Source organism: Amycolatopsis sp. A133, from assembly GCF_031082405.1.
Lineage (GTDB): Bacteria > Actinomycetota > Actinomycetes > Mycobacteriales > Pseudonocardiaceae > Amycolatopsis.
In genome coordinates, this window is record NZ_JAVHJU010000048.1 from 1 (window position 1) to 50801 (window position 50801).

Below are 50801 nucleotides of genomic sequence, written 5' to 3' on the forward strand. Positions count from 1 at the left end.
TGGCGTTGGTTGCGTCCAACGCACCCAATGTGGCGTTCGGTGCGTTGGACGCACCGAACGCCACATTGGGGCGCTTGGGCGGGTCCGGGGACTAGCGCCCGACCCGCTCCAGGATGAACTCCGCCAGGGCCGCTGCCGGAGCCTCCATCGACTCGCGGGCGAGCAGCATGAACTCGATGTCGCCGGGTTCGGGCAGGCCGTCGAGCTCCGTCAGGTCGGCCGGGACCAGGCTGCGCGCGTGCAGGGTGACGCCCAGCCCGGCCGCCGCCGCGGCGCGCAGGCCGGTGAGGCTGGACGTCTGGCACGCCGCGCGCCACTCGAGGCCCGCCCGTTCGAGGCACTCCACCGCCAGCTGCCGGGTGATCGACGGCATCGGGTACTGCACCAGCGGCACCGGCCGGCCGGGCTCCAGCACCGTGGCCGCCGAGCCGATCCAGACCAGCGGCTCGCGCCAGAGCAGCCGTCCGTGGTGCGCGCCCGGACGGCGCTTGCCCAGGACCAGGTCGAGCCGGCCGGTCCGCAGCCGCTGCGCGAGGACGTCCGACAGCTCGACGGTCAGCTCGACGTCCACCAGCGGGTGACTGCGGCGCAGCCGGTGCAGGATCTCCGGCAGCTCGCCGAGCGCGAAGTCCTCGGACACGCCGAAGCGCACGCGGCCGCGCAGTTCGGCGCCGCGGAAGTGGCGCTCCGCACGCTCTTCGGTGTCGACGATCGTCTGCGCGAACCCGAGCATCGCCTGCCCGCGGGCGGTGAGCTCGACGGTGTGGGTGTCGCGGGCGAACAGCAGCCCGCCGGAGTCGCGCTCGAGCCGCCGGACGTGCTGGCTGACGGTCGGCTGGCCGACCCCCAGCCGTCGCGCGGCCGCGGTGAAGCTGCGCGTCTCGGCGACGGCGAGGAACGAACGGCAGAGGCGCGGATCCAGCACCAAACGACTTTATCGCGACTCGCGATGACAGTCAGTTCGGTCATCGAGGTTCACAATGAGCGCGGGGTCGCCGAGAATTGCCGGGGAAGGAGATCCATGTCCCGGTTACGTCTCGACCCCTTCGTCCTCGCCATCCTCGCCACCGTCGGGGTCGCCACCGTCCTGCCCGCTTCCGGCGCGGTGGCCGGCGGCTTCGGCATCGCCACCACCATCGCCGTGGGGCTGCTGTTCTTCCTCTACGGCGCCCGGCTGTCGACGCAGGAAGCCCTCGACGGGCTGCGGCACTGGCGGCTGCACGCGGTTGTGCTCGGCGCGACGTTCGTCCTGTTCCCGCTGCTCGGCCTGGCACTCTTCCTGCTGCCGCCGTCGGTGCTGCCGGCCCAGCTGGCCGCCGGGGTGCTGTTCCTGGCGGTGCTGCCCTCGACCGTGCAGTCGTCGATCGCGTTCACCTCGATCGCCCGCGGCAACGTCGCGGCGGCGATCTGCAGCGCGTCGCTGTCCAACCTGGCCGGCATCGTGCTGACCCCGCTGCTGGTGGCGCTGCTGCTCGCCGGGGACGGCGCCGGCGTCGACGGCTCGGCCGTGCTCGGGATCGTGCTGCAGCTGCTCGCACCGTTCGTGGCGGGACAGCTGGCGCGCCGCTGGATCGGCGGCTGGATCGCGCGCCACTCGGCGCCCCTGAAGCTGGTCGACCGCGGTTCGATCCTGCTGGTGGTCTACACGGCGTTCAGCGCGGGCCTGACCGAAGGCATCTGGCACCGCCTCGACCTCGGCCACCTGCTGGTGCTCGTCGTGGTGTGCGGCGTGCTGCTCGCGGTGGTGCTGGGCGCGACGAGCCGGGGCGCTCGCCTGCTGGGTTTCGCCCGCGCGGACCGGATCACCATCGTGTTCTGCGGGTCGAAGAAGAGCCTGGCCAGCGGCCTGCCGATGGCGACCGTGCTGTTCGGGCACGCGCAGGTGGGGCTGATCGTGCTGCCGCTGATGCTGTTCCACCAGATCCAGCTGATCGTCTGCGCCACGCTGGCGCGCCGGTACGCCGCCGCGGAGAGCCGGGAACTCGTGCCGGCCTGACCGATGAGTTTTCCGGGCCGGGCGCGTCGGTACGGGTGACCCCGACCGAAAGGCGGCCCCATGGCCAAGCTCCTGTACCACGTCACGATGTCCCTCGACGGCTTCATCGCCGCCCCCGCCGACGACATGACCTGGCTCGGCGGCCTGCACGCCGGGCCGAACCCGGTCGTCGAGCAGGTGATCGGCGGGATCGAGGCGGTCCTGATGGGCCACCACACGTACGCCCCGGCGACGACGGCCGAAGGCGAGGTGTACGGCGGCCGCTGGGAGGGCCCGATCTTCGTGGTGAGCCGGGACGCCGTGCCGGCGGAGGGCTTCACCCTCGTCGCGGACCTCGGCGAAGCCGTGACGGCGGCTTCGGCAGCGGCCGGAGACGGCTACGTCGCGGTGCTCGGGGCCACGACCGCCCGGCGCTGCCTGGAGGCCGGGCTGCTCGACGAAGTCCTGGTCCACGTGGCACCGATCCTGCTCGGCGACGGCGTCCGGCTGTTCGAGCACCCGGGCGGGACCCGGGTGCGGCTGGAAGCCCGGGAGCTGAGCCACGCCGGGCCGATCGGCAACCTCTGGTACCGGGTCGCGGGATAGTGCACTGTGGACGGTTCACCCGGCGATTACCCGTGTCCGCGTTTGTACGTCGTCTGTACGCCGCTGCGGGAGTCTCGCTCGCCCGACGTCCGAACCGCACACTCAGGAAGGACCTTCATGGGGAACAAGGTACGAACCGCACTGGCCGGCGCCGCGGCGGTCACGGCGGGCGCGGTGGCGTTCGCGGGCGCCTCGGCCGCCGCCGGGCAGTCACCGGCGCCGGCCGTCCAAGCGGGGCAAGTCACCTGCGTGACCGACGGCAGCGGCTATTGCACGGTGTCGCACGGCCTCGGCGTGGTGCCGGAGGCGATCTTGGTGTCGGCGATCACGCCGAACGCGGCCAACGGGCTCCTGCTCAGCACGGTGCAGGGTTCCGCCACCCCCACCACGTTCCGCGTGCGGGCGATGGCGAGCCAGGCCACCCCGAAGACGAACGGCCGGATTTCGTTCGGCTACGCGGCTTACGCCGCAGCGGCGATGCCGGACACCCCGACCCCCACGGACTACCCGACACCGACGGTCACCGCCGACACACCGACGCCCGGCACGTCCCCCGAGCCGACTCCGGACTTCCCGACTCCCACGCCCAGTGACGGGAACAGCTGACCGGAATCCGCGGTTTTTGCCCTGGCCACAAAGGTTTTCCGTCACCGCGGCCGGGGCGAAGGCTTGTTTCCCAGCTCTTCCGCAAAAATGGAATCGACGCGCGAACCCGCGCGCCGCAAAGCCCGCACGACCGCGCGGACCACGTAACCGAAAGCGAGCACGAACAGCAGCACCAAGCCGATGGCCGCGGGGTTCGCCACGACGACCTCCCGGTACTCGCGCGCGAGGTACCCCAGGCCGGCCCCCGCCGTGAACACGTTGAGCAGCGCCAACCGGGTGGCCAGGGAACGGGACGAGGCGGCAGGGGCCATCGGTACCTCCCGCCGTTCCGGTCAGCGGTGACGCCCTTGCAACCTAGACGAGCCTGCGCCGGTCGGTGGGCACTTCAACCTGTTTGGCCTACCGGATCTGCCCGGATGGCCGCTGTGATAACTTGAAGCGAACTGAGTGTTCTGTGCACATGCAAACCTCGTGCCGCCGGTGCGCCGAGGCGAGGGGGCGGTAGCTCAGTCGGTTAGAGCAGGGGACTCATAATCCCTTGGCCGCGGGTTCGAGCCCCGCCCGCCCCACCCACTCGTCACCGCCGGTAGCGGATTCCTAGTGCCCGCCGTGGCCGGACCCGGCGGGGTGGTGCCCCGGGGCGCCCGGGTGCAGGTGGAACCGGCCGACTTCGGGCGGGTGCACGACAAACGGGCGCATCATGCCTTCGTCCTCGTGGTCGAGGATGTGGCAGTGGTACATGAACTGGCCGGTCGCGTCCTCGAACCGGCCGGCCACCCGGATCCACTCCCCCGCCCACAGGTTGAACGTGTCCTTCCAGCCTTCCTCGTGCTTCTCGATCGCCGGGCCGTCACCCGGGGCGGGCAACGGTCTGCTGGTGCCGCCCGCGGCGATGTCGAACGCCGTCAGGTCGGCGAACTTCCGCCGGGTCAGCAGCTGGAACCGCGCCATGTGGATGTGCATCGGGTGCGGTGCCCCGCCGAGCTGGATCAGGTTCCACACCACCCACCGGCCCCGGTCGACGAAGATCGTCGTCGTGTCGTCGAACAGGCGGGCCACCTTCCGGAACGTCCGCACGTGCCCCATCGCCGGGTCGGTGAGCTGGAGGACGCCCTCCTCCGGGAAGTGCGACGGCAGCTGCGCCGGGTCGGTGATCTCCTGCAGCTCCCACATCTCCGGGTGCGGGCGGCCGGCCACCCCGGGCGGGGTCGTCGCCACGAACACCTCGTCGTGATCGTCCGGCACGTGCTCCACCCGGACGTACGATGTGGACAGCCGGGCCGGCGGCCGGAACGCGTCGCCGCGGCGGCGGCTCTCGACGCGGAACTCCATGATGTCCGGCTCGATCGAAGCGCCGGTGTTGACCAGGCGCAGGCGCTGCCCCGGAAAGCGGCTGAAGTCGATCAGCAAGTCGGCGCGCTCGGCCGGGGTGAGGGTCAGCCCGCCCGCCGGCACCGCCGCCGGCGCGGGCAGCAGACCGGCGTCCGTGCCGGCGATCCGGACCGCGTCGTTGTGCACGGTGCCCGCCTCGTCGACCAGGTCGAGGCGGAAGAACCGGCCGTTGGCCATGTTGAGCACGCGGAAGCGGTACCAGCGCGCGTCGACGTCTAGGTGCGGCCAGACGACGCCGTTGACGAGCGTGAACGGACCGGTGACCGGAGCCGTGGTGCCGGATGCGGGCAGGTACTGGAACTTGAACAGCAGCCGGCCGGTCAGCGCGCCCGTCGCCGGGTCGGTGTCGAAGTTGCGGTCGGCGAGGATCAGCGGGATTTCGTGGTCGCCGCCGGGCAACCGCAGCCGGTCCTCCTCTTCGTCGCGGATCAGGTACAGGCCCGCGAGTCCGGAGTGGACGCTGAAGCGCGTCACGGCCATGGCGTGGTCGTGGTACCAGAGCGCGGTCGCGGGCTGGCGGTTCGGGTACTCGGCGAGCTGCGCGTGCCCCGGCGAAATGCCGTTGTGCGCCCAGCCGTCGTTGCCGGCGTTCGTCAACGCGCCGTGCAGGTGCACGACGTTCCACGGCGGCAGCTCGGCGACGCCGGCGATCAGCTCCACCCCGGCGGGCAGGCTGCCGTCCGCGGCGCGGTAGCCGGGTTTGTTCGCCGGCGTCGGTTGCGCGTACGGCGCCCGCACCGCCACGAGCGGGACCGTGCCCCGCAGCTCGTTGGTCCACGCGACCCGCAGCCGCCGGTTGCCGCGCACCTCGATGGTCGGGCCGGGGAACTGGCCTTCGTAGGTCCACAGCGTGGTTTCCGGCAGCTGGGAGTGCAGCCGCGTCCGCGCGGTGGTCATCGTGATCGTGAGCTCGCCGCGGTTGCGCCGCGAATGCGCCTGGATCACCGGCGGGATCCGCAGCGGGTCGAGGAACTTCGCGAGCCCGAAGTTCGGCGCCGCGGCCGGCAGCGGCGCCCCGCTGCCGGTCGCCGCCGAAGCCGCCGGCGGGGCACTCGAACCGAGCAGGTTCACCCCCGCCACGACGCCCGCGGAACCGAGCGCCGCGGCGGCGAGGAAGGTGCGCCGGTCGACGGAGTCGTTCATTCTTCCTACCAGGCAACCGGGAGTTCGTTCAGGACCTGGAACCCCGCGGTGGGGTTGAACGGGATCTCCTCCGCGGGGACCGCGAGCCGCAGGCCGGGCAGCCGCTCGAGCAACCGGCCGATGGCGATCTCCATCGTGACGCGCGCGAGGTTCTGCCCGAGGCACTGGTGGGCGCCGAACCCGAACGAGACGTGGTCCCGCGCGGTGGCGCGGTGCCAGCCGAGGGTGTCCGGCTCCTCGTGGACGTCCTCGTCGCGGTTGATGAGCGAGGTTATGAAGAACACGCCGTCACCCTTGCGGATGGTCGTTCCCTCGACCTCGATGTCGTCGATCGCCAGCCGGGAAACGCCGTCGGGGATGGACAGGAGCCGCAACAGCTCGTCCACGGCGGTGGGCAGCAGCGACGGGTCGGCGCGCAGCTCGGCGAGCCGATCGGGGTTCTGGAGCAGGACGAACGTGCTGAGCGAGATCATGGTCCCGGTGGTGCCGTGGCCGCCTGCCACCTGCAGGACCAGCGTCGAGATCAGCTCTTCGTCCGCATCGCCCTTGGTGCCGCGTTCGGCGAGGAGGTCGTCGAGGACGCTGTCGCCCGGGTTCCGCCGTTTCGCCGCGATCAGCTCGCCCATGTAGGCCATGAGCTCGTCGTAGGCCGCATTGGCGTCCGGACCGGCCGCGAGCTGGTACGACTTCTTCTCGAAGTACTCGTGATCGCTGTCCGGGATGCCCATCAGCCGGTACAGGATGGTCACGGGCACCGGTCCGGCGAACGCGGGGATCAGGTCCGCGGGTGACCCGGCCGCGACCAGCTCGTCCAGCTGCCGGTCGACGATCGCCTGGATCTGCGGGCGCAGGGCGTTGATCCGCCGGGTCGTGAAGCTGGGGATCAGCAGTTTGCGCCGGGCGTTGTGCACCGGGCCGTCGACACCCACCAGCGCGGTGACGATCTTCATGACCTTCTGCTGGGCGTCGCTGACGGTGGCGGCGATGCTCGCGAACATCATCGGCCACGCGGGATTGGTGCGGTCGCTGGAGATCCGGGGATCGATCAGGAGCCGGCGCGCGACGTCCCGGCTGGTGATCGCCCAGACGCGCCGCCCGTCGTAGAGCGCGACCTGGGCGAGCGGCTTCTGCCCGGCCAACGGCAGGTAGGCCGGCGCCGGCTCGTAGGGGCAGGTGCGGTCCTGCGGGAACACAACGGTGTCAGAGGTGGTCATGGCGCCCCCTTGCGCGTGGGAATGAGGCGATCCGCACGACGTGGAGCGGTGGGTGCGGCTCGGATTCGGAACGTTAGCCAAGCGGCGACCGCCCGCGCATCCCCTCACTTGGTATTCCTCGGTGTCGCGGCGCGCCGCCCCGAGGTCACCCGCACAGCACAAAACCCCGCCGCCCCAATGGGCACTTCCTGCGGAAACCGCTCTCTTGAGTCCTGTGTGGACACTGAGCGCGGTGCGCGGACCCGTGAGATCGGGTCCACGCGCAGGATTGCCTTGCGGGCGACGGGGTGGTAGTGCCCTTCGAGGCTAGTCCGTGAAGTCCGCCTTGTGGTCTTCCGCCCACTCGGCGAAGCTGCGCGCCGGCTTGCCCAGGACCTTTTCGACGGTGTAATCGATCTCCTCGGGCCCGTCAAGAGCTTCTTCGTAGTAGCGGATCCGCGTCTCGATGATGCTCGAAGCGTCCCCGCGGCCGACCGTCCCCTCCTCGACCAGCTCGGCGAAGCGCCCGCCGATCCGCGCGCGGAAATCGGCGCGGGCGGCGTCACCGGTGAGGTCCACGAAGGGCAGGTCACGGCCGATCGCCCGGCCGATGAGCGCGAGCTGCTCGGCCTGGGTGATGCTCTCGCCACCGGTGATGTGGTACTTCGCGCCGGCGTGGCCGTCCTGCAGCAACGCGCAGGTGCTCACCTCGGCGATGTCCCGTTCGTGGATGGAGGACAGGTAGGAGTGGGCGTAGAGGATCGGCACCGGCTCGCCCTTCTTGACGAATTCGGCCCACTGCAGGGAGTTCACGGCGAACGCGCCCGGCCGCACGAACGTCCACGCCAGCCCGGACCGCTCGATCGCCTCCTCTTCGGACAGGTGCCACCGCGCGATCCAGTGGTCCGGGTCGCGCCCGGCGGCCGCCAGCGAGGACAGCAGGACGACGTGCCCGACCCCCGCGGCCTTCGCGGCCTCCAACAGCCCTTCGATCCCGGACGGCTGGGTGTACAGGAAGAGCTTCTCGACGCCGTGCAGGGCTTGCTCGAACGTCTCCGGCTCGAGGAGGTCCGCACGGCGGACGTCGACCGCCGCCGGCAGGTCGAGCGCATCCGGATTGCGCGAGGTCGCGCGGACGTCCGCGCCCGCCCGCACCAACAGGTCTACGACGTTGCGGCCGACGTTGCCGGTCGCCCCGGTCACCAGGATCGTCATGGATTTCCCCAGGTAGCTTGGCTTGTGCGAACTCCGGGGGCGCACCCCCCGATGTGTCCACAATGGACATCGGCGGACGTCGCCGCCGGAAAGCCAGTATCAACCAGCCGCCCAACGCCGTCAATCGATGACGGCGGACGGCTCCGGCGGCCCGGGCAGCCAGCGCAGCCCGTAGGCGTACCCCAGCTGCGGCGCGGTGAACTCCTGGGCCACCTCGCACGCGCCGTCGAGCGGCAACGGCTCACCCGGCTGCGGCGGGTCGGCGAGCACCGAGGGCGGGACGCGGTCCAGCCGCCACACCACCCCGGGCGGCCGCTGCGGGTCGAAGCGGACCCGCACGGTGAACGACTCGCACGGCACCAGCGGCACGAACACGTACGACGGCCGGATCGGCAGGCCGTCCCGGATGCGGTACGCCAGCGAGTACGTGTGGTTGTCGCCACGGGACAGCGGGCGCGGCAGGTCGAGCAGCCAGCGGAAGTGCCGCTGGCCCTCCCGGTGGCCGGTGCTGATCCGGACGCCGTGCTGGGCGTCGGCGTCGACGTGCCGCTCGCCGTCGCGGCCGTCCTCGGTGCGCGGCACGGTGAATTGGGCGGAAATCCGGCCGAGGCCGTCGCGGGTCGCCACGATCAGCCGCTCTTCGGTGACCTGGGGCTCGGCGGTGTCGAGCCGCACGAGCACCCTGAGCCGCTTGACGAACCAGCCCTTGTCCGGGTCGGGCACGCCGTCGCCCGGCCGCGTGCCGGCCTCGATCTCCGCGGCGAGCCGGACGAACGACCGGTCGATCCGCCGCCGGGCCGTGCGCTCCGAGACGCGCAGCCGGTCCGCGAGGACGCCGATCCGGTCGCTGAGCAGAGCGTGCTGCGCGCCGGGGGCGATGCCCAGCGCGACGTTGACCGCCAGGCGGTCGTCGGCCGGGAATTCGGCGATCGCGGCGGAAATCGCGTCGCGCAGAACCCGCCGCGCTTCGCGGTCGCTCGTCGTCCGGTGGATTTCGCACCAGCCGGCCACGAGGGGCCCGAGCCGGCTTCGCAGCCGGTCGGCTTCCAATCCCCAGCCGCGCCGCAATGCGGCGAGTTCCCGGAGCAGCCCGTCCTTGTGTGCCATGGGATTTCCATTGTGACACGCCCACTTCGCGGCGATCGGCGGCACCGGCTGCGCCGATCAGGTGATTCGGCGCTGGCCCGTCGTTGGCCAGTTCCGGGTGATATCGGCCGGCGTGCGGCCTTTTCCCATTCTCCGGCTGGCCGACCATTTTCCCGTCGACATCGGGGAGGAAGGTTGCTCGACACGATCCGCCCGGCGCCCGGGCCGGCCGACGTCACCGGGGTGCGCCGGCTGGCCCGGGACGGCCTGCTCGCCGGCTCGGCCGCGGCCGCCCGGCCCGGCGCCCTCGCCCGGTTGCGCGGCGGCGTCTACGCGGTCGCCTGGCCGCTGGTCTTCACGCGGGTCACCAAGCCGCTGGAGCACCGGCGACGGCACCCGGACTGCGCCCGCGGCCTCGAGTGGCTGCGGCCCGACTGCCTCGACCGCTTCCACGACGACGTCGAAGCGGTGGTGGAGCACGCACTGCGGCGCGCGACCGGCCCCATCGAGAACCTCGAGGGCTGGCTGGCGACCCGCCTCAACCCGGCCACGGTCGACGCGCACCGCCGCCGGCGCGGCGAGATCGGGGCGTTGCAGCGCCCCCGCCTCCCGTCGTGGCTGGGCGAAGCCCTCGGCGGTGATCCCTGGTTGTGCGACCTCGCCGTGCAGATCCTGGTGTGGGCGGGGGTGACGGCAACGGCGGGCGCCGAGCTGTGGCCCCTGGACGGCTGGGCGGCGCGGCGCACGGAGGTCACCGGCGAGCCGGTGGCCGGCCGCGACACGCTCGACCGCGAGGTCGGGCAGGTGCTGGCCGCCATGCGCACCCGCCCGAAGTGGCACGCCGAGCACGTCGAGCGCCCGCTGGGGCACAAGCAGGCACCGGTCGCCCCGATGCCGTCGGAGCTCCCGGCCCTGGAGCTGGTCGGCGCGCACGAGATCGACGACGCCCGCCTCACGGGACTGGCCGAGCAGGCGCTGGCGGCGATCGAAGCGCGGCTGGACCGCGGAGAGAGCCCGGCGGCGACGGTCACGGCGGTGGTCCGGACGGTGTTCGGCGGGCTCGACCGGGCGCCGGGAGCCGGCTCCCGGGACGACTGGCTGGCCACGGCGCTGGCGGACCGCGGACGGCTGGAGGGGATCGTGGCCACGGCGCTGGCCATCCTGGGCCGCTGAGGGCCGGAGCTGGCCGGGCGGGTGCCGCGAATGACTCATTCGGGACGTCGGGGGTCCCGAATGAGTCATTCGCGGCGGTCGGGGTTGCCGGTGAGTCATTCGTGATCCCCGGGACTCACGCGCGACGGCCGAGGTCGCGAATGAGTCACTCGCGGCGGCCGGGGTTGCCGGAGGGTCATTCGCGGCGGTCGCAAGCGTGTCCGGGCTCGACCGACCGGCGCCGGGCCTCGAAGACCGCCGTCAACACTTCCGCCGGGCAGCCCGCCGCCCGTGCCCGGGTGACCGCCGCCGTCAGCTCGGCCAGCAGCAGTGCGCGGACCGCCGCGCGGGTTTGCTCCGGGAGTCTCGAGAGCGGGGCTTCGGTCACCCTCGGCCTCCTCTCCACCGCACCGGTTTTCCCCTGACGGACACGCTCAGCGCCACCACGTGGGCGGGGGCACCGGGAGCCGCAGGGGGCAGCCGCTGTGGCAGCCCGTCCAGCAGTCCGCCAGCCAGCGGGTCAGCGCGACCGGGCCGAGCAGGCTGTCCTCCCACACCGGCGTCAGCTCGCCCGCCCGGCGCAGCATCGCCTCCGCCGCGCTGCAGAAGGAAACCACCGCCGCGACGGCCGCGTCGGCCCGCTCGGCGGACCAGGGGACCGCGGCTCCGGGCAGCCGGGCCGGGATGGCCAGGCCGGTGCCGACCGTGCAGTTGCGGGCCAGCTGCACGGCGAGATCGAACTCGACCGCTTCGGCGTGCCGCTGTCTGGCCCGCCAGCGGGGCGAAGCCACAGCGGCGTGCAGCCCGGCCAGCCGGGCGGCGACCAACCCGTCCCACACCGTCATGAGCACTGCTCGCGTGTCGGCCGGAGGGGCGACGGCGAGCTCGTGGGTGACAGCGCTGAGCCAGGCACACGGGTCCTTGACTTGACGATCAGCGGCGATGGTCACGGCAGTCAGTTTCCCACCACCACAGGGAAGCAACCCCAAGATGATCATGGTTCACCCGAGGACCACCCGGTCGGTGGCGGACCGTTGAGCCCTCCTGTAACCCAATCGGGCACTCGGCGTGACCAAATCGTCACAGCTGTGCCATCATGTCGGCGCTCAGTGCCGAGCACGCCCTCCCGAACCGTTCCCGCGAAAGGCCCCACCAGTGATCAAGATCAGCAAGAGCCGGGCCGGCACCCAGCGCGTCACGTTCAGCCTGCCGATCGGCGCGCCACCCGGCCGGGTGAGCGTCGTCGGCTCGTTCAACGACTGGACCCCCGGCCGACACCACCTCACCCCGCGGTCCAACGGCCGTCGTTCGGCGTCGGTCGACGTGGCGCCCGGCACGGTGCTGCAGTTCCGCTACCTCGGCGAGGACGGCCACTGGTTCGACGACCCGGACCTGCCCGACCGCGTGGACGGCAACTGCGTGTGCGCGACGAACTGAGTCAGGACTTCCGGCGCGGCTTGCCCCGCTTCGGGGCGCCGCCGCCCCGGCGGGCGGCCGGCTTCTTCGGAGCCGCCGGCTTCCGCTCCGGCCGCTTCTTCTCCGAGGACGATGGCGCCGACGACGACGGCTGCTGCTGGCGGCCGCGCGTGCTGTTGACCGTGCGGCCGCGGACGATGCCGATGAACGTCTCCATCAGCTCCGTCGTCTCGTCCTCCGGCCACGACAACGCCACGCTCGACTGCGGCGCGTCCGTGACCGTCCGGTACGTCAGGTCGCGGCGGTGGTGCAGGCGGGCCAGGGACTGCGGGACGACCAGCACGCCGACGCCCGCCGCCACGAGCTCGATCGCGTCCGCCGTCGACTCCGGCCGCGAAACCGCCGGGCGGCCCGGGAGCGAAGGCCACTCGATCGTGTCGTCCAGGGGGTGGAGCACGACGTCGTCCGCCAAGTCCGCTGTGGACACTTCGTCGGCCGCCGCGAGCAGGTGGTCCTTCGGGACGACCACCACCGTCGTCTCCGTGTAGAGCGGGATCGCGTGGAGGCCGTCGCGGTCGATCGGGGAACGCAGCAGCGCCGCGTCCGCACCGCGCGAGCGGATCAGCTCCGCCGCGTCCGCCGCAGCCACCGGCACCAGCTCCAGCGGGACGGCCGGCTGCCGCTCGCCCCAGGTCCGCACCCACTTGGCGGGCGTCGCGCCCGGGACGTACGCGAGACGGAACGAGGTCACCGGGTCAGGCTACCGGGCGGGGCGCTGGCTACCCTGGACGGCATGACGTCGCACAAGACCGCCCAGACGATGAAGCCCGCGACCGCGGCGAAGAAGCTGGGTGTGTACCTCGAAGCCACGCCCCCGGAGTTCCAGGAGGGCGTCGTCTCGCGCGACGAGCTGAACGCGCTGCAGGCCGACCCGCCGGAGTGGCTGCGCGAGCTGCGCCGCACCGGCCCGCACCCGCGGCCGGTCGTCGCGGCGAAGCTGGGCATCTCCATCGGCGGCCTCACCCGCGGCGGCATCACCGAAGCGCTCACCACCGAGCAGATCGACGCGATCAAGACCGAGAACCCCGACTGGCTGGTGCGCGAACGCGCCACCCACGCCGAGGTGCGCAAGGAAACCGTGCGGGTGCAGGAGAAGAACCGCTGACCACGCTCGAAGAGGCCGCGCGCCTCGACGCGGCGGACGAGCTGGCCGGGTTCCGGGACCGGTTCGTCCCGATCACCGATCCCGGTGTCGTCGCCTACCTCGACGGGAACTCCCTCGGCCGTCCGCTGCGCGCCACCGCCGACCGCCTCCAGGAGGTCGTCGCCGAGCAGTGGGGCGCCCGGCTCATCCGGTCGTGGGACGAGCGCTGGCTCGAGCTGCCCGAGCAGATCGGGGACGAGCTGGGCCGCGTCGCCCTCGGCGCGGCGCCCGGGCAGACGATCGTCGCCGATTCGACGTCCGTGTGCCTGTACAAGGTGCTCCGGGCGGCCGTCGCGCTGCGGCCGGGCCGCGACGAGATCGTCACCGACACCGCGAACTTCCCCACCGACCGGTTCCTCGTCGAAAGCGTCGCCGCCGAACTCGGGTGTGCGGTCCGGTGGCTCGAAAGCCCGGACGTCCGCGCCGCCGACGTAGCCGCGGTCACCGGACCGCGCACCGCGGCGGTCGTGCTGTCCCATGTGGACTACCGCTCGGCCGCGATCGCCGACCTCGCCGGGATCACGCGGGTGGTGCACGAGCGCGGCGGCCTGGCGGTCTGGGACCTCTGCCACAGCGTCGGCTCGATCCCGGTCGCCCTGGACGCCGACGGTGCCGACTTCGCGGTCGGCTGCACGTACAAGTTCCTCAACGCCGGCCCCGGCGCGCCCGCGTTCCTCTACGTCAACGCACGCCACCACGAGGCGTTCGGGCAGCCGATCACCGGATGGATGGGCGCGGCCGACACGTTCGGGATGGCCGAGCGGTACGTGCCCGCGCCCGGCATCCGCCGCGCGTTGTCCGGGACGCCGCCGGTGCTCGGCATGGTGGGCGTCCAGGAAGGCGTCGCACTGCTGGCCGAAGCGGGGATCGAGCGGGTGCGGGCCAAGGCCGTCGCGCTCGGGCGCTGGGTGCTCGACCTCGCCGACGCGTGGCTCGTCCCGCTCGGGTTCACCGTGGCTTCGCCGCGGGAGGACGCCCGCCGCGGCGGCCACGTCACCCTGCGGCACCCCGACGCCGAACGGCTGGCCCGCGTGCTCATCGAGCACGGCGTGCTCATCGACTTCCGCCGTCCCGACGGCATCCGCATCGGGCTGAGCCCGCTGACCACGGGGTTCACCGAGGTCCGTGCCGCGATGGAGCGGATTCGCGAACTGGCCGGATAGTAGCCATGTACTTAATAACCATGTACGTTATCTGGCATGGGCACTCCCGGGCACCTCATCTGGCGGCTCTCCACGAAGTGGCGCGTGGCGGTCGACCGCGCATTGGCCCCCGCGGGCCTCACGCACGCGCAATACGTCTTCCTGGCTTCGCTCTCCGGGTTGGAACGCGCTGGAAACACCCCCAGCCAGCGGGAACTCGCTGACGAGACCGGGCTCGAAGCGCTTTACGTCTCCAAGCTCGCCCGCTCCCTCGACGCCGACGGCCTGGTCGAGCGCACCCGCGACCCCGCGGACACGCGCACCATCCGGCTGCGCCTGACCGCACGCGGCCGTGAGGTCGTCGAGCCCGCGATCGCGACCGTCGCCGAACTGCTCGAGCGCCTGCTCGCGCCCCTCGGCGGCCGGAAAAGCGACCGCACCGCGGCCCTGAGCCGCGAACTCACGCTCCTCCTCGACACCCCGCTGAAGGACGAGAGATGACGCTGCACCACGAAGAAACCGGCACCGGCACCCCGATCGTCTTCCTGCACGGCAACCCCGGCTCGTCGTACGGCTGGCGCAACGTCCTGCCGCACGTCGGCGGCGGCCGCCTGCTGGCCCCCGACCTCATCGGCATGGGCCGGTCCCCCAAGCCGGACATCGCGTACTCCTTCGCCGACCACGCCCGCCACCTCGACGCCTGGTTCGGCGCGCTCGGCCTCGACGACGTCGTCCTCGTCGGGCACGACTGGGGTGGCGCGCTGGCCTTCGACCACGCCACCCGGCACCCGGGCCGCGTCCGCGGTGTGGCGTTCTTCGAGACGATCGTGAAGCCGATGGCCTGGGACGACGTGACCCCGCAGGCGGCGGAGCGCACGCGCAAGATCCGCACGCCCGGCGTCGGCGAAGAAATGGTGCTGGACGAGAACCTGTTCGTCCGGCAGGCGTTCACCGGCGGGGTGCGCACCCCGGTGGCGGACCTCGAGCCGTACCTCGCGCCGTTCCCCACGCCGGAAAGCCGCCGGCCGGTGCTCGCCTGGGCGCGGCAGCTGCCCCTCGGCGGCGAGCCGGCCGAGGTCGTCGCGCGCATCGAGGCCTATGACGAATGGCTGGCCACCAGCACCGGGACGCCGAAACTGCTGATGACGTTCGAAGGTTCTCCCACGCTGCTCATCGGGGAGAAGGTGGCGAGGTGGTGCCGGGAGAACGTCGCCGCGCTCGACGTCGTCGCGTGCGGCGAAGCCGGGCACCACGCCCAGGAGGACCGGCCGAAGGAGATCGCCACCGAGGTCGCGGCGTGGCTGGACCGGCACGGCCTCCGGTGACTCAGCGGTGCCGCAGCGGCGGGGTCGCGTCCACGCCGAGGACGCGGGCCGCGACCCACGCCAGCGCGTCCGCGGTGCGGGCCGGGGTGTCCGACGGCTGCATGACGTGGCTCAGGACCGCGCGGACGACGAGGTCGACGACCACGGCGAGCTGCTCGTCGGTGAACGGCGGCTCGTACGCCGCCACGCGGGCGGTGAGCACCACCTTCGCCTGCGTCAGCAGCGAGCCCGCCTCGGTGGTCAGCAGCGGCAGCAGTTCCGGCGCGGTGCCGTGCGTGGCGGAGGCGATCGCGCGCAGCAGCGTGTTGTCGTCGGCCAGCTCGAGGACCGCGCGGACGGCGTCGTAGATCGCCTCGACCAGGTCGTCCTCGTGGCGGTCGAACGCGGCGGCGACGACCGAGAGGAACCGGCCGAGCTCGTGCGTGACCATCGCCTCGGCCAGCGCGGCCTTGGAGCCGATCTCGTTGTAGACGGTCTGGCGGCTGACGCCGACGGCCTCGGCCAGCCGGGCCATCGTGACCGCCTGCCAGCCGGACCGCGCGGTCAGCTCGATCGCCGCGGTGATGATCGGCTGCCGGTGCTGACCACCTTCGGGCGCCGCCGGAAGTGCCGCACTCATGATCGCCATTCTAGGCGGCGCCCGCGAAGGCCAGCGCCTCTGTCCACGGAGACCGGGCGGCGACGCGGCGGCGGTACTTCATGATCTCGCGCGGGCGGTCGACGGTGAGCGCACCGGCGAGCCGGTCGCCGCGGCGGTAGAGCGTCACCCCGCCCGCGGACACCACTTCGTCGGCGTGCGGGGTGCCGACGAACTGGATGCGCCGGCCGTACCAGTCGGACCAGAAGTACGGCACGGCTTCGAGGGGGCGGGCCGAGGCGGGGTCCAGCGCGTGCCGCGCGGCGGCCGCACCCTGCTCGGCCGCGTTCGTCCAGTGCTCGAGCCGCACGCCGAGGCCGTCGAACAGCGGGTTCGGCACGTGCGCGACGTCGCCCGCCGCGTAGACGCCCGGTGGACCCGCCGCCAGCGTCGCGTCGCACACCACCCCGCGGTCGCGCTCGTGCAGCGTCAGCCCGCTGCCTTCCAGCCAGCCCGTGGCCGGCACCGCGCCGATGCCGGCGACGACGAGGTCCGCGGGCAGGACCTCGCCACCCGCCAGGTGCACGCCGTCGCCGGCCACGCCGGTGACCTCGGTGGCGAGCCGCAGCTCGGTGCCGGCCGCGTGGTGCAGCGCGATCAGGCGCGCCCCGGCGGTCTCCCCCACCGCGCGGGCGAGCGGGACGGCGGACGCCTCGACGATCGTCACCGGCAGGCCGCGCCTGCGCGCCGCCGACGCCACTTCCGAGCCGATGAACCCGGCACCGATCACGACCGTGCGGGCACCGGCGTCCAGCGCGGCGCGCACCGCGACGGCGTCCTCGGCCGTCCGGAGCGTGCGCGCGCCGGGAAGGCGGCGCGCGGTCGCGCCGGTGGCGATGACGAGGGCGTCGTAACGCACAGCCGTCCCGGCGACCGCGACTTCGCGCGCGCCGGTGTCCAGGCTTTCCGCCGGGGCGCCCAGCACCAGTTCGACGCCGAGGTCGTCCCGCAGCACCGCTTCCGGGTGGAACGGCTCGACGCGGGACGGGCCGCCGGCGTCGAGGAACGCCTTCGACAGCGGAGGCCGGTCGTAGGGCAGGTGCTCTTCGGCGCCGACGAGGACGATCCGGCCGCGGTAGCCGGTGCGGCGCGCGGACTCCACCGCGCGCAGCCCGGCCAGCGAGGCACCCACGACGACGAGGGTCATGTCAGCTTCAGCGCGAGCACCGGGCAGGCGTCCACCGCCGCGGCGACGTCCTGCCGGTGCTGCTCGCCGGGCCGGTCGTCGAGCACGACGACCGTGCCGTCCTCGCCCACCTCGAAGAAGTCCGGCGCCATCGCCTCGCACATGCCGAGGCCGTCGCACTTCGCGCGGTCCGCGTCGATCCGCATCACGCACCCACCCGGCCCGGCGCGACGAAGTCGACCTTCTCGCGCACCCCGCAGTCGGGGCAGCACCAGGAGTCCGGGATCGCCGACCACGGCGTGCCGGCCGGGAAACCCTCGCGCGGGTCGCCGAGCTTCTCGTCGTAGACGTACCCGCAGCCCGGGCACATGCCGCCTTCGGTGGCGTCGCCGCGGGTGTCGGTGTGCTCCGGCGCGGCGGCGGTGACGCGGGTTCCGTACCGCGCGAGGACTTTCGCGCGCTTCGAAGGCTGTATGTTCGCGCGCGAGATGTCGCCGTCGAAGTGGGCGAGCACGCGCGGGTCCATCACCCGGCGCCACAGCGGCGGGATGAGCGCGAGCACGATCATCCCGGCGTACCCGGTGGGCAGCACCGGCGACTCGGCGAAGTCGCGCAACGTCTGGTAGCGCCGCGTCGGGTTGGCGTGGTGGTCGCTGTGCCGCTGCAGGTGGTAGAGCAGGACGTTGGTGGCGATGTTGTTGGAGTTCCAGCTGTGGCTGGGATCCACGCGCTCGTGGCGGCGCTTCCCGGGTGCGCCGACGCGCCGGCGCAGCATGCCGTAGTGCTCCATGTAGTTGACGACCTCCAGCAGCGAGAAGCCGATCACGGCCTGGATCACCAGGTAGGGCAGGATGCCGGCGCCGAGCCAGGCGACCATGGCCGCCCAGAGCACCGCGGACATCAGCCAGGCGTTGAGGACGTCGTTGCCGAGGCGGAACGGGTGCTTGTCCCGGCGGGCGTAGCGCTTGCGCTCCAGGCGCCACGCGGATCGCAGCGAGCCGAAGACCGTGCGCGGCCAGAAGCGGTAGAAGCTTTCGCCGACGCGGCTGCTCGCCGGGTCCTCCGGCGTCGCGACGCGGACGTGGTGGCCACGGTTGTGCTCGATGTAGAAGTGACCGTAGAAGCTCTGCGCCAGCGCGATCTTCGACAGCCAGCGCTCGTGGCTCTCCTTCTTGTGGCCCAGTTCGTGCGCGGTGTTGATGCCGATCCCGCCGATGCAGCCGATGGAGATCGCCAGCCCGATCTTGTCGGCGACGGTCAGGTCGCCGCGGGCGATCAGCCAGAACGCGGCGGCGAAGCCGAGGTACTGGACCGGCAGGAACGCGAAGGTGATCCAGCGGTAGTAGCGGTCTTTCTCCAGCCGTTCGATGACGTCGTCGGGCGGGTTGCTGCGGTCGAGCCCGGCGACGAGGTCGATCAGCGGCACGACCACGAGGATCACGACCGGCCCGATCCAGAACCAGCCGCCCCAGCCGGTGGCGGCGTGCAGGCCGATGGCGAGGAACGCGAGCGAGGGGACGACCAGGCCGATCAGCCACAGGTAGCGCTTGCGGTCGCGCCAGAGCGCGGTCGAGCCGGCGGGCACGGTTGCGGTCATGACGCCCTCCTCCGTTGGCTGGGTTTACAGGACTTTAGGCGGTGTCTATCCCGCTTGACAATAGCTCGACCGATGTAAAACCTTGCGCGGCTCGGTATCCTGGGGAGCGGGTGAGGAGCAGTGGCGGACGAACCGGTGGTCGTGCCGAACTTCCGGGGACGGCAGGCGCTCGACGCGTGGCTGTCCGGCCACGACGCGGGATTGCTGTTGCAGGGACCCGATCCCGACAGCCCGCACCCCTTGATGAACGGCCTGGTGGCCGCCCAGCTGCCCGCCGCGGGCGCGCGCGTGGCCCGCTGGACGACGGTGACGGTGTGGATCACCGGCGGCGGAGACCCCAGCGGAGTCCGCGAACCGCGGCGGCCGTTGCCGGAACCGCGAGAGGACGTGGGGTTCGGCGAGCCGGACGACGGCTGAGCCCGCACCTGCGCGAGTGATCACTCCGACCTTGGCTCGGCCGCCAGCCGGGGGACGGTGCGAATCCCGGGCCGCCGACGACTCCGGGTCCGGCGCACGCCCGACCCCCGCCACCCGCCACCCGCGCAGGCTGCCCCCGGACACTTGGACCACCGTCCGCCAGTCGGGACCGCGCGAATCCGGGCCGCCGGCGACTCCGGGTCCGGCGCACCCGCACCCCCGACCCGCCACCAGGGACTTCGGGTCGAACACACCACGCGCCTCCCGGGGCCGCACCTCAGCCGAGCAAATCCAGCGGATCCCGAGCCGCCAGCGCCTCGGCGTCCGGCACACCCACACGCCCCGCCACCCGCCGCCGGGCGCGCACCTCCGCCGCCGTGCGCGGCCGGAACTGCGGTTCGCGACCACAGCCGCACGGCTCGAAGCCCTCGTACTTCAGCCCGGCCGCCAGGACCGCGCCGACCGCGGCCCAGCCCGAACCGTCGCGACGCGGGGGTGCGGCGAAGTCGTGACCGGCGAAGACCATCGGCTCACGACACCCCGGACACCGGTGCCGGGCCCCGTCCCAGAGGTGCTTGACACTCCGGCGGCACGGCACGCAGACGTAGTGGACCTTGTAAACGACCTCGCCGTACCGGCACATGCACCGCAGGCTACCCGGGCACTCGCACCCCGGCGTTCCGCCTTTTCCACGCCGGCCGGGACTTCCCCGGGCTCCCGTGACGAAGATCATCTTGTCCCGCCCGCAACCGACAGTCGCCCCCACAGTGCCTCTCCAGGCAGCCGCCGTGCCCGTTTTTCCCGCCTTGCGAACGCTTCGGCGCGGCGAACCGGACGAATTCACTTTCACCCGTTCGGCCCAGTGTGCAACTTGTCGAAATCCGCGCCGGGGCCGACACCTGAGGAAATGCCGGTAATCGCCCCGGAGCACACAGTAAACACCGTTCTCCGCCAGCCGGACGGGTGTCCGGAAGGCGGGTCTCAACGACCGGCACATCGGGGTTCGTGGTAAAAAACGGACCCTGATCGATTTCGCGGCAACACGGAGGGTGAGGCGAAGACGGGTGACGGCGGCCGCTGTGTCCCATCGTCGTGTCCGCTTCCTCGTCCGGGTCCCCATTCCTCGCCGACCGTCACTCAGGAGTTCGTGAACCGCCGTGCTGAACAAAGACCCCAGAGACGAGTCGGACAAGCCGTACGACAAGTCGATCCGCAAAAGGCTGACCAGGACCGTTCTCATTCCCAGCGTGACACTGCTGGTGCTGTGGATCGCGGTCTCCTCCTACTTCCTCTTCAACGGCGTTTACGTCCGGCTGGTCGCGGCTTCCGTGCGTGAGGTGTCGATCCCCGCCGCCACCGCGCTCGCCGAGTTCCAGAAGGAACGCCAGACCGCGCTGCAGTACCTCGACGACCCGGCGCTCGGCCCGGCCCGGCTCCAGCAGCAGCAGCAGGCCACCGACGAGAAGCTCACCGCGCTGAAGGACGCCTTCGCCGCGACGATCTCCAACGCGCCGGACGAGATCGCGTCCAAGGTCAACGCGCTGAAGTCCCAGTTCGACCAGCTGCCGGTGCTGCGCTCGCAGATCAGCTTCCGCAGCATCGACCGCGCCCAGGTCAACACCTACTACAACGGCGTGATGGACACCGCGTCCAACCTCTTCGACACCCAGGCCCGGATCGTCCCCGACTCCGAAGCCGCGACCGGTGGCATCACGGCGACGTCGGTCTTCCGCGCCGGCGACATGATGTCGCGCGAGACGTCGCTGGTCTCGACGGCCTTCGCCGCCGGGACGTTCGCGCCCGACGACTTCGCCCAGTTCGCGCAGCTGTCCGGGATCTACCGGACCCAGCTGGCGCAGGTCGCGCCGTTCCTCGACGCGAGCGTCCGCGACCGGTACCAGGCGCTGAGCACCAGCACGGCCTGGCGGCAGCTGGCGACCGCCGAAGACGCGATCGTCAAGCACGGCCCGTGGTCGCCCGGCGAGCAGAACTCCGTGCCGGTGTCCGGGACGGACTGGCAGAACGCGACGACCCAGGTCGCCCAGGGCCTCAACGAACTCGCCATCACCCAGGCGGACAAGGTCTCGGCGGCCGCGATCGACGCCGGTGACGCGCAGCTGCGCAACGTGATCATCGGCAGCATCGTCGCCCTGCTGGCGTCGCTGGCGGCGATCATCGTCGCGGTGCGGGTGTCCCGCTCGCTCGTCGACCGCGCGCTGATGACGCGCCTCGCGCGGCTGCGCAACGACTCGCTCGACCTCGCCCGCAACAGGCTGCCGGACATCGTGGAGCGGCTGAAGAGCGGCGAAGCCGTGGACCTCAAGGAAGAACTCCCCCGGCTCGACCACGGCCGCGACGAGATCGGGCAGGTGGCGGAGGCGTTCAACGTCGCTCAGCTGACCGCCGTCAACGCCGCGGCCAGCGAGGCGAAGGCCCGCAGCGGCGTGCACAACGTGTTCCTCGGCATCGCGCACCGCAACCAGGTCCTCGTCCACCAGCAGCTGCAGATCCTCGACGAGATGGAAGCGCGGGAGGACGACTCGACGCAGCTGGCGTCGCTGTTCCAGCTCGACCACCTCGCCGCCCGCGCCCGCCGCACCACCGAGAACCTGATCATCCTCGGCGGGAAGCAGCCCGGCCGCCGCTGGCGCAAGCCGGTCGCGCTGATGGAGGTGCTGCGGGCCGCCGTCTCGGAGACCGAGCAGTACGCCCGGGTCCAGGTCGAACAGGTCGCCGACGTCGCCATCGTCGGCGCCGCGGTGGCCGACACGATCCACCTGATCGCCGAGCTGGTCGACAACGCGACGTCGTTCTCGCCGCCCGGCTCGCCCGTCGAGGTGACCAGCCGCATGGTCGCGCGCGGCGTCGTCGTCGACGTGTCGGACCAGGGGCTCGGCATGAAGGACGGCGTCCGCGAGTGGGCCAACGCGATGATGGCCGAAGCGCCCGAGTTCGACGCGATGGCCCTGCGGGCCGACTCCAGCCTCGGCCTGTTCGTGGTCGCGCGCCTGGCGGCCCGGCTCGGCATCACCGTCACCTTCGACCCGTCCCGCTACGGCGGCCTCCGCGCCACCGTCCTCATTCCCTCCCAGCACCTGGCCGGCGAGCACGCCGACCGGGCCGACGGCCCCGGGTCGACGCCGGCGGAGGACACCGCGGTCCTCGCCCCGGTGGGGGCCCCGGCGCCGCAGGCAGCAGAAAGCCCGCTCCGCACGATGGACACGCCCAGCTCGTTCAGCGGCCAGATCCCGATGAAGCGAGAAACCAAGCCGAGGCCGTACCCGGCCCGCGCGCTCACCCCGCCCGACGCCCTGCCGTCCGTGCCGGTGGCGACGCCGGAGCCGGCCGTCGTCACCCCGGCGACGGACGTGCAGCCGACCGACGACCGGCCCCGGCTGCCCCGGCGCGAGCCGCAGCAGAACCTCGTCGCCCAGCTCGAGCACGAACCCGACGACAGCCAGGACGAGGTCGTGGCCCCGGGGGAAGGCACCGCGCGGACGCTCGCGGCGTTCCACAAGGGCACCCGGCGCGGACGCGGCGGGCCGGACGACGACTCGTGATCCGCGCCAGCACACAGGAAAGTCCACACAGGAAAGTCAGGGTCTGACGTCGAATGAACGAGTACGGGAACCCCAAACCCGATCTCAACTGGCTGCTTGACGACATGGTGAACCGCGTGGTCGGCGCGCAGAACGCCATCGTGCTGTCCGCCGACGGGCTGCTGATCGGCAAGTCGGCCGGGATGAGCAAGGACGATTCGGACCAGCTGTCGGCCATCGCCTCCAGCCTGCAGAGCCTCGCCAAGGGGGTGAGCAAGCAGTTCAACCGCGGCCCGGTCCTGCAGAACATGATCGAGATGGAGCGCGGTTACCTGTTCGTCTCGGCGGCGGGCCAGGGCGCCTGCCTCGCCGTGCTGGCCGCGGACAACGTCGACGTCGAGATGATCGCCTACGAGATGAGCCGGCTCGTCAAGCGCGTCGGTGACTACATGGCGTCCGCGCCGCGGGAAGCGGCGTCGGTCCTGCGGGAGGCCACATGAGCTCCGACGAAGGCTGGTACGACGAGGCCGCCGGGCCGCTGGTCCGGCCGTACACGATCACCAGCGGCCGGACGCCGGCGGGCACCGCGCGGCTGGACCTGTCCACGCAGGTGATGACCCTGCGGTCGGAGCAGGAGCCGGCCGGGCTGGGCCCGGAGCACGTGGCGATCGTGCAGCTGTGCCGCCACCCGGTGTCCGTCGCCGAGATCGCGGTCTACGTCAAGATCCCGCTGGGCGTCGTGCGCGTGCTCGTCGGCGACCTGATCGAGCGCGGCCTCGTCATCACGCGGTCCCCTGCCCACAACCCGGCGCAGACGCCGGACCTCGAAACACTCCAGGCGGTTCTCGATGGCCTCATCAAGTACTGACGGCACCGGGGCCGACATGGTCCCCACTCCCGTCAAGATCATCATCGCGGGTGGTTTCGGCGCCGGGAAGACCACGATGGTCGGTTCGGTCAGCGAGATCCCGCCGTTGACCACCGAAGAGGTGCTCACCGAGGCGAGCGCCGGCGTCGACGACCTCTCCGGCGTCGAACGCAAGACGACCACGACGGTCGCGCTGGACTTCGGCCGGATCACGATCTCGCCGCGGCACGTGCTGTACCTGTTCGGGACGCCGGGGCAGGCGCGCTTCTGGTTCATGTGGGACGACCTGGCCCGCGGGGCGATCGGGACGATCGTGCTGGTCGACACCCGGCGGCTGGAGACCAGTTTCGCCGCGATCGACTTCTTCGAGCGCCGGAAGATCCCGTTCGTCGTCGCGGTGAACTGCTTCGACAACGCGCCGCGCTACACCGCCGACGAGATCCGCGAGGCCTTGGTCGTCCCGGATCGTGTGCCCATCGTCATGTGTGACGCACGCGACCGCGACTCCAGCAAGCTCGCGCTGATCCGCTTGGTCAAGCACGCGATGACGGTGGTTCCGGCCCGGGTCTGAGACCTGCGGTTTGTCCACCCGGTGTCCGCTTTGGTCCGTACCGGACGCTTCCGGTGTCCGTTGTGGCCCTGCGTGGCCACGGCGGACACCGGAGAACCCACATGGCGCAATTGACTGGACCACTCGGGTGCAGACTTTTAGTTGAGCAAGCATCCAACTGATAGCATCCGCTCGTGACCAGTCGCGCGCCGGAGTTTCCTGAATATATAAGGGAAAACTATCCGGCACAGGGCCGGTTGTTCGGCGACTTCCTGGGTGGACTGTGGTCCACCGCGTGCGAAGCGCTCGACGTCCCGCTCGAACAGTCCGTCCGGACCACCCGGATGTTGCGCGCCCTGCTGCCGCCGTGGGCGCACGAGCGGATCGGGGCGGCGCCCGCCCAGCCGTCCTATGTGGCGGACGACGGCTTCCCGGCCGAGATGTCGGTCAACTGGTCCGGACCGCAGCCGGAACTGCGCGTGCTGTTCGACAGCCTCGGCCACGACGTGGTCTGGCCTGGTGACAGCGTTTTCCACGCCCGCCGTCTCGACCACGTCCACGAGACGTTCACCCCGCGGGCGGGCCGCCCGTCGCCGGCGCCGCTGTGGCACTCGATCGCCTGGCGGCCACCATCCGGAGTGGTCCACAAGACGTACTTCGGGCTGTACTCGTGGCCGCACGCCCACCGCGAAGCGGCGGTGGCCGAAGCCATGGAGCGGCTCGGCATGGCCACGGCCTGGGCCGACACGCGCCGTCGCGTCGAAACTGTCGAAGGCGACCGCGAGATCGAGTTCTTCGCGGTCGACCTGGCCGACGAAGCACAGGCCCGCGTCAAGATCTACTACCGCAACCACGGCGCCGGCCTCGCCGAGGTCGACCGCGTCGCCTCGGTGGCGCAGCACCACGACTCGCACCGGGCGCAAGCCGCCTACCGGACGTTGACCGGCGAAGGTGCCGATGCCGGTGAAGCGGCGTTGACCTGCCTGGCGTTCCGGTCCGGTGTGGACCGCGCCGCCGAGTCGACGACGTACCTGCGGCTGCCCGCCCTCGTCCCGGACGACCAGGAAGCCGTGGAGCGCACGGCCGCGTTGCTGCACGACCAGGGCGTCGACCCCGGCCGGTTCCGCACCCTCGCCGCCGCCCTGGCGCCCGGGCCGCTGACCGGCAGCCGGGGCGTCCTGGAACTGGTGAGCTTCCGCGCGGCCGGGCGACGCGGCGACGTGACCACGTACTTCCGGTTCCCGGTCTACGACCGGCCCCCGCCGTCCCCGCTTTCGCCTGTTGATCTTGGTTAGCGGCACCGGAAAGATGTTCTCGCGCAGCACCACCGTAAGGAGCAGATCGTGACCGAGCAGGACGTCGAGCGCGTCGCCCGCCACAACGAGCAGCGGCAACGGGAGTACGAGGCGTCGGACCTGATCCGGCTGCTGGTCGACGAGAACACCACGGCCGAGACGAAGAAGGCGGTGCTCACCTACCTGCAGCCGTGGTCGAACGCCTTCCAGCGGATGATCAGCGCCCGGGTGACGTTCGAGAGCGACCCGGAGCTGCGGGCGCTGGCGTGCGAGCACCAGGAGGAAGAGGTCGGCCACGACAAGATCCTGGCCCGCAGCCGCGCGGACGACCGCGAGCTGGTCTGGGACCCGGTGATCGAGATGGGGGCGTCCTGGTTCGTCGACCAGTTCGCGATCCTGCCCGGCGTGCAGCGGGCCGTCCTGGCGCACCTCGCGCTCGAAGCCGGCAGCCTGGTGTTCAGCCAGGCGGGCACGCGCGCGTTCCCCGACGACGAATACTTCGAGCTGCACGACGAAGCCGACGTCGAGCACCTCGAGATGGGCTACGAAGTGCTGCGGCGGCGCAGTGACTGGACGCCGGACGCGGTGATCGCGGTGCTGGACCGCGCGTGGCAGGTGATCGGCGTGGTTTCCGACCGCATCGCCGAGTGCGCCCGCCGCGATACGGTGGCCGCATGACGACGACCACCGAACCGGCCGACGCGGCCCGCGAGATCGCCGCCGAGGCCGCCCGCGCCTACCGGGAAGCCTTGGGAGAGCGCCTGATCGGCGCGTACTTGCTGGGGAGCTTGGCCTACGGCGGTTACTCCGCGGCCGCGAGCGACATCGACCTGGCCCTCGTCCTCACCGACGTCGGCGACCGCTCGGTGGTCGAAAGCACGACGGCGGCGCTGCAGGAGCGAAGCCCGTTGCACCGCAAGCTGTCCGTGTTCTGGGCATCGTTGCCGGCCCTGCGCGAGGGCCGCGACGACGGCCGCTTCCCGGCGTTGGACCGCTTGCAGCTGGCCGACGACGGCCGCGTCCTGCTCGGCGACGACGTCCGCGCGGAGATCGCCCGCCCGGAGGCCTCGGAACTGCTGCTGGAGAGCGCCCGCTTCGCGATCGCGGTCCTGGCGACCGACGAGGTGACGGCCGAGTTCCGGTCGCCCCAGCGGCTGCTGGTGGACAAGGTGTGGTTCACGAAGGCCGTGCTGTTCCCGGTCCGCTTCCGGTATTCGGGAACGACGCCGACGGGCCGCGCGGCCAACAACGACGAAGCGATCGAGTGGTACCTGAGCCAGGCGGACGCCCCGGCGGCATCGCTGGTCCGCCTGGCCCGCGAAGTCCGCGCCGGCCATCCTCTGGAGGCGGCGGAGGTGGAGCCGGAGCTGGCGGCGGGGCTGGTTCCGTTGTACCGCCACTACATCGAGGCGGAGGTCCGCCGCTTGCAGGACTCCGGCGCGCCCGCGGAGCTGGTGGACGCCTTCGCCGACTGGGACAAGCGGCTGCAGTAAGGTTGTTCGGGCGGTGGTGTGCGGGGAAGCACACCACCGTTTTCACCCCAGGGTCAACGGCGTCTCCGCTGCCACCCGGGTCAGCTTCTCCGGGTTCCGCACGTAATAGAGCCCGCTGATCCGGCCCCCCTCGACGCGGACCGCCATGATGCCGTCGAACGCGCCGTCCACCTGCAGGGCGAGCGCCGGGTTTCCGTTCACCGTCACCGAAGCGATGGTCAGCTCCACCGCCGCCTTGCCGAGGCCGCCGGTGATGAACCGGCCCACCTTTTCCGCGCCCGTGACCGGGCGCAGTGCCGCCTGCTTGACGCCGCCGCCGTCGCTCATCAGGACCACGTCCGGTGCCAGCAAATCCAGCATTCCCTGCAGGTCCTGGCCCTCGAGCGCGCGGCGGAACGACTCCAGTACCGCCCGGGTCTCCCGCGCGGAAACCACCTCACGCGGGCGGCGCGCGTCGACGTGCCGGCGGGCGCGATGCGCGATCTGGCGGACCGCGGCCGGGCTTTTTCCGACTGCCTCCGCGATTTCGTCGTAACTGACGTCGAACACTTCGCGCAGGACAAAAACCGCGCGTTCGGTCGGCGCGAGCGTTTCGAGGACGAGCATGAGCGCCATCGAAACGCTTTCGGCGAGCTCGACGTTCTCGGCCACGTCCGGGGTCGTCAACAGCGGCTCGGGCAGCCACGGCCCGACGTAGGCCTCCTTGCGGCGCTTCATCGTGCGCAGCCGGTTCAGCGCGAGCCGGGTCGTGATGCGGACCAGGTACGCACGCTCGTCACGCACCGTGGCCGCTTCGACCTCGACCCAGCGCAGCCACGTCTCCTGGAGGACGTCCTCCGCGTCGGCCGCCGAACCGAGCATCTCGTAGGCGACGGTGAAGAGCAGGTTCCGGTGGGCGACGAAGGTCGCGGTCGCCGGGTCACTCATGGCCTCTCCTCGCTTTACGCCGTGAAGGAACCGAAACGGCCCCAGGCGACGAACGCCGCCAGGGCCAGGTACACCAGGTTCAGCGCGACGAACCCGGCACTGCCGTGGCGGACGTGGGTGATCATCGCACCCACCATCAGCAGCACCCAGCACACCGCGGTCACCGGCACGAGCACCGGCGCGATCCCGGTGACAGCGGGCAGGACCAGGCCGGCCGCGGCGAGCAGCTCGAGCACACCGAGGCTCTTGACGAAGCCGGCACCGGCGCCGGCGGTCCACTCCCCACCCGGCGCAGCCGCCAGTTTCTCCTTGCGCACGAACGCCTTGCTCACTCCCCCGGTCAAGGCCACCGCGGCGAGCAGACCGGCGGTGATCCACAGGGCCAGGTCCATGAGGTTCTCCTTTCGAACGATGTCGGCCTCAAGACACCGCCCGGCGGAAAGTTGTGACAGCGTTGATTCTGTACCTACTAGTATGTACAGTCTGGGCTCATGGGAACCCGGGACCAGCTCGTCGACAGCGCCCGTGAGCTGCTGTGGGAGCGGGGCTACGTCGGCACCAGCCCCAGGGCCATCCAGCAGCGGGCGGGCGCCGGGCAAGGCAGCATGTACCACCACTTCGCCGGCAAGAAGGAACTCGCGCTGGCCGCCGTGCGCCGCACCGCCGAGGAGCTGCTGGCCGCCGCCGACGGGCAGCTGTGCGGGCCCGGCACCGCCGTCGACCGCATCACCGCCTACCTGCGACGCGAACGCGAAGTGCTCAAGGGCTGCCCCATCGGCCGGCTCACCCAGGACCCCGAAATCGTGGCCGACCCGGTGCTGCGCGCCCCGGTCGACGAGACGCTCACCCGCCTGCGCGCGCGGCTGGCCGAGGTCCTCGGCGAAGGCCGCGCCGCGGGCGAACTGCCCGCCGGGCTCGACACCACCGCGCTGGCCGCCACGATCGTCGCCGTCCTGCAGGGCGGTTACGTGCTGGCCCGCGCCGCGAACTCCCCCGAGCCGTTCGACCAGGCCGTTTCCGGCTTGCTCGCCCTGCTCACCGCCCGCTGAACCCCGAGGAGAGCCGAAGTGCAGGTCCGCCACGTCCCGTCCACCAGCACCCCCGCCCCGGCCGAGGCCGTCACCGGCAGCGCGTGGCTCACCTCGCTCGCCGAGCCCGAAGGCCCGTCCCGGACGCGGGTCGACCGCGTGCACTTCGCCCCCGGCGCCCGCACGCGCTGGCACCGGCACCCGCTGGGCCAGGTCCTCATCGTCACCGAAGGCACCGGCTACGTCCAGCGCCGGGGCGGCCCGGCCCAGCTGATCAGGCCGGGCGACACGGTCCGCGTCGCCGCCGGCGAGTGGCACTGGCACGGCGCCACCGACACCACACCGCTGACCCACCTGGCGATCGAGGAGCTCCCCGCCGACGGCACCCCGACCGAGCTCGGCGACGCCGTGGGCGAGGGTGAACCCGCCGCCGTCCCGGCCGTGACCCGCACGCTGGTGCTGGACCAGCACCTGCCGGCGCCGCGCGTGATCGACCACGTCGAGGTCCGCCGCATCACCATCGCCCCCGGCGAACACCCCGGCCTGCACGTCCACAACGGACCGGTGTTCGGCAGCATCGAAACGGGCTCGGCCGTTTACCAGGTCGAAGGCGAACCCGAATCGGTGCTCACCCCCGGCGACGTCTTCTACGAGCCCGAATCGACCCGGATCGCCCGGTTCGACGCCCTCGGCGAAGGCGTCACGTTCCTCGCTTACTTCCCGGCCGGCCCCGGCGAAACCCCCGCTCTGACGCTGCTGGACAGCTGACTCCGCACTCCACGCCGCACCCGGGGTACACGGCCGCGGGTTCAATTCGGTTCACCACATTTCCGAACTCTTTCCTCACCGGACGAAGTCCTGGACAACGCGAGATTCACGGGGCAGATTGTTATCGCTAACAGCGACCGCTCCACTGGTGTCGGGCCAGTGGAATCTCTTCCCCTTGAACCCCTCGGAGTGACTTCATGCCCGGAAACACCGGAAAGCACCGCATCTCCCGGCGAACCAAGATCGCGACCGGTGCCCTCGCCCTCGCCGTGGCCGCCGGCGGCATCGCGGTGGCGACCACGTTCGGCGACCCCGGACAGGCCAGCGCCGACGAGGCCGACCCGGCCCTCTACATCGACATCCTCAAGGTCCCGCCGTCCAACGCCGACCCCGCGAACGCCCGCGGCGCGTCCACCGGCACCTTCACCGTGGACTGCGGCCGCAACGAGAACCAGCACTTCAACCCCGACAACTTCGTCGCCCAGCCCGGGATCCGCAACGGCGCCCAGCACCTGCACGACTACGTCGGCAACCTCTCGTCCAACGCGGACTCGAACAACAAGAGCCTCGAAGCCGCCGGGACCACGTGCAAGAACGGGGACAAATCGGCCTACTTCTGGCCGGTGGTGCGCATCGACACCGCCGACGAAGAGCAGAACGAGCCGGCGAAGCCCGCCGACGGCGATCGCGACCAGGCGGCCCAGGACGCCGCCTCCCCGCTGATCACCTGCCCGGACGTCGCGAGCAAGCTGCCCGACGTCCCCGACTCGGCGATGGCCGAGGTGAACCGCAACCTGGACCTGCTCGACACGCAGCTCGACGAGGCCAACCGGCGGCTGGTCAGCACCCGGGGCCAGGGCGGGCCGAACTTCGTCCGGAACGCCATCCTCGGCCCGCTCGAGGACAAACGCGTCGCCACCATCGACCGCATGGCCATCGCCATCGGCCGCACCGCCGCCAAACCCCAGGGCCTCGACGCCCTCGCCCCCTGCGCGCTGCGGGAGCAGGCCGGCAGCGGCGGCAACCCGGCGAGCAACGGCGGCGGCGCCCCGGCCGGCGCGGTGCAGCAGATCACCTGCCCGGACGTCGCGAGCAAGCTCCCTGCCGTGCCGGCCTCGGCCAAGGCCGAAGTGGACCGCAACCTGCAGCTGCTGAACACGCAGCTCCAGGAAGCAAACCAGCGGCTCGTCGCCACCCGGGGCCAAGGCGGGCCGAACTTCGTCCAGAACGCCATCCTCGGCCCGCTCAAGGACAAACGCGTCGCCACCATCGACCGCATGGCCATCGCCATCGGCCGCACCGCCGCCAAGCCACAGGGCCTCGACGCCCTCGCCCCGTGCGTTCTGGGCCAGGCGGGCGGCAACAACGGTGGTGCGACGGCCCCGCCGCTGCCCGGTCCGGACGCCAACAACGAGCTGCCCGACAACGACGGTGCGATCCAGCGCCCGGCGAAGGTCGGCATCACCTTCCGCGGCAGCCCGGCGGGCAAGGTCACCGCGATGCCGAAGTTCCTGCGCGCCCTGACCGGTGACGCCAAGCCGTCGATCAACGGCACGAAGAACACCCGGGCGGCGTGGACCTGCACCGGCTTCGAAAACCGGCTGACCGACAAGTACCCGATCTGTCCCGAAGGGAGCAAGGTCGAACGGATCCACACCTTCCCGAGCTGCTGGGACGGCAAGAACACCGACAGCGCGAACCACCGCACGCACATCGTCTTCCCGGACGCCGCCGGGCGCTGCGCCGCCGGGTTCAAGGCGGTGCCGCAGCTGCGGATCACGCTCGTCTACGACATCCCGCACGACATCCAGGTCAAGAAGCAGTACAAAGTGGACTCGTTCCCGTCCGAAGAGCACAACCCGCTGTCCGACCACGACGACTTCGCCAACGTGATGTCCCAGAGCATCATGAACCAGGTCGTGAACTGCATCAACCGCAACAAGACCTGCAACGCCTGACCCGGTGCGCCGGTCCGGGTGCCCGCCGCCGCCATCCCCGCGGCGGGCACCCGGGAAGGAGACAGCGATGACCGTCCCGATCATCCCGGGATTCCACCCCGACCCGTCGATCTGCCGCGTCGGCGGGACGTACTACCTGGCGAATTCGAGCTTCGAGTACGTACCGGGTGTCCCGATCCGGCGCAGCACCGACCTCGTTTCCTGGGAACCGGTGGGCCACGCGCTGACCCGCCCGGACCAGCTGCCGCCCTCCGCAGGCGCGGCGAACACCGGCATCTACGCCCCGACGCTGCGCCACCACGACGGCCGGTTCCACCTGGTGACCACGAACATCCTCGAGGCCGACCGCGGCCACCTGATCGTGACCGCGGAGGACCCGGCCGGCCCGTGGTCCGCCCCGGTGCACGTGGACGGCGCGGTGGGCATCGACCCGGACCTCTGCTGGGACGACGCCGGCGTCTGCCACCTCACGTGGGCGTCGTTCCGGCCGGACCTGCCGGGGATCGCCGGCGTGCCGATCGACCCCGCCACGGGAGCGATGCTCGGCGAGCCGCGGCTGCTGTGGAACGGCACGGGCCTCGCGGCCCCCGAGGGCCCGCACCTGTACCGCGTCGACGGCTGGTGGTACCTGCTGCTCGCCGAAGGGGGCACCGAGCGCGGCCACGCCGTCACCATCGCCCGCGCCCGGACGTTGGAGGGCCCCTACGAGCCCGCGCCCACGAACCCGATCCTGACCCACCGCAGCACGACCCACCCGGTGCAGAACACCGGGCACGCCGACCTCGTCGAGTGCCCCGACGGCAGCTGGGCCATGGTCTACCTGGGGGTCCGGCCGCGGGGGAAAACACCCCAGTTCCACGTCAACGGGCGCGAGACGTTCCTGGCCGGCGTGGACTGGGTGGACGGCTGGCCGGTCGTGGTCGAGGACCGCTTCACGATCGAGCCCCCGGACCACTCCTTCACCGACCGCTTTCCGACGGCCGAGCTGCACCCGCGCTGGGTCGCCCCGGGCGCCGCCCCCTTGACCGGCTGGACCGGGCCGGGCGAGCTGGTCCTCAGGCGGGCCTTGCTGACCCGGGCCCTCGACGTGCACTGGACGGCGCTGGTCCGCCTCGACGTCTCCGCGGGGACGGCGAGGTTCGTCGTGCGCATCGACGACCGCCACTGGTACGGCCTGACAGCGGACGGCGCCACGGTCACGGCGACAGTCGCGATCGGCCCGGCTGTCCGCGTCGTCACGACCGTCGCGGCCGGTTCTCCGGTGTCACTGCGGATCCGCGCGATCGAGGCCCCGGTTTCGGGCCCGTTCCGCGAGGCGGCCGAGCCGGACCTCGTCGAGCTGGCCGTTTCGGACGAGAGCGGCCGCGCGGAGGTGCTGGGTTCGTTCGACGGGAGGTACCTGTCCACCGAGGTCGCCGCGGGCTTCACGGGGCGGATGATCGGCGTGGAGGTCCTCGACGGAACCGCGACCCTGCACGAATTCCGCTACTCGACCGACGTGGACTGACCTCTCGTGCTTGCGACGGCGCCTCCGGGAGCGGACCTCGCGGGCTTCGCTCCGCAGGACGACGAAGCCGGATGACCGGCGGTCAGCCGCCAATCGCGCTCCGACCACCCGCCCGAGACCTGAAAGTCGGTGCCGGATGGCTTCGCGCACGGACTCGGGAGGGTCGATCCCGCGCGGTGGTTCCGCTACTCGACCGACGTGGAAGGCTGACGCGCGCTCTTCTCGCGCAGTGGCGCACCGACCTCGTGCAGGTGCTGCAGGACGTAGTAGTACGTCTTCAGCAGCCCGCACTGGGCGTAGTCGATCCCGTGGTCGACGCAGAACTGACGCACCAACGGCTGCGCGCGGCGCAGGTTGACCCGCGGCATGCTGGGAAACAGGTGGTGCTCGATCTGGTAATTCAACCCGCCGAGCGTGAAGTCCACCCACCGGCCGCCGCGGATGTTGCGGCTGGTCAGCACCTGCTTACGCAGGAAGTCGAGCTGCTTCTTGTCGGTGAACGTGGGCATGCCCTTGTGACCCGGCGCGAACGAGCACCCCATGTACACGCCCCACAACCCCTGGTGCACGGCGATGAACGCCACCGCCACCGGCGGGGACAGCACCACGAACACCGCACCCAGGTAAACACCGAAGTGCACGGCCAGCAACACCGCTTCCAGCCACCGCCACTTAACATCGCCGCGCCACACCGCACGGACACCGGCCGCGTGCAAGCTCAGCCCTTCCAGAAGCAGCAACGGGAAGAACAACACCGCTTGGTGCTTCGACGTCCACCGCACGAACCCGCTCTTCTCCGCCGACTGCCGCCGGGTGAAGGCCAGCAGCGGGATGTCGATGTCGGGATCGTCACCCTCGTGGTTGGGGTTGGCGTGGTGCCGGCTGTGCTTGCCCATCCACCAGCCGTAGCTCATGCCGACCACCGCGCCGAAGGCGTAGCCGGCCCGGTCGTTCGCCCGCCCGCTGCGGAAGATCTGGTTGTGACCCGCGTCATGGCCGAGAAACGCGACCTGGGCGAACACCACCGCGAAGAAGACCGCCGTGACCAGCTGCCACCACGAATCGCCCAGCACCGCGAACGCCACACACCCACCGGCCAATGCGAGCAGGGTGAGTGTGATCTTCACCGCGTAGTAGCCGTAACGGCGATCCAGCAGACCCTCACTCCGCATCAGGCGAACCAGCTCACCGAACTCGTTGCGCGACGTCGCGCGGGCTTCCATCGAAGACGTGACCATCTGAATCCTTCCCCAGTCCTGCGTCGCCGGGACTTGGGGGCGACCGCGCATCACTGCACAACGGGAATTCCCGCCAGTGCGTGCGCTAAACGGGCACAACGTGCGCAGGTCGTCCGGCACGCCGATCGGCGGCCCTCTAGCGTGGCGGGCATGGAGCACCCCGAACCCGACACCCGGACCCTCGAACGCGGCTTGGGCGAGTACGTGCGCGCGGTGGCGGCCGCGGTCGGCGTCCCGGCCGAGAGCACGACGGTGGAGATCAGCGACACGGCCACCGCCTACCTCGGCCTGCCCCGGCGGTGGCTCGAGCGACCCGACCACGACGTGATGCTGGTGTGGAGCGAACGGCGCGGGTGGTCGCTCGCGGTCGAAACCGACCCCGACGAAGACCCGGTCGTCATCGCGCGCCACGGGGACGACCTCGTGCCGGCCCCGGGCGTGGTCGCGCAGTTCGTCGCCGACACCGTCGCCGGGCACCACACCGGTCCGGCGGGCCCCGGCCCGGCGATCGCCACGACCCGCAGGTCACTGGCCGAGCGCCTGGGGCCCTATCTCCAACACGCGCCGTGACCTGGCACCCCGCGCCGAACAGCACGGGGGCCGGAGGTCAGGCGCCGGCCTTGTAGTCGGCGTCCATCGCCGCCAGGACCTTGTCCGGGGTGGACTGCTTGCTGAACACCTCCTGGAGGCCGCTCAGCATCGTCTGCTGGACCTTCGGGTTGGGCCACAGCTGGTCCATGAACGGGACCGTCTTGTTCCGGTTGACGAACCCGGACAGCTCCGTGAGCGACGGGTCGAGGTGGTACCCCGTGTCCGCCAGCGCCGGGAGGCCGCCCTGCTTCTCCGCGAACAGGTTCATGCCCTGCGGGGACATCACGAAGCTGATGAACTTCATGGCCAGCTCCGGGTTCTTCGCCTTGGCGTTGACGCCGTAACCCGCGCCGGCCGCCGCGGGGATGATGGTCTGAGCGGGGTCGTCGGTCGCCGGCACCGGCTTGAGCGTGAAGGTGCCGCTCGGATTCTGCTTCTTCAGCAGCGAGATCACCCAGTTGCCCTGGATGATGCCCAGCGTCTTGCCGGTCGCGGCCAGCTTCTGGCTGGCCTCGTAGCTGGTCCCCAGCGGGTTGTCCTGGAAGCAGCCGGCCTGGTCCATTTCGCCGTACTTGGCGAACGCGGCCGCCCACGGCGAGCTCGCGAAGGACGTCTGCCCCGCCGCCATCTTCTTCTCGAAGTCGCGGTCCGGGCCGTACACCAGCGTGGCGGCCAGCGGGTACAGCGCCACCTGCGTGACCCAGTTGTCCTGGATGCCGAGCGCGAACGCGGGCGTGCCCTTCCCCTTGGCCGCGCGGCAGAACGCGAGCAGCTCGGTCCACGTCGCCGGCGCCGCGAGGCCCGCTTTGCCGAGCGCCTCCTGGTTGTAGACCGCGCCGATGCCATTGATCCCGTAGATCGCGTTGTAGGTCTTGCCCTGGTACCGGGCGACGTCGCTGACGACCTCCGGGAACTTCGCGGCCCACGGCTGGTCGGACAGGTCACGCAGGTAGCCGCCCTTCGCCAGGACCGTGACCGTGCCCGGGTTGCCGTTGCCCGGCCACACCGACATGACGTCGGGGGCGGTGCCCGAAGACAGCTGGGTGCGGATCTGCTGCTGGAACTGGTCGGCGCCGCTGGTCGTGAAGTTCACCTTCACCCCGGGGTTCGCCGCTTCGAAGGCCTTGACGACGTCCTCGATCGAGCCCTGGTCGACCGAGGCCAGCGAGAGGGTGGTGGTGTTCCCGGTGCCCGTGGCGTTGGTGCCTCCGCTGCAGGCGACCAGCGTGGCGCCGGTCGTCACGGCCAGCAGGACGTGGCGGATCTTCATGGCTGCTCCTTCGGGAAGGTGGCGGTGACGACGTGGCGGCCGGAGGTCAGCCGGAGCGTGGTGCCGGTCCGGGTCCCGTGCTCGCTCGCGATGCTCGCCGGGTCGGTCGTGGGGACTTCCAGGACGGCGGTGGTGCCCGGCGGGACCACCGCGGTGACGGTGATCCGGTCGCCGTCGAGGGACCAGCCGCAGGCGACCCGGCCGCGGGCGGTTTCCTGCTCGGCCCGGGCCCAGGTCAGCGTTCCGCCGGGCAGGGGGCGCAGCAGGAGTTCGGAGTAGGCGACCGATGAGGGGGTCTGGTCGATGCCGGCGACGCGGCCGAAGAGCCAGTCGCCGACGCTGCCGAGGCTGTAGTGGTTGAACGAGTTCATCGCCGCGGCCTGGAACCCGCCGTGCTCGGTCCAGCCGTCCCAGCGCTCCCAGATCGTCGTGGCGCCCTGGCGGATCGAGTAACCCCAGGACGGGAACTCCTCCTGCTGCAGCAGGGCGTAGGCCAGGTCGGCGCGGCCGTGGTCGGCGAGCACCGGGCAGAGCAGCGCGACCCCGACGAACCCGGTGGTGAGCCGGTTGCCGCGCTTCTCGACGTCCGCCGCGAGGTGGTCCACCGCGGCCCGCACCAGGTCGTCCGGGACCAGCCCGAACGCCAGGGCCAGCAGGTACGCGGTCTGGGTGCCCCCGTCGACCGCGCCGTCGGAGTCCACGTAGGACTCGATGAACGCGGCCCGGATCGACGCGTGCAGAGCCCGGTGCCCGGCCGCGACGTCGGCCCGGCCCAGCACCTCGGCGGCGTCGGCGACGATCTGGGCGCTGCGCGCGAAGTACGCGGTGGACAGCACGTCGCGGGGGGTGGTGACGTCGATCTGGAGCCAGTCGCCGTAGGAGTTCCCGGTCCGGTGCCGCCAGCGCAGGTCCGGGTTGTGCCGGCGGATGTGGGCGACCCAGGCGACCATCGCGTCGAAGCACCGCTCCAGCACCCGGCGGTCGCCGTAGGTGCGCCACAGGTGCCACGGGACGATCACCCCGGCATCACCCCAAGCCGGCGCGGCTTCGCGGGGCATCACGATGCGCGGGGCGACGTCGCCGAACGCGCCGTCGGCGTCCTGGCCGTCGACGACGTCGGCCAGCCAGCGGGCGAAGAACGTCGAGACGTCGGCGTTGCGGCTGGCCGTCGGGGCGAAGATCTGGGCGTCGCCGAGCCAGCCGAGGCGCTCGTCGCGCTGGGGGCAGTCGGTGGGCACCGCGACGAAGTTGCCCCGCTGGCCCCAGGCGATGTTGGCCTGCAGCTGGTTGACCATCGGGTCGGAGCACTCGAACGACCCCGTCCACGGTGTGTCGTTGTGCAGCCCCCGGGCCACCACATCGTCCGGCGAGAGGGCGTATCCGGTGACTTCCAGGTACCGGAAGCCGTGGACCGTGAACCGCGGCTCGAACACTTCGAGGGGTTCCCCGCCGCAGACGTAGCTGTCGGTCGCCGCGGCCCGCCGCAGGTTCGCCACGTACAGCTCGCCGTCGTCGAGGATCTCGGCGTGCCGCAAGACGATCCGCCGTCCGGCCGGCGCGGCGCGGACGGTCAGCCGCACGCGGCCGACCAGATTCTGCCCGAAGTCGACGATGCACCGCCCGGGTTCCCGTTCCACCACCGAGATCGGCACAACCTCCCGCGTGACGCGGATCGGCGCGTCCGGTTCGGCCACCAGCGGTCCCGGCTCGGTGCCCAGCACGGCCACCGGCAGCCGCGGCCCGTCCGCGGCGGACGCGTCGACGTGCTCGCCCATCAGCAGGTCGGCGTACCGGATCGCCCCCGGTCGCTCGGTCCAGGCGGCATCGGTGGCCACCACCTGGCGCGAGCCGTCGGCGAAGTCGACGACCAGCTGGGCGAAGAAGCCCGGGTGTTCCCCGTAGTGCCGGGCGGGCCGGCGCTCGTCGAACCCGGCGAACCCGGACCACCAGCCGTCGGCGACCAGCGCACCGAGCGCGTTTCCGCCGTTCCGCAGCAGCGAAGTGACGTCGTAGGTCTGGTACTGGAGGCGGTGGTGGTACTCGGTCCACCCCGGCGCCAGTTCGACGTCGCCGACGCGCACGCCGTTCAGGGACGCCTCGTAACTGCCGTGGGCGGTGGCGTAGAGGCGGGCCCGGACCGGTTCGCGCGTCAGCTCGAACTCCCGGCGCAGGTCCAGCGGCGGTTCGGCGAGCGGCTGGTCGTGGTCGGTCGGCGGGTCGAACCCCGGCTGGGCGTGGGCGTCGCGGCCGATCCACGCGGCCGTCCAGTCCTCGCGGTGCAGCAGGCCGGTCTCGAACCAGCTCTCCCCCGCCCCCGCTGCGGCGCCCGTCTCGTCCCAGAGCTCGACGCGCCAGTGGTAGCGGGTGGCCGAGCGCAGGACCGGCCCGTCCCACGGCACCAGCACACCGTCGCCGGATTCCCGGCGTCCGCTGTCCCACAGCAGCCGTGCGGGGTCGTCGAGATCGGCCGCGCGTTCGGCGGCGGTGATCCGGTAGGCGCTCTGCGCGGCACCGGGCCGGTCGCTCGACAGTCGCCACGACAGGCGCGGGCGCGGCTCGCCGAGGCCGAGGGGTTCGTGCCGCTGTTCGGTGCGCAGTCCGTACGGCATCAGCGTGTCGGTCATCCTTTGAGCCCTCCGGCGAACCCGTTGATGATGCTGCGTTGCAAGGCGAAGTAGACGGCGAGGATCGGGACGATGCTGATCACCAGCGCGGCGAAGATCAGGTTCCAGTCGGCCACGTACTGGCCGACGAACCCGGCGATGGCGACCGGCAGGGTCTGCTGGGCGCCGCCGCTGAGGTAGAGCAGCGGGGTGAAGAAGTCGTTCCACACGGCGACCGCGTTGAGCACGAGCGCCGTCACGGTGACCGGTTTGAGCATCGGCAGCACGACGTACCGGAAGCCTTGCAGCGTCGTGCAGCCGTCGATCAGGGCGGCGTCCTCGAACTCGCGGGGCACCGCGCGCAGGAACCCGACGTAGAGGAACGTCGTGAACGGCACCTGCAGCCCGGAGTAGAACAGGATCAGCGCCCACGGCGTGCCGAGCAGACCGAGGTCGCGCATGGTCTGGTACAGCGGGAGCGCGGCGAGCTGGAACGGCAGCACCAGGCCCACCATGATCAGCAGGAACGTCCACCGCGACCAGCGGGCGGCCACTCTGGCCAGCGGGTACGCGGCGAGCGCGGAGACGGCCAGGACGACCACCACGGACCCCACGGTGACGAGGACGCTGTTGGCCAGTGCGCCGCCGAGCGCGCCCTGCTGCCAGGCTTGGGTGAAGTTGGCGAACGTCGGCGAGGTGGTCGGCGCGATCGGCGACGAGGTGTCCGAAGGCGGCCGGACGGCCAGGTTGACCAGCACGTACACCGGGAAGGCGAAAACGAGCCCGACGGCGATCATCACCAGCTCGAGGGTGAGCGTGCGGGCGCGGTAGCGGTTCACGACGCGGCCTTCTCGGCTCGCGACAGCCCCAGGTACTGCCCGGTGGACGCCACCGAGACGATGACGGCCAGCACGAGCGCCAGCGCGATGCTGTAGCCGAATTCCCCGAGGGTGAAGGCGTCCTTGTAGATCAACGTCGAGAGCGTGTCGGTCGCGTGGCCTGGGCCGCCGCCGGTCAGGGCGTAGACCTGGTCGAACAGCTTGAGGCCGCCGATGATCGACAGCATCAGGTTGATCGTGAACGCCGGCGCGAGCAGGGGGCGCGTCACCGACCAGAAGCGGCGTACGGCGCCGGCGCCGTCGATGGCCGCTGCCTCGTGGATTTCGCGGGGCACCGACTGCAGGCCGGCCACGAAGATGACCATCGAGTAGCCGGCGTACTGCCACACGATCACGCCCACCACCGACCAGAGCGCGATGTCCGGGTCGCCGAGCCAGTCCTGCCGCCACGAGCCCAGGCCCACCGCGCCGAGCAGGCTGTTCACGGCCCCGTCCGGGCCGAGCAGGTTGCGCCACAGGTAGGCCGACACGATCGGCGTGACCAACGCGGGGGCGAACAGGAAGACCCGGAGCACGTTGCGGGACTTGATGATCGTGTTGACGCCCAGGGCCAGCAGGAGACCGAGCCCGTTCTGCAGGACCGTGATCGCCACGGCGATCACCAGCGTGTGCCAGATCGCCTGTTCGGCCGCGGGATCGTCCACCATGTCCGCGAAGTTGCCGAAGCCGGCCCAGGAGAAGTCCGGCGACAGGCCGTCCCAGTCGGTGAACGCGTAGTAGACGCCGCGGGCGCTGGGCACCAGCACCACGAACGCGAACAGCAGCAGCGCGGGCACGGTGAACCACCACGGGACGGCCCGCCGGCTCGTGCCCCCGCGGCGTCGGCCCGGCGTGGCCGCACCGGCGTCCGCGTGCCGGTCCTTGATGGCGACAGTCATTGGCGCCCACCTTGTTTGAACGTTTCAACCTTGCGACCAGCGAGTCCGGCCAGGATTGGCGAAACTTTGGGTAACGTTGCCCATCAATGAGTGCGGCTGACTCTAAGAGCCGCGCGGATGTGCGTCAAGACACCTCGTGCCGCGCTTGCGTGCAGCAGGTAACGTTTCCCATATGGACCGAGCAGCGCAGCCGCGTCGCGTGACGATCGTCGACGTCGCCCGCCACGCAGGCGTCTCGACGACAGCGGCCTCGAAGGTCTTGCGCAACGCCTACGGCGCGAGCCCCGCCATGCGCGAGAAGGTCCAGCGGGCGATCGAGGAGCTGGGCTACCGCCCGTACGCGGCGGCGCGAGGCCTGCGCGGCCAGACGTACACCATCGGCGTCATGCTGCCGGACATCCGGAACCCGTTCTTCCCGGAGATCCTGGACGGCCTCACCGACACATTGCGCGACACCGACTACCACGTCCTGCTCGGCCCCAGCTGCGACAACGAGAAGGACGAAGGCAAGCTGACGGACGCGATGGTCGACCGCGGCATGGACGGCCTCGTCCTGATCGCGCCGGTGATGTCCCAGGTGCGCCTCGAGCGCCTGGCCAACACGGTCCCGACCGTCGTGGTCGGCCGCCACACCCGCTCGGCCTGCTACGACACGGTGACCGACGACGACACGACCGGCGCCGCGCTCGTCGTCGACCACCTCGCCGACCTCGGCCACCGCCACATCGCCCACATCGAGCACCACGAGACCGACCCCGCCCGCCTGGCCGAAATGCCCAACGCGGTCCGTGCCGACGGATACCGGAAAGCCATGCAGGCCAGGGGTTTGCCGCCCGACATCGTGTCGACGACGTACACCCAGGAAGGAGGCTACCTCGGCACCCGGCAAATCCTCGCCCGCCCCAACCGGCCAACGGCCATCTTCGCCGGCGCCGACATCGTCGCCATGGGCGCGCTGACCGCGCTCAGCGAAGCGGGCCTGTCCGTGCCCGGGGACATCTCCCTCGCCGGGTACGACAACACGAGCTTCGCCGCGCTCGGCCCGATTTCCCTCACCAGCGTCGACCAGGCCGGCCACCACATCGGCACCGCCGCCGCCCGCCTGCTGCTGGAGCGCATCGCCGACCGGAGCAGGCCGACGGCCCAGATCAAGCTGTCCCCGACCCTGGTTCCGCGGCGCACCACGGCTTCCCCGCGCTGACCCTTCCCGAGCGTGGGCCGCCGGCCGGCGGGACGGCCCCGGTCGACAACTTGTCGAATCTCCCCGTTCGGCGGACAAGCGAGCCCGTTTCATGATTGTTTGTCCACGCACGTGTTCGACGAGAAAACGGGGGATACACAGTGAAGAAGAAGATCGCGGCCGCCGCCGTCATGGGCGCGCTCGCGTCGACGATCGCGTTCGCCCAGCCGGCCAGCGCGGGCGTCGACCCCAGGTACTACTACCAGTCCACCTGGGCGACACAGGACGAATGCCAGCTCAACGGTTACTCCGGCCAGCAGAACGGCCGGTGGTCGGCCTACTTCTGCTCCGCGTCGGCCTGGTCGTGGGACCTCTACATCAAGCCGTAGCCGGCAATGGGAACCCTCCACGCGATCGCCGCCGGTCCGCCTGCTGTGACACGGCTTCCCGAGGCGGCGATCGCGTGGGAGGACCGGGGCGGATCAGCTCAAGAGGTCCAGACCACCCTGCCACCGCTGCTGCCGCTGCGCGCGATCCTGCTCCCACCACGGAGTGCCACGTTCGCCCAAGGCGACCTTGGCGGTGTGCACCCGCGCCCGGGCCTCCCGCTCGGCTTCGGAGTCTTGAGCACGCCGGGCCGCGCCGACGTCCCGGCGAGCCCGCATCAGCAGACTGCGCAACCGGGCCGCGGCTTCCTCCGGGATTTCCGGATCGGTCGCTCGCCAGCGCCGGCCGTCGATCACGACGAAGTGCCCGTCGGGTGTGCGCTCCGGCTCAGCCATTCGCGGGCCCGCCCGGCCGGATCCTGATCGGGCCCGCCCACTCGCCATCCGGGTCGAGCAACCGGTCACCCTGGGTAAGCCGCACCTCGCCGGCCCGCGCGAGCTCACGGGCCAGTTCCCGGGCCTGTGGCAGCAGCGGCCGCCAGTCGTCCGCCAGCGCCCTGGCCGCATCGGACGGACAGGTGCTGCTGCCTTCGCCTCGCGCGGCAGCCAAGGCGAGGATCGCAGCCCGCAGCCGATCGGCAAGCGGCCCGGCGCCCAGAGCCGCCCGGGAATGAGCCGCCCCCGGTCCACCGCGCTCCCGGATCCGCTCCAGTTCTCGTCGTGGCCCCGGGCGATCGGTCATACGGCCAGGGTCGCACCGATCGCGTCCTCCCGCCGCCCAGGTAGATCGGCAGCGTGAAGCGCCGACGTCGCCCTGGACCCCGGACGAGAAAGCCCAGACCTGAGCTTGGGCTCGAACCAAGACGGGAGCACCCGGCGCCGGGTGGTACATCGCTGCCATCCGTGGGAAACCCATGGTGGCCACCGACGGCCAACTGCAGGAGGAAGCGCGCAGGAGCCGACGCCACCGTCCGGCTCGGTATCAGCCCGCTGCCCGGCCGTGCTGCTCCGTGCCGGGGTTGCCGTCGGGGTGCTGGTTGATCCAGGCCAGGCCTCCGAGGTCAAGGCGGTTCCGGGCCCGCGTGACAGCGACGTACGCGAGCCGGGCTTCGCCGGGCTCGATCTTGCCCGGGATCGGTTCCCCGTTGAGGTTCGTGTTCTCCGGGTCGACGGGCTCGGGGAAGTCGTCGGCGATGCGGACACTCGACCATTCGCGGCCTTTGGCGGCGTGCGCAGTCGAGACCACGACTTCGGCGTGGGTTTCGGCGGCCAGCCGGGAGAGGGTGTGCAGCACGACGTCCGCGCCGTGCTCGTCGATGACCTCCACGAAGGACAGCAGGTCGCGGCCGTCCGGGTCCCACTCCGCGTAGTCCTGGACTTCGCCCCAAGAGGCGAACAGCAGCAGCTCGGGGTGGCTGGTCCGGCGGCCGGCCTGCAGGTCGCGCGCGGCCTCGGCCAGACTCTGGAGAACAGCGGCGCGGCCGGCGAGCGCGACCCGGCGGCCCTCGCCGAGCAGGGTGAGGATTTCGGCCATCGCGCCTCCGTTGGTGCGACACAGGATCGCGTCCGGCTGCGCGACGGTTTCCACTCTGCTGGCCACCACGGGAGAGCCGGTGAGGCGGATCGGCGCGCCGGCGATGGCCAGCCACCGGTTCGCCTCGGCGGCCACGCCTGCCCCAAATCGGAACGAGTGCGACAACGCCAATTGGCGGCCCGCGAAGGCGGTCATGACGTCGCGGGCGCCGCGCCAGCCGTAGATGGCCTGCGCGGAGTCCCCCACCATGACCAGCTGGGCGTGCTCACCCTGGGCGAGGAAGACCCGCTCGACGACCGGGTTGGTGTCCTGCGCCTCATCCAGCAGGAAGAAGTCGCCGTAGAGCCGCGGCCGGGTCAAGGCCCACATCTTCAGGTAGTGGTCGTGCTTGAACGGCACCCGCCCGCGCTCGGGGTTCTGCAGGTCCGACCACATCCGCTGGGCGTAGGGCAGCACCAGCTGCGCGAGCTGGTCGTGCAGGTGTTCCTCGCCGATGCCCTTGAGCCAGGGCACGTGCTGCCGGGCGAGGGTTTCGTCGGCGGAATAGCAGTAGAGGATCACCGTGCGCTGGGCGGCATAGCACAGTGCGGAGGTGGTCAGCTTCCGCTCGCCGATCGTCACCTCCATGGTGATGCCCAGTGACTGCGCGAGTTTCGCGGTAGCCATCCGCGGGCGGTTGAGCCGGTCGTGGTAGCGGTGGCCGACCGCCTTGAACGCGAGGCTGTGCGCGGTCGAGCACGCCACGTTCGGGCCGAACCGGCGGCGCGCCTCGGTCGCGATGGCCTTGTTGAACGCCAGGTACCGGCCGCGGCGGCGGGTACTCGCTCCCAGCATCGTCAGGGTGGTCGTCTTCCCGGTGCCCGCGCCGGCCTGCAGCACCAAGTGCTCACCAGCGCGGAACGCGTCGACCGCGGCCCGTTGTTCGGACGTCGGCGGGCGTGCGGGCATCGGGTCTCCCCCCGGGAAGCGGCAGGTCGGGTAATCGAACGATTACACGCCGGTCCGACGGATTCGTACCGCCATCCTGGCCGTACATATGTTCGCGCCGCTCCCGACAGCGGGTGCCTGGAGCACCTGCCGACGGCGCCGGCTCGCGGGACGAACACCCAGGTCAAGGGCCATGATCGAGCCACACTGGCGGCGGCAGGATCAGGGGGTCGAGGCCCCTTGACTTCCCGATTTTGCGGTTTTACCTGCGGTTTTATATGCAGGGCGATCTTCTCGCTCGCGACAAAGAGCGAGCGGGGCTTTTGCTGGTCGAAACCTGTTTCTGTTCCAGCCGAATGAGGCCATGACGCCGGTGCCGAGCCGGGAGTCGAGCCAGCTCGCGTGGTTACGAGGAGACACTGTTCCGGCGGCAAGGCCGGCACGGGCTGCACTAGGACCGGGGCCGGATGTTGGCTCCATGCCAACGACGGCCGGCGCGCAGCAGGCCCGCGGTGAAGCACTGGACGATCGTAGAAATCAACACTGGATCACCCCGTCGACCGCAGACGCAAAGAAGGCCCAGGTCGATGACCTGGGCCTCTGCTCCCCCGCTTGGACTCGAACCAAGAACCCTCCGGATTATTGGTTCGAGTGGTTTCGAGTCGATGTCAGTCGATCTAGCTGGGATGTTTGCAATCGCTCATGCCCTCAGTCGACGTCAGTCGACCTCGTTCGACCTGCAATTTCGCCCTTAAATCGCCCCTAGTTCGACAGCAGACCCAGGTGTCTGCGGCGCGGCGTCCCTCAGTGAGCGCCGACGCACCTGCCAGGTCCGGCTGTTTACGCAACGTTGTCCTTTAGCTTGCAACGGCGCGCATCAGCATCGCCAGAGTGTTGCAATCTAGCGATCTACAGCGATTGGTTGAGTATGACTGCTGGACGTGTCGTACTGGTCGTCACCTGCGCGTTGGTGGCCGGCCTGGGTATGTGGATCGCGATCGCGCGATGGGAAGACGCCAACAAGGTCGCGACGGCGGCATCAGCTCTAGGAGCTGTTGCCGCTGTCGGCGTCGCAGTGTGGGCCGTGGTACGGACGCCCAGAACCAGCAGAGCGATCGTGGTTACCGACAGCGGCCGGGCCAAAGCGACCTCCAGGGGACACGCAGTCACCGGCGTCACGGGCACGGCCGGCCACGACTCGGTAACGGTAGAACGTACTGGTGATGCTGATGCGTTCGGAGGCGGAGACGCCGTCAGCGGAGTACAGCTGGACTGACGCATGCCATCGATGGGGTCGCGCCTGGCGTAGTGGGTGAGGGATGACGGACCGCAGGCAGCGGATCACGGTGACCGGCAGCGGCGCCGCGACCGCCACGCACGGATATGCCAACTCCGGAGTCCACATCGGCGACATCAACTTGCTGACCGGGATTCCCGTCAAGACTCGGTACCGCCAGCAAGTCCAGCGAATCGCTCCTCCCGACCTACGGGGCCGGGACGCCGAGCTGGCCAAGCTGGCCGATTTCTGCACTTCCCCGGCAACGGCAGGGACCTACCGGTGGCTGCGCGCAGGCCCATGGTCGGGCAAGTCCGCGTTGGTGTCCTGGTTCGTACTGCATCCTCCGCCGGGGGTGCGGATGGTGTCCTTCTTCATCACCGCCCGGCTGGCGGCCCAAAACGATCGCGGCGCGTTCATCGACAACGTGATGGAGCAACTGCTGACGCTGCTGGGCGAGGCACTCCCGCCTTTCTTGACCGAGTCCAACCGGGAAGCACACCTGCTCGGGTTGCTTGCCGATGCAGCCGAAGCCTGCTACCGCCGCGGCGAGCAGTTCGTCTTGCTGGTGGATGGCCTAGACGAAGATCGAGGAGTGGACGACAGGCCGGACTCCCACAGCATCGCCGCGCTCCTGCCGCCGGCGCTGCCCTCTGGGATGCGGGCCTTGGTGACCGGCCGACCGAACCCACCCATCCCGTCCGATGTGCCCGACTACCATCCATTAAGGGACGAGACGATAATTCGATCGTTGAGTCCCTCACCAGAAGCACGACAGGTTCAGCAGGAGACACAGCGCGAACTGAAGCGGCTGCTGCGCGGCTCGGTCGCCGAACAGGATCTGCTAGGCCTGGTAGCTGCAGCCGGAGGCGGCTTGTCCGCGCCCGATCTGGCGGAGTTAACCGGCTGGTCGCAGTGGGACGCCCAAGACCTGCTACAGACAGTAACCGGCCGGAGTTTTACCGCCCGCGACAGCCATTACCGCGCCGACGGACCGGACGTTTTCCTCCTTGGGCACGAGGAGTTGCAAGTCGCAGCATTGACAATGCTCGGTCCGGCTCGTGTCGCCGGCTACCGCGATCGCCTGCACACTTGGGCTGAGCAATACCGGGCCCGGCGCTGGCCAACCGGCACCCCGGAGTATCTGCTGCGCGGGTACTTCCGCATGCTTCAAGCTGCCGGCGAGTGGAAGCGCATGACTAACCTCGTCACCGACATCGCCCGGCAAGACCGCCTTCTCGACGTTTCCGGAGGCGATGCCGCCGTCCTGTCCGAGATCACCAGAACGCAGGACGCCATCTCCGCGCACGACGAGCCGGACCTGGTCGCCATGGTCCGCCTGGCCATCCACCGCGACCACCTCGTCGCACGCAGCAGCAACATCCCTACCGGCCTACCGGCAGGATGGGCGACCCTGGGCCAGCTCAGCAGAGCCGAATCGCTGGCCAACTCAATCCCTGACCTCCAATTTCGTGCGAGGGCGTGGGTGCTAACTGCGCAGGCACTATCGGCGATAGGAACCCCCCAGCGGAGTAACGAATTTCTCGATCATGCCGAGGCGATCGCGCGGTCCATCACACAGCCTGGACCGCAGGGGTGGGCGCTGATGTGGGTATCTGAGGCGGTCGCAAAGGCCGGTTACCATGAGCGAGCAGAAGCAATCATTCACTCGATCACCCAACCCACGCAGCAGGCACTCGCGTTGTCGTCGCTGGTTTCGACGGTGGCCAGTGCTGGTGACCATCACCGCGCCGAGACGATCGCGTGCTCTATCACCCAACCGGAGCAGCAGGCGCATTCGCTGACCATGCTGGCAATGGCAACGGCTAGCGCTGGCAGCCATGACCACGCCTACGAACTCCGTCGCCGAGCTGCGGCGGTTACCCGCTCAATAACGCATTCCGGCAAACAGGCGTCGGCGCTCGTATTGCTGTCTGGTGTAGCAGCGACGGCTGGCGACCACGATGACGCCGAAGCCCTAATCCAACTCATAGCCGACCCCGATAAGCAGGCGCAGGCGCTAGTCACGCTTGTTGGAACAGTCGCGAGGGCGGGCGACCACGAGCGCGCCGAAGCCATCGCAAATTCCATCGCAGACCACGGCAAGCGGGCCCAGGCGCTCATGGGCTTGGCCGGTGCGGCGGCCGCGGCCGGCGACCACGACGGTGCTGACGGACTCCGTCAGCGCGCCGAGGCGGTCGCGCGCTCGATGACCCAACCTGACCAGCAAGCATCCACGTTGGTGTCGTTGGCACGGCAGGCAGCCTGGCGCGGTAACCACGCTAGCGCCGAGAATATTGCCCGTTACATTACCCAACCCGATCAGCAGGTAGCGGCCCTTTTGTCGCTTGCTGAGGCATTGATCAGCTCCGGTGATCGCGAGCGAGTAAGCGATCTCCTTCAGCAGGCCGAGGCCATTACTAGATCCATCACCCACCCTGACCAGCACGCGTCGGCGGTGGCATCGCTGGCCAGGTTGGTCGCGCGGATCGGTGACCGCACGCGCGCCGAAGCGATCACCCAAACCATCACTCAGCCCGACCAGCAGACATCGGCGCTCGCGTCACTGGCCGAGGCGGCTGCCAGAGCAGGCGACCACGCTGAGGCGATCGCGCGCGTCATCGCCCGATCGAAGCGCCAAGCATCAGCCCTAGTGTCTTTGGCTGAGATCGTGGCCAAAGCCGACGATCACGAACGTGCCCATAGGATTCTTCGCCTCGCAGAAGAAGTCGCCCGCTCCATCACCCAACTTGGCCCGCAAGTATCGGCACTCGTCTTATGGGCGAGCACAGTCTCCGGCGCCGGGCACCATGAGCACGCCGTAACCATTCTTCACCTCGCCGAGACGATCGCCCGCTCAATCACCCGGCCAGATCAACAGGCGTCGGCACTAGTATTGCTTGCCGGAGCGGTCGCCAGAGTCGGAAACCATGAGCACGCCCAAAAAATCCTTCACCTTGCCGAGACGGTCATCCGACGTATCCCTGGCCGTGGTACGCAGGCATCGGCGCTCGTGTCGCTGGCTGTAGCGGTGGCCAGCGCGGGTGACCACCAGCACGCTGAAGTAGTCGCGCGTTCCATCACCCAACCTGACCAGCAGGCGCGGGCGTTGGAGTTCTTGGCCTTGGCAGCGGCGGGACGCAGTGAGCATACTCGCGCGGAAAAACTCGCCTACTCCATCACCCCACCTGATAAACGAGCCGACGCGCTGGTGTGGCTCGTCAGGATGTCGGCGGGCGGTGACCAACGGCGCGCCGAATCGCTCGCCTATTCCATCGCTCAACCGGACAAACAAGGTGAGGCGCTAGCGTTGCTGGCTGGCAACGTTGCCAGAGCCGGTGACCAGCAGCGCGCACGCAGCCTGTTCGGTCAGACCGAAGCGATGATTAATTCCATAATCCACCCTGACCGACAGGCATCGGCGCTCGCGGCTTTGGCCGGGTCCGCGAGCGACCTTGACGACCGCGAACACGCCGAGGCAATAGCCCGCTCCATTACCCAACCCGACAAGCAAGCACAGGCCCTCGCGTCACTGGCCATATCTGTGGCTAGGGCCCGCGGTCACGATCATGGCGAGGCGATTGCCCGCTCCATTACCCAACCCGACAAGCAAGCACAGGCCCTCGCGTCATTGGCCAGCGTGATAGCCAACGCCGGCGACCACGATCATGCCGAGGCGATCGCTCACTCTATCGACCAACCCGATCAACAGGCCTTTGCGCTGCTGTGGCTGGCTAGAGCTGTAGCCCAAGCAGGCGAATTGGACCGCGCAGAGGCGATCACCCGCTCTATCACGCACCTGCAACGACGGGCAGACGCGCTGCTGATGGTGGCCAAGCACAGTCCTCGCACACGCAGCCTTCGCGCGGTTGCGGAGGTACTTGCAATGTCCAGCTGGCACTTCCCAGTTAGTGACGTGTTGCGGCTCGAGCCGGATGCCGTTAGTGCGGTCACGGCTGAGCTTGCGGTTGCATGGAGACTCGAGGATCTGAACACCGCCACACAACCCGACGAGCAGTGACGTTGTCACGGTCGGGAAGCATTCGGTCACGACCGAGAAACCCGACCAAGGCTGATCAAGCTACGCCGATACCACACGCGTCGCAAACTCGCCGGACGGACCGAACGCACCTGGCCCGCGTCACCAGGTCTCATCCTCGGCTTCGACTATCAGCCTTCGGGAGCAACATGCGGCCTGTTCGCCGCCCTCGCCGTCGCGGCCATCAATGGGAGGCCAGCCACACCTGACCATCATTGACTTAACGCGGTGACTCACTCCCCCGAACGTTCGTCACCCTCGTCGCTACGAGATTCACCACCACCCGACGGAAGCTGCTCCGCCGCATGTCCACCGGGAAGGAACTCTTGCGGCCGTGACTCGACGTGGATGTTCATAGAAGGCGAGAAGCCGGCTGAACCCCGCACCAAATCGGCGACAAGCGCGTCTCTTGCTGCCCCGGGCTCCATGCTCTCAACCAGAACAATGCGCTCTATCTCACGTCTGACTGTTTCAACCTGACGATCAGCCTCCCGCGCACGCGAGTAGTACAATCCAGACACCAGGCCAGGCACAATTCCCATAAGGGAAAACACAATCCCTGAGGCGACCGCCCCAGTGGCGACTATCACCAGCCCAGCTAACACCAAAAGCCCGGCGACGGTGGCAGCAACTGCCGCGCCACGATCTCGCCGCCTTCTACTCGCGACGACATACTCGAAGTCTCGCTTGCGTAGGCTGTTCATAGCGACGAGTACGTCATCCGGAGTCCGCCTACCAGGGTCTGCTGCACCGATAGGTGACAGTTCAGTCACGCGGCCTGACTGGCCGGTGAGGTCATGATGGTCTCGTACTCA

At 70.5% G+C, this 50801-nt stretch carries 49 protein-coding genes and 1 tRNA gene; 26 read left to right on the forward strand and 24 right to left on the reverse strand.

Annotated elements, in window-relative coordinates; translation table 11 throughout:
* Window positions 1–91: 91 nt before the first annotated feature.
* Window positions 92–925, reverse strand: coding sequence for a LysR substrate-binding domain-containing protein (locus Q5425_RS29135; RefSeq protein ID WP_308675531.1), 834 nt, complete (start codon window positions 923–925; stop codon window positions 92–94).
* 96 nt (window positions 926–1021) lie between these two features.
* On the opposite strand from Q5425_RS29135, the gene Q5425_RS29140 reads away from it, so the two are divergent.
* From Q5425_RS29140 to Q5425_RS29150, 3 genes are all read left to right on the forward strand, one after another.
* Window positions 1022–1996 carry a bile acid:sodium symporter family protein gene (locus Q5425_RS29140; RefSeq protein WP_308675532.1) on the forward strand — a complete coding sequence of 325 codons (975 nt, stop codon included), beginning with the start codon at window positions 1022–1024 and terminating at the stop codon, window positions 1994–1996.
* Between the two features lie 60 nt (window positions 1997–2056).
* Complete coding sequence (locus Q5425_RS29145) at window positions 2057–2581, forward strand: dihydrofolate reductase family protein (RefSeq protein WP_308675533.1); 525 nt, start codon at window positions 2057–2059, stop codon at window positions 2579–2581.
* A 117-nt stretch (window positions 2582–2698) separates the two neighbouring features.
* Complete coding sequence (locus tag Q5425_RS29150) at window positions 2699–3187, forward strand: hypothetical protein (protein ID WP_308675534.1); 489 nt, start codon at window positions 2699–2701, stop codon at window positions 3185–3187.
* A 41-nt stretch (window positions 3188–3228) separates the two neighbouring features.
* On the opposite strand, the gene Q5425_RS29155 is transcribed toward Q5425_RS29150, so the two are convergent.
* The gene (locus Q5425_RS29155; protein WP_308675535.1) at window positions 3229–3498 is read right to left on the reverse strand and encodes a hypothetical protein; all 270 of its coding nucleotides are present in this window, start codon (window positions 3496–3498) and stop codon (window positions 3229–3231) included.
* 184 nt (window positions 3499–3682) lie between these two features.
* On the opposite strand from Q5425_RS29155, the gene Q5425_RS29160 reads away from it, so the two are divergent.
* A tRNA-Ile gene (locus Q5425_RS29160) sits at window positions 3683–3756 on the forward strand.
* 28 nt (window positions 3757–3784) lie between these two features.
* Here Q5425_RS29160 and Q5425_RS29165 read toward each other — a convergent pair.
* From Q5425_RS29165 to Q5425_RS29180, 4 genes are all read right to left on the reverse strand, one after another.
* Complete coding sequence (locus Q5425_RS29165) at window positions 3785–5722, reverse strand: multicopper oxidase domain-containing protein (RefSeq protein WP_308675536.1); 1938 nt, start codon at window positions 5720–5722, stop codon at window positions 3785–3787.
* A 5-nt stretch (window positions 5723–5727) separates the two neighbouring features.
* Window positions 5728–6936, reverse strand: coding sequence for a cytochrome P450 (locus tag Q5425_RS29170; protein ID WP_308675537.1), 1209 nt, complete (start codon window positions 6934–6936; stop codon window positions 5728–5730).
* A 306-nt stretch (window positions 6937–7242) separates the two neighbouring features.
* Window positions 7243–8130, reverse strand: a complete 888-nt coding sequence (locus Q5425_RS29175) for an NAD(P)H-binding protein (RefSeq protein ID WP_308675538.1) — start codon at window positions 8128–8130, stop codon at window positions 7243–7245.
* Between the two features lie 120 nt (window positions 8131–8250).
* Entirely contained in the window at window positions 8251–9237 is a 987-nt protein-coding gene (locus Q5425_RS29180; RefSeq protein WP_308675539.1) for a hypothetical protein, read from the reverse strand.
* Window positions 9238–9411: 174 nt separating this feature from the next.
* Between Q5425_RS29180 and Q5425_RS29185 the strand changes: the two genes are divergently transcribed.
* Window positions 9412–10389, forward strand: coding sequence for a hypothetical protein (locus tag Q5425_RS29185; protein WP_308675540.1), 978 nt, complete (start codon window positions 9412–9414; stop codon window positions 10387–10389).
* A 175-nt stretch (window positions 10390–10564) separates the two neighbouring features.
* On the opposite strand, the gene Q5425_RS29190 is transcribed toward Q5425_RS29185, so the two are convergent.
* Both Q5425_RS29190 and Q5425_RS29195 read right to left on the reverse strand, forming a co-directional pair.
* The gene (locus tag Q5425_RS29190; protein WP_308675541.1) at window positions 10565–10756 is read right to left on the reverse strand and encodes a hypothetical protein; all 192 of its coding nucleotides are present in this window, start codon (window positions 10754–10756) and stop codon (window positions 10565–10567) included.
* A gap of 46 nt (window positions 10757–10802) precedes the next feature.
* Window positions 10803–11318 carry a hypothetical protein gene (locus tag Q5425_RS29195; RefSeq protein ID WP_308675542.1) on the reverse strand — a complete coding sequence of 172 codons (516 nt, stop codon included), beginning with the start codon at window positions 11316–11318 and terminating at the stop codon, window positions 10803–10805.
* A 205-nt stretch (window positions 11319–11523) separates the two neighbouring features.
* Between Q5425_RS29195 and Q5425_RS29200 the strand changes: the two genes are divergently transcribed.
* Window positions 11524–11805, forward strand: a complete 282-nt coding sequence (locus Q5425_RS29200) for an isoamylase (RefSeq protein ID WP_308675543.1) — start codon at window positions 11524–11526, stop codon at window positions 11803–11805.
* Between the two features lies 1 nt (window position 11806).
* Here the strand turns inward: Q5425_RS29200 and Q5425_RS29205 are convergent, their stop codons facing one another.
* Window positions 11807–12535: a LysR substrate-binding domain-containing protein gene (locus Q5425_RS29205; RefSeq protein ID WP_308675544.1), complete on the reverse strand. Its 729-nt coding sequence runs from the start codon at window positions 12533–12535 to the stop codon at window positions 11807–11809.
* A gap of 42 nt (window positions 12536–12577) precedes the next feature.
* Here Q5425_RS29205 and Q5425_RS29210 point away from each other — a divergent pair, with 42 nt between their 5' ends.
* The 4 genes from Q5425_RS29210 to Q5425_RS29225 are packed head-to-tail and all read left to right on the forward strand — an operon-like array spanning window position 12578 to window position 15455.
* Window positions 12578–12949, forward strand: coding sequence for a DUF5997 family protein (locus Q5425_RS29210; protein WP_308675545.1), 372 nt, complete (start codon window positions 12578–12580; stop codon window positions 12947–12949).
* Entirely contained in the window at window positions 12946–14151 is a 1206-nt protein-coding gene (locus Q5425_RS29215) for an aminotransferase class V-fold PLP-dependent enzyme (protein WP_308675577.1), read from the forward strand. The genes Q5425_RS29210 and Q5425_RS29215 overlap by 4 nt, the downstream gene beginning before the upstream one ends.
* 36 nt (window positions 14152–14187) lie before the next feature.
* Window positions 14188–14631, forward strand: coding sequence for a MarR family transcriptional regulator (locus tag Q5425_RS29220; RefSeq protein ID WP_308675546.1), 444 nt, complete (start codon window positions 14188–14190; stop codon window positions 14629–14631).
* The gene (locus tag Q5425_RS29225) at window positions 14628–15455 is read left to right on the forward strand and encodes a haloalkane dehalogenase (protein ID WP_308675547.1); all 828 of its coding nucleotides are present in this window, start codon (window positions 14628–14630) and stop codon (window positions 15453–15455) included. Before Q5425_RS29220 ends, Q5425_RS29225 begins: the two co-directional genes overlap by 4 nt.
* A 1-nt stretch (window position 15456) precedes the next feature.
* On the opposite strand, the gene Q5425_RS29230 is transcribed toward Q5425_RS29225, so the two are convergent.
* The 4 genes from Q5425_RS29230 to Q5425_RS29245 are packed head-to-tail and all read right to left on the reverse strand — an operon-like array spanning window position 15457 to window position 18815.
* Complete coding sequence (locus Q5425_RS29230) at window positions 15457–16083, reverse strand: TetR family transcriptional regulator (protein ID WP_308675548.1); 627 nt, start codon at window positions 16081–16083, stop codon at window positions 15457–15459.
* A gap of 1 nt (window position 16084) precedes the next feature.
* Window positions 16085–17239 (reverse strand): FAD-dependent oxidoreductase, encoded by a 1155-nt coding sequence (locus Q5425_RS29235; RefSeq protein WP_308675549.1) that lies wholly within the window; start codon window positions 17237–17239, stop codon window positions 16085–16087.
* Window positions 17236–17424: a ferredoxin gene (locus Q5425_RS29240; protein WP_308675550.1), complete on the reverse strand. Its 189-nt coding sequence runs from the start codon at window positions 17422–17424 to the stop codon at window positions 17236–17238. The genes Q5425_RS29235 and Q5425_RS29240 overlap by 4 nt, the downstream gene beginning before the upstream one ends.
* Window positions 17424–18815, reverse strand: a complete 1392-nt coding sequence (locus Q5425_RS29245; protein ID WP_308675551.1) for a fatty acid desaturase — start codon at window positions 18813–18815, stop codon at window positions 17424–17426. Before Q5425_RS29245 ends, Q5425_RS29240 begins: the two co-directional genes overlap by 1 nt.
* Window positions 18816–18935: 120 nt before the next feature.
* On the opposite strand from Q5425_RS29245, the gene Q5425_RS29250 reads away from it, so the two are divergent.
* Entirely contained in the window at window positions 18936–19232 is a 297-nt protein-coding gene (locus Q5425_RS29250; protein WP_308675552.1) for a PASTA domain-containing protein, read from the forward strand.
* Window positions 19233–19509: 277 nt separating this feature from the next.
* Here Q5425_RS29250 and Q5425_RS29255 read toward each other — a convergent pair whose 3' ends face one another.
* The gene (locus Q5425_RS29255) at window positions 19510–19875 is read right to left on the reverse strand and encodes a hypothetical protein (protein ID WP_308675553.1); all 366 of its coding nucleotides are present in this window, start codon (window positions 19873–19875) and stop codon (window positions 19510–19512) included.
* A gap of 514 nt (window positions 19876–20389) precedes the next feature.
* On the opposite strand from Q5425_RS29255, the gene Q5425_RS29260 reads away from it, so the two are divergent.
* From Q5425_RS29260 to Q5425_RS29290, 7 genes are all read left to right on the forward strand, one after another.
* A complete protein-coding gene (locus Q5425_RS29260; protein WP_308675554.1) occupies window positions 20390–22792 on the forward strand; it encodes a nitrate- and nitrite sensing domain-containing protein in 2403 nt (800 codons plus the stop codon).
* Between the two features lie 53 nt (window positions 22793–22845).
* Window positions 22846–23271 (forward strand): roadblock/LC7 domain-containing protein, encoded by a 426-nt coding sequence (locus Q5425_RS29265; RefSeq protein ID WP_086851216.1) that lies wholly within the window; start codon window positions 22846–22848, stop codon window positions 23269–23271.
* Window positions 23268–23639, forward strand: a complete 372-nt coding sequence (locus tag Q5425_RS29270) for a DUF742 domain-containing protein (protein ID WP_308675555.1) — start codon at window positions 23268–23270, stop codon at window positions 23637–23639. Before Q5425_RS29265 ends, Q5425_RS29270 begins: the two co-directional genes overlap by 4 nt.
* Before the next feature lie 16 nt (window positions 23640–23655).
* Entirely contained in the window at window positions 23656–24210 is a 555-nt protein-coding gene (locus tag Q5425_RS29275) for an ATP/GTP-binding protein (RefSeq protein ID WP_308675556.1), read from the forward strand.
* Between the two features lie 173 nt (window positions 24211–24383).
* Complete coding sequence (locus Q5425_RS29280) at window positions 24384–25484, forward strand: hypothetical protein (protein WP_308675557.1); 1101 nt, start codon at window positions 24384–24386, stop codon at window positions 25482–25484.
* Between the two features lie 48 nt (window positions 25485–25532).
* Complete coding sequence (locus tag Q5425_RS29285; RefSeq protein ID WP_308675558.1) at window positions 25533–26162, forward strand: hypothetical protein; 630 nt, start codon at window positions 25533–25535, stop codon at window positions 26160–26162.
* Window positions 26159–26977 carry a hypothetical protein gene (locus tag Q5425_RS29290; RefSeq protein ID WP_308675559.1) on the forward strand — a complete coding sequence of 273 codons (819 nt, stop codon included), beginning with the start codon at window positions 26159–26161 and terminating at the stop codon, window positions 26975–26977. The genes Q5425_RS29285 and Q5425_RS29290 overlap by 4 nt, the downstream gene beginning before the upstream one ends.
* A 42-nt stretch (window positions 26978–27019) precedes the next feature.
* On the opposite strand, the gene Q5425_RS29295 is transcribed toward Q5425_RS29290, so the two are convergent.
* Both Q5425_RS29295 and Q5425_RS29300 read right to left on the reverse strand, forming a co-directional pair.
* The gene (locus Q5425_RS29295; protein ID WP_308675560.1) at window positions 27020–27904 is read right to left on the reverse strand and encodes an RNA polymerase sigma-70 factor; all 885 of its coding nucleotides are present in this window, start codon (window positions 27902–27904) and stop codon (window positions 27020–27022) included.
* A gap of 14 nt (window positions 27905–27918) precedes the next feature.
* Window positions 27919–28296 (reverse strand): DoxX family protein, encoded by a 378-nt coding sequence (locus tag Q5425_RS29300; RefSeq protein WP_308675561.1) that lies wholly within the window; start codon window positions 28294–28296, stop codon window positions 27919–27921.
* 99 nt (window positions 28297–28395) lie between these two features.
* On the opposite strand from Q5425_RS29300, the gene Q5425_RS29305 reads away from it, so the two are divergent.
* The 4 genes from Q5425_RS29305 (at window position 28396) to Q5425_RS29320 (ending at window position 33165) form a co-directional block, all read left to right on the forward strand.
* Window positions 28396–28953: a TetR/AcrR family transcriptional regulator gene (locus tag Q5425_RS29305; RefSeq protein ID WP_308675562.1), complete on the forward strand. Its 558-nt coding sequence runs from the start codon at window positions 28396–28398 to the stop codon at window positions 28951–28953.
* 18 nt (window positions 28954–28971) lie between these two features.
* Window positions 28972–29700: a cupin domain-containing protein gene (locus Q5425_RS29310; RefSeq protein ID WP_308675563.1), complete on the forward strand. Its 729-nt coding sequence runs from the start codon at window positions 28972–28974 to the stop codon at window positions 29698–29700.
* A gap of 197 nt (window positions 29701–29897) precedes the next feature.
* Window positions 29898–31658, forward strand: a complete 1761-nt coding sequence (locus Q5425_RS29315) for a DUF1996 domain-containing protein (protein WP_308675564.1) — start codon at window positions 29898–29900, stop codon at window positions 31656–31658.
* Between the two features lie 67 nt (window positions 31659–31725).
* Window positions 31726–33165, forward strand: coding sequence for a family 43 glycosylhydrolase (locus Q5425_RS29320; RefSeq protein ID WP_308675565.1), 1440 nt, complete (start codon window positions 31726–31728; stop codon window positions 33163–33165).
* Window positions 33166–33350: 185 nt separating this feature from the next.
* Here the strand turns inward: Q5425_RS29320 and Q5425_RS29325 are convergent, their stop codons facing one another.
* The gene (locus tag Q5425_RS29325; protein WP_308675566.1) at window positions 33351–34403 is read right to left on the reverse strand and encodes an acyl-CoA desaturase; all 1053 of its coding nucleotides are present in this window, start codon (window positions 34401–34403) and stop codon (window positions 33351–33353) included.
* A gap of 150 nt (window positions 34404–34553) precedes the next feature.
* Between Q5425_RS29325 and Q5425_RS29330 the strand changes: the two genes are divergently transcribed.
* Window positions 34554–34973: a DUF6292 family protein gene (locus Q5425_RS29330; RefSeq protein WP_308675567.1), complete on the forward strand. Its 420-nt coding sequence runs from the start codon at window positions 34554–34556 to the stop codon at window positions 34971–34973.
* Between the two features lie 37 nt (window positions 34974–35010).
* On the opposite strand, the gene Q5425_RS29335 is transcribed toward Q5425_RS29330, so the two are convergent.
* Genes Q5425_RS29335 through Q5425_RS29350 form a run of 4 tightly spaced genes read right to left on the reverse strand, consistent with a single transcriptional unit; the run spans window position 35011 to window position 40644 of the window.
* Entirely contained in the window at window positions 35011–36264 is a 1254-nt protein-coding gene (locus Q5425_RS29335) for an extracellular solute-binding protein (RefSeq protein WP_308675568.1), read from the reverse strand.
* The gene (locus tag Q5425_RS29340; RefSeq protein WP_308675569.1) at window positions 36261–38888 is read right to left on the reverse strand and encodes a family 78 glycoside hydrolase catalytic domain; all 2628 of its coding nucleotides are present in this window, start codon (window positions 38886–38888) and stop codon (window positions 36261–36263) included. Before Q5425_RS29340 ends, Q5425_RS29335 begins: the two co-directional genes overlap by 4 nt.
* Window positions 38885–39706, reverse strand: coding sequence for a carbohydrate ABC transporter permease (locus Q5425_RS29345; RefSeq protein ID WP_308675570.1), 822 nt, complete (start codon window positions 39704–39706; stop codon window positions 38885–38887). Before Q5425_RS29345 ends, Q5425_RS29340 begins: the two co-directional genes overlap by 4 nt.
* On the reverse strand, window positions 39703–40644 hold the full coding sequence (locus Q5425_RS29350; protein WP_308675571.1) for a sugar ABC transporter permease: 942 nt from the start codon (window positions 40642–40644) through the stop codon (window positions 39703–39705). Before Q5425_RS29350 ends, Q5425_RS29345 begins: the two co-directional genes overlap by 4 nt.
* Window positions 40645–40816: 172 nt before the next feature.
* Here Q5425_RS29350 and Q5425_RS29355 point away from each other — a divergent pair, with 172 nt between their 5' ends.
* Together Q5425_RS29355 and Q5425_RS29360 are read left to right on the forward strand one after the other, a co-directional pair.
* On the forward strand, window positions 40817–41845 hold the full coding sequence (locus Q5425_RS29355; protein ID WP_308675572.1) for a LacI family DNA-binding transcriptional regulator: 1029 nt from the start codon (window positions 40817–40819) through the stop codon (window positions 41843–41845).
* A 140-nt stretch (window positions 41846–41985) separates the two neighbouring features.
* Window positions 41986–42213 (forward strand): hypothetical protein, encoded by a 228-nt coding sequence (locus Q5425_RS29360; protein ID WP_308675573.1) that lies wholly within the window; start codon window positions 41986–41988, stop codon window positions 42211–42213.
* Window positions 42214–42306: 93 nt separating this feature from the next.
* Here the strand turns inward: Q5425_RS29360 and Q5425_RS29365 are convergent, their stop codons facing one another.
* The 3 genes from Q5425_RS29365 to Q5425_RS29375 form a co-directional block, all read right to left on the reverse strand.
* The gene (locus tag Q5425_RS29365; protein ID WP_308675574.1) at window positions 42307–42606 is read right to left on the reverse strand and encodes a hypothetical protein; all 300 of its coding nucleotides are present in this window, start codon (window positions 42604–42606) and stop codon (window positions 42307–42309) included.
* Complete coding sequence (locus tag Q5425_RS29370; RefSeq protein ID WP_308675578.1) at window positions 42599–42913, reverse strand: DUF3253 domain-containing protein; 315 nt, start codon at window positions 42911–42913, stop codon at window positions 42599–42601. The genes Q5425_RS29365 and Q5425_RS29370 overlap by 8 nt, the downstream gene beginning before the upstream one ends.
* A 279-nt stretch (window positions 42914–43192) precedes the next feature.
* Window positions 43193–44692 carry a UvrD-helicase domain-containing protein gene (locus Q5425_RS29375; protein WP_308675575.1) on the reverse strand — a complete coding sequence of 500 codons (1500 nt, stop codon included), beginning with the start codon at window positions 44690–44692 and terminating at the stop codon, window positions 43193–43195.
* A gap of 1298 nt (window positions 44693–45990) precedes the next feature.
* On the opposite strand from Q5425_RS29375, the gene Q5425_RS29380 reads away from it, so the two are divergent.
* A complete protein-coding gene (locus tag Q5425_RS29380) occupies window positions 45991–49968 on the forward strand; it encodes a hypothetical protein (protein WP_308675576.1) in 3978 nt (1325 codons plus the stop codon).
* Window positions 49969–50801: the final 833 nt, after the last annotated feature.

Excerpts from the sequence above, each read along its gene's own strand:
- Q5425_RS29140 (WP_308675532.1), top strand. The coding sequence starts at position 1,022 with ATGTCCCGGTTACGTCTCGACCCCTTCGTCCTCGCCATCCTCGCCACC.
- Q5425_RS29145 (WP_308675533.1), top strand. The coding sequence starts at position 2,057 with ATGGCCAAGCTCCTGTACCACGTCACGATGTCCCTCGACGGCTTCATC.
- Q5425_RS29150 (WP_308675534.1), top strand. The coding sequence starts at position 2,699 with ATGGGGAACAAGGTACGAACCGCACTGGCCGGCGCCGCGGCGGTCACG.
- Q5425_RS29155 (WP_308675535.1), bottom strand. The coding sequence starts at position 3,498 with ATGGCCCCTGCCGCCTCGTCCCGTTCCCTGGCCACCCGGTTGGCGCTG.
- Q5425_RS29165 (WP_308675536.1), bottom strand. The coding sequence starts at position 5,722 with ATGAACGACTCCGTCGACCGGCGCACCTTCCTCGCCGCCGCGGCGCTC.
- Q5425_RS29170 (WP_308675537.1), bottom strand. The coding sequence starts at position 6,936 with ATGACCACCTCTGACACCGTTGTGTTCCCGCAGGACCGCACCTGCCCC.
- Q5425_RS29175 (WP_308675538.1), bottom strand. The coding sequence starts at position 8,130 with ATGACGATCCTGGTGACCGGGGCGACCGGCAACGTCGGCCGCAACGTC.
- Q5425_RS29180 (WP_308675539.1), bottom strand. The coding sequence starts at position 9,237 with ATGGCACACAAGGACGGGCTGCTCCGGGAACTCGCCGCATTGCGGCGC.
- Q5425_RS29210 (WP_308675545.1), top strand. The coding sequence starts at position 12,578 with ATGACGTCGCACAAGACCGCCCAGACGATGAAGCCCGCGACCGCGGCG.
- Q5425_RS29220 (WP_308675546.1), top strand. The coding sequence starts at position 14,188 with ATGGGCACTCCCGGGCACCTCATCTGGCGGCTCTCCACGAAGTGGCGC.
- Q5425_RS29225 (WP_308675547.1), top strand. The coding sequence starts at position 14,628 with ATGACGCTGCACCACGAAGAAACCGGCACCGGCACCCCGATCGTCTTC.
- Q5425_RS29230 (WP_308675548.1), bottom strand. The coding sequence starts at position 16,083 with ATGGCGATCATGAGTGCGGCACTTCCGGCGGCGCCCGAAGGTGGTCAG.
- Q5425_RS29235 (WP_308675549.1), bottom strand. The coding sequence starts at position 17,239 with ATGACCCTCGTCGTCGTGGGTGCCTCGCTGGCCGGGCTGCGCGCGGTG.
- Q5425_RS29240 (WP_308675550.1), bottom strand. The coding sequence starts at position 17,424 with ATGCGGATCGACGCGGACCGCGCGAAGTGCGACGGCCTCGGCATGTGC.
- Q5425_RS29245 (WP_308675551.1), bottom strand. The coding sequence starts at position 18,815 with ATGACCGCAACCGTGCCCGCCGGCTCGACCGCGCTCTGGCGCGACCGC.
- Q5425_RS29255 (WP_308675553.1), bottom strand. The coding sequence starts at position 19,875 with ATGTGCCGGTACGGCGAGGTCGTTTACAAGGTCCACTACGTCTGCGTG.
- Q5425_RS29265 (WP_086851216.1), top strand. The coding sequence starts at position 22,846 with ATGAACGAGTACGGGAACCCCAAACCCGATCTCAACTGGCTGCTTGAC.
- Q5425_RS29270 (WP_308675555.1), top strand. The coding sequence starts at position 23,268 with ATGAGCTCCGACGAAGGCTGGTACGACGAGGCCGCCGGGCCGCTGGTC.
- Q5425_RS29275 (WP_308675556.1), top strand. The coding sequence starts at position 23,656 with ATGGTCCCCACTCCCGTCAAGATCATCATCGCGGGTGGTTTCGGCGCC.
- Q5425_RS29290 (WP_308675559.1), top strand. The coding sequence starts at position 26,159 with ATGACGACGACCACCGAACCGGCCGACGCGGCCCGCGAGATCGCCGCC.
- Q5425_RS29295 (WP_308675560.1), bottom strand. The coding sequence starts at position 27,904 with ATGAGTGACCCGGCGACCGCGACCTTCGTCGCCCACCGGAACCTGCTC.
- Q5425_RS29300 (WP_308675561.1), bottom strand. The coding sequence starts at position 28,296 with ATGGACCTGGCCCTGTGGATCACCGCCGGTCTGCTCGCCGCGGTGGCC.
- Q5425_RS29305 (WP_308675562.1), top strand. The coding sequence starts at position 28,396 with ATGGGAACCCGGGACCAGCTCGTCGACAGCGCCCGTGAGCTGCTGTGG.
- Q5425_RS29315 (WP_308675564.1), top strand. The coding sequence starts at position 29,898 with ATGCCCGGAAACACCGGAAAGCACCGCATCTCCCGGCGAACCAAGATC.
- Q5425_RS29320 (WP_308675565.1), top strand. The coding sequence starts at position 31,726 with ATGACCGTCCCGATCATCCCGGGATTCCACCCCGACCCGTCGATCTGC.
- Q5425_RS29325 (WP_308675566.1), bottom strand. The coding sequence starts at position 34,403 with ATGGTCACGTCTTCGATGGAAGCCCGCGCGACGTCGCGCAACGAGTTC.
- Q5425_RS29330 (WP_308675567.1), top strand. The coding sequence starts at position 34,554 with ATGGAGCACCCCGAACCCGACACCCGGACCCTCGAACGCGGCTTGGGC.
- Q5425_RS29335 (WP_308675568.1), bottom strand. The coding sequence starts at position 36,264 with ATGAAGATCCGCCACGTCCTGCTGGCCGTGACGACCGGCGCCACGCTG.
- Q5425_RS29340 (WP_308675569.1), bottom strand. The coding sequence starts at position 38,888 with ATGACCGACACGCTGATGCCGTACGGACTGCGCACCGAACAGCGGCAC.
- Q5425_RS29350 (WP_308675571.1), bottom strand. The coding sequence starts at position 40,644 with ATGACTGTCGCCATCAAGGACCGGCACGCGGACGCCGGTGCGGCCACG.
- Q5425_RS29355 (WP_308675572.1), top strand. The coding sequence starts at position 40,817 with ATGGACCGAGCAGCGCAGCCGCGTCGCGTGACGATCGTCGACGTCGCC.
- Q5425_RS29365 (WP_308675574.1), bottom strand. The coding sequence starts at position 42,606 with ATGGCTGAGCCGGAGCGCACACCCGACGGGCACTTCGTCGTGATCGAC.
- Q5425_RS29375 (WP_308675575.1), bottom strand. The coding sequence starts at position 44,692 with ATGCCCGCACGCCCGCCGACGTCCGAACAACGGGCCGCGGTCGACGCG.
- Q5425_RS29380 (WP_308675576.1), top strand. The coding sequence starts at position 45,991 with ATGACGGACCGCAGGCAGCGGATCACGGTGACCGGCAGCGGCGCCGCG.